This is a genomic window from Jiangella gansuensis DSM 44835 (assembly GCF_000515395.1).
Classification (GTDB): domain Bacteria; phylum Actinomycetota; class Actinomycetes; order Jiangellales; family Jiangellaceae; genus Jiangella; species Jiangella gansuensis.
On the sequence record NZ_KI911782.1, the window covers coordinates 1 to 56,196 of the forward strand.

Below are 56,196 nucleotides of genomic sequence, written 5' to 3' on the forward strand. Positions count from 1 at the left end.
TCGGTGCCACGCACGGCAACGACACGCCGGCGTGTTGGGGGCAACCTGTGGACATCAGTTGAAGCCCTGGCCGCATGTTGTTAGCGTCACGTGCTCCGGCATGCTGTCCGGACCATGCGGCACCGTGTGACCAGTATCGCGTTCACGCAGGTCACAATGGAGCGGATAGAGACAAAGCACCACGTGTCCACACCCTCCACATCCTGTGGACGACGGTGTGGAAAAGAAAACCGGGGGTGGCCAGCCGGGTGCCGCCAGTTTGGAGTGCACTAGTGGCAGACGAGGCGGGCAACGACTTCGCGACCGCATGGGCGAAAGCACTGACCGATCTCGACTCCATCGAGATCGGCCCACAGCAGCGTGCGTTTCTCTCCCAGGCGCGGCCGGTGACCCTGGTCGAGGGCACGGCCGTCATCGCCGTTCCCAGCGACTTCGCACGCGCTCAGATCGAACAGCGGCTGCGGTCCCACATCGTCGACGCCCTCTCCGCCGTGGTGGGCCACCCGGTGGGCCTCGCCGTCAGCGTCAGCCCCCCGCCGGATTCGCCGCCGGTCGACAACCTGGCGGGCGGCGCGGCAGCTGTCGCCGCGCCCGGCGGCTACGCGGAGCCCACCTCACCCTCGGTGGACACCGAGGAGATCCCGCGCGTCACGGTCGCGGCCGAGCCGGCGTTCCCGCCGCAGCGGCCGGCCGGCGCCAACGCTGCTCGCCGTCCCGACACCGAACCTCACCTCAATCCGCGCTACACGTTCGACACGTTCGTCATCGGCTCCAGCAACCGCTTCGCGCACGCCGCCACCGTCGCCGTCGCCGAGGCACCGGGCAAGGCCTACAACCCGCTGCACGTCTACGGCGAGTCGGGCCTGGGCAAGACGCATCTGTTGCACGCCATCGGGCACTACACCCGCACCATGTATCCCGGCACCCGGGTGCGTTACGTGAGCTCCGAGGAGTTCACCAACGACTTCATCAACTCCATCCGCGACGACAAGGCCTCGGCCTTCCAGCGCCGCTATCGCGACGTCGACGTCCTGCTCATCGACGACATCCAGTTCCTCGAGGGCAAGATCCAGACGCAGGAGGAGTTCTTCCACACGTTCAACACGCTCCACAACGCCAACAAGCAGATCGTCATCACCTCCGACCGGCCGCCAAAGCAGTTGTCGGCGCTGGAAGACCGCCTGCGCAACCGGTTCGAGTGGGGCCTGACCTGCGATGTGCAGCCGCCGGACCTGGAGACGCGCATCGCGATCCTGTCCAAGAAGGCCACCCAGGACCACCTGAACGTGTCGCCCGACGTGCTGGAGTACATCGCCAGCCGGATCGCCACGAACATCCGCGAGCTCGAAGGCGCACTCATCCGCGTCACGGCGTTCGCCAGCCTCAACCGCCAGCCGGTCGACCTCTCACTGGCCGAGATCGTCCTGCGCGACCTGGTGCCGACGGATTCCGGTCCGGAGATCACCGCGGCGACGATCATGGCCCAGACGTCCGCGTATTTCGGCCTCACCATCGAGGACCTGCAGGGCACCAGCCGCAGCCGGGTGCTCGTCACGGCACGGCAGATCGCCATGTACCTGTGCCGCGAGCTCACCGAGCTATCGCTACCGAAGATCGGCCAGCACTTCGGCGGCCGCGACCACACCACGGTCATGCATGCCGAGCGCAAGATCCGCACTCTGATGGCCGAGCGCCGCAGCGTCTTCAATCAGGTCACCGAGCTGACCAACCGCATCAAGCAGCAGGCCCGGCAGTCATGAACCACACAACAATGTCCGTGATCCACTTCTCACAGGGTGTGGACAAGTCTGTGGACATGTGGGCCTGCGCCGTGGACCGAACGGGCACAAGTGCCACAGTCCGGTGGACAACCACCGCCGGTCCACGGTGGCCACAGCAACCACCCACAAGCTCCGTGGACGACAATAGTGGCTCCGAGCTGCGGCGTTCATGGTTTTCCACACTTTCCACCAACGCTATTCACCCGACCAATCCAGACATGGGTCCCGACGCGCCGCACAAGCGAGGTGGCGGGCTTCCTGTGGATGGCGGGCAACAGGACGTCCTTGTGACGCCTCTGGGCCCGCCTGTCGGCGCCGCGTGGAAGGATGACGTCGAACCACAACGGCCCGGGCGGACGCCCGAGGGGAGGACGGTGGACCGGTGAAGTTCCGGCTCGATCGCGATGTATTGGCTGAAGCCGTCGCATGGACGGCTCGCACCCTGCCCAACCGGCCCACCGTGCCGGTACTGGCAGGTCTGCGTATCGACGCGTCCGACTCCCAGGTGACGTTCTCGTCGTTCGACTACGAGGTCTCCGGGCGGGTGTCGGTCGATGCCGACGTCGCCGACGGCGGGACGGTCCTGGTGTCCGGGCGGCTGCTGGCCGACATCGCGCGGTCGCTGCCGGCCAAGCCGGTCGATCTCAACGCCGACGGCGCCAAGGTCACCATCACGTGTGGCAGCGCCCGCTTCACGCTGCAGACGCTGCCCGTCGAGGAGTATCCCGACCTGCCGTCCATGCCGGAGGCCTCCGGCACCGTCGACGGCGCCGTCCTGGCCGAGGCGGTCGGCCAGGTCGCCGTGGCCGCCGGCCGCGACGACATGCTGCCCACCCTGACCGGCATCCGCATCGAGATCGAGGGCGAGACGGTCACCCTCGGCGCCACCGACCGCTATCGGCTGGCGGTGCGGGAGTTCACCTGGAACCCGGGCCGGCCCGACACGTCGGTGGTCGCGTTGGTGCCGGCACGCACGCTGGTCGACGCGGCCAAGACGCTGGCACCGGCCGGTGAGGTCACGCTGGCCCTCGGCACCGGCACACAGGACAGCCTGCTGGGTCTGGCCGCCGGTGGCCGCAACACCACCAGCCGGCTCATCGACGGCGAGTGGGTGCCCAACTACCGACGCCTGTTCCCGGCCGAGACCGCCACCGTCGCCCGGGTCGAGATCTCGTCGTTGATCGAGTCGGTCAAGCGCGTCGCCCTGGTGGCCGAGCGCAACACCCCGGTCCGGCTGGCCTTCGACGAGGGTCAGGTCGTGCTCGAGGCCGGCAGCGGCGAGGACGCGCAGGCCTCCGAGGCACTGCCCGCCGACGTGCACGGCCCGGCCATCGCCACCGGCTTCAATCCGACGTACCTGCTCGACGGGCTGCAGACGATGGGTACGCAGTTCGTGCACCTGTCCTTCACCGACACGCCGCTGAAGCCGGTGGTCATCCAGGGGGTGCCGAGTCTCGAGGCCGAGCCCGACGGCAGCTACCGCTACCTGGCCATGCCCATTCGGCTCTCGGGCTGACGCAAGGCGTCTGGGCGCCGGCCGGGTCGCCGACAGGGCGCCCGGCCGGAACCGTGACGGGCGAGCACGCAAGGATGGACACGTCAGCGCCTGGCGAGCATGTCGCCCACCGACACGGGAGGAACTCTGGTGGCCACAGAAGGGAACGTCATGGAACTGGGCCTGGTGGGCCTCGGCCGCATGGGCGGCAACATGCGCGAGCGCATCCGCCGTGCCGGCCACACCGTCGTCGGTTACGACCGAAACCCCGAGGTCAGCGATGTCGGCAGCCTGAAGGAGCTGGTCGAGCGGTTGTCCGCGCCGCGGGCCCTGTGGGTCATGGTCCCCGCCGGTGAGGCCACCCGCGGTGTCGTCGACGAACTGGCCGAGCTGCTCGACGAGGGTGACCTCGTCGTCGACGGCGGCAACTCCCGCTACACCGACGACCTCCGCAACGCCGAGGTCCTCGACGCCCACGGCGTCGGCTACGTCGATTGCGGTGTCTCCGGCGGCATCTGGGGTCTCGATGTCGGCTACGGACTCATGGCCGGCGGCGAGACCGCCCACGTCGAGCGCCTGCTACCGATCTTCGACGCCCTGCGCCCGGAAGGCCCACGCGACGAGGGCTACGTACACGCCGGCGGTGTCGGCGCAGGTCACTACGCCAAGATGGTTCACAACGGCATTGAGTACGGCTTGATGCAGGCCTACGGCGAGGGCTACGAGCTGCTGGCCAAGTCCGGCATCGTCGAGGACGTCCACGGCACCATGAAGGCTTGGTCGCGGGGCACCGTCGTGCGGTCGTGGCTGCTCGACCTCCTGGTCCGCGCGTTGGAGAACGACCCCACCCTCGCCGAGATCGAGGGCTTCGTCGAAGATTCCGGCGAGGGCCGGTGGACTGTCGAGGAAGCCATCAAGCACTCAGTGCCCATGCCGGCCATCTCCGCGGCGCTATTCGCCCGGTTCGAGTCGCGGCAGGACGACTCCCCCGCAATGAAGGCCGTCGCGGCACTGCGCAAGCAGTTCGGCGGGCATGCGGTGAAGTCGGCCGGCCCGACGTCGGGTCCCGGCGACGTCCGCACCTGACCGGGCCGGAAACGTCGGAGCATGCACGTCGCGCACCTGTCGCTGGTCGATTTCCGGTCGTACCCGGAGGTCGAGCTCCCGCTCGATCCCGGCGTCACGGCGTTCATCGGACCGAACGGGCAGGGCAAGACCAACCTGGTCGAGGCGGTGAACTACCTGGCCACGCTGGGTAGCCACCGAGTCGCTCAGGACGCTCCCCTGGTCCGCGTCGGCGCCGAACGGGCGGTGGTGCGTGCCAGCGTCATCGACTCGTCGGTCTCCGACGGGCGCAGCACGTTGCTCGAGGTGGAGATCACCCCGGGGAAGGCCAATCGGGCCCGGCTGAATCGTTCGCCGGTGCCCCGGGCGCGGGAGATCCTCGGTGTTCTGAACACCGTGCTGTTCGCGCCGGAGGATCTGGCCCTGGTCAAGGGTGATCCGTCGGAACGCCGGCGGTTCCTCGACGAGCTGTTGGTGGCACGGGCGCCGCGGTTCGCCGGCGTCAGGTCCGACTACGAACGGGTGCTGAAACAGCGCAACGCGCTGTTGAAGTCCGCGGGAGCGGCGATGCGTGCCGGTCGCGGCCGATCCGGAGGCCCCGACCTGAGCACCCTCGATGTGTGGGACACCCACCTGGCGCAGCGCGGCGCGGAACTCCTGGCGGCGCGGCTCGAGCTGGTCGACGCGATGCGCCCGTTGGTGGCCAAGGCCTACGACGCGGTGGCCGGCGGCGACGGCGGGGCCGGTGGACGGGACGCACAGCTGGTCTACAAGTGCTCCCTGGGTCCGGACGTCGAGGTCGTGCCCGAGCGTGAACGTCTTGCCGCGGCCCTGCTCGACGCCGTCGGCGAACGCCGTCGCGACGAGCTGGACCGAGGCGTCTCGCTGGTCGGTCCGCACCGCGACGACCTGGTACTCAACCTCGGCCCGATGCCGGCGAAGGGCTATGCCAGCCACGGCGAGTCCTGGTCGTTCGCGCTGGCGTTGCGGCTGGCGTCCTATGAGCTGTTGCGTTCCACGGGCAGTGACCCTGTACTGGTGTTGGACGACGTGTTCGCCGAGCTCGACACCGGACGCCGTGATCGGCTCGCCGAGCTGACCTCCGGGGCGGAGCAGGTGCTGGTCACGGCAGCGGTGCCGGGCGACGTACCGGCCGGGCTGAGCGGGGCTCGGGTCGACGTTCTGGGTGGAGAGGTACGACGAGCCAGGTGACAGGCCGGGGAGGTGACCGCGACCGATGAGCACGGACGACGGTGGCCCGCCCGATCTGCCACGTGCGGCCGAGCCGGCCGAGCCAGGCGGTGCAGGCGGGTCCGGTGCCGCCGATCAGCCGGCCTCGGAGGACGGTTTCACGTGGAACCCCGACGGCGACGACCTCGCCAGGGCGCTGCTCGCCCGGGCGAAGGTGGCGGGCCGTCCGGGCGGCGCGGCCCGGAACCCCAAGACGTCGCGGAAGCGAGGCGGTGGGGGCCGGTGGTCGCGCCGGGCACCGGGCTCCGGGTGGAGCGGACCGGGATCCGACGAGCGTGATCCACAGTCCGTCGCTGTCACGCTGGACCGGCTGGTCGGCGAGCACGGCTGGTCCGAAGACCTCGCGGTGCACGGTGCGGTCGCCCGGTGGGACCAGCTGGTCGGCCCCGAGGTCGCGGCTCACGTCCGTCCGGAGCACTACGACGACGGCGTCCTGACGGTCCGTGCCGACTCCACCGCCTGGGCCACTCAGGTGCGCCTGTTCGCCCCGGAGCTGGTCCGCCGGTTCAACGAGGACATCGGCGACGGCACGGTGACCAGGGTCGATGTGCTCGGTCCGCAGGCACCGAGCTGGCGGAAGGGCCCACGCAGCGTGCCCGGCCGAGGCCCGCGCGACACCTACGGCTGACATCGAGCCGGCCGTACGGAGCCGTCGTCCCCCGCCGATCCGCCCAGCGGCGCCAGACGGCCCTCAGCGTCGTCGAGCCTCCCAGCTCGGGTATGGGGACACACGACTGTCGATCCGTGCGGCTGAAGCGCCATTCCGGGCCGCAGGACGCGCATTCTGGGTGCGCGTCAGGGTAGAATGGGCCCGTCCATCCAGGCCGCTCGGTCTCCTGGGGCTCTCAGCGGCCTACAGGGTGCGGTGCGGCCTGATCCTTGGCAGGAGGTCCCCCGCTCGTGACGGACACCACGTCCTACGACGCCAGCGCCATCACCGTACTCGAAGGTCTCGAGGCCGTCCGTAAACGCCCCGGTATGTACATCGGTTCCACCGGCGAGCGGGGCCTGCACCACTTGGTCTACGAGGTCGTCGACAACTCCGTCGACGAGGCCCTGGCCGGCGTCTGCGACCAGATCGAGATCGTCCTGTTGCCCGGCGACGGCGTCCGTGTCACGGACAACGGTCGTGGCATCCCGGTCGACATGCACCCGGTCGAGAAGAAACCCGCCGTCGAGGTCGTCATGACCGTTCTGCACGCCGGCGGCAAGTTCGGCGGCAGCGGCTACAAGGTCTCCGGTGGACTGCACGGCGTCGGCGTCTCGGTGGTCAACGCGTTGTCCACCAAGATCGACCTCGAGATCCACCGTGACGGCTACCGGTGGACCCAGTCGTACTCGCTCGGCGTTCCCGATGCCCCGCTGCAGCGCCACGAGCCATCCGACCGTACCGGTACGTCCACGACGTTCTGGGCCAGCCGGGACATCTTCGAGACGACCGCGTACGACTTCGAGACGCTGTCCACCCGCTTCCGCGAGATGGCGTTTCTCAACAAGGGCTTGACCATCGTCCTGCGTGACGAGCGGCCGGAGGGCGTCGACGTCGGTGCCGACGAAGACGTCGAGACCGAGCAGAGCTCGGAGCCTCGCGAGGTGCGGTACCGCTACGAGCTCGGACTGGTCGACTACGTCGAGCACCTCAACAGCACCAAGTCCCCCGTTCACCGCACCGTGATCGACTACGAGGCGGAGTCCGAGGACGGCGACGGCCAGGCCATGAGCCTGGAAGTGGCGATGCAGTGGAACGACCAGTTCACCGAGTCGGTGCACACGTTCGCCAACACCATCAACACGCACGAGGGCGGCGCGCACGAGGAGGGGTTCCGGGCGGCGTTGACGACGCTGGTCAACCGGTTCGCCCGCGACTGGGGCGTCTTGAAGGAGAAGGACCCCAACCTGACCGGTGAGGACGTGCGCGAGGGCCTCACGGCGATCATCAGCATCAAGCTGGCCGAACCGCAGTTCGAGGGCCAGACGAAGACCAAGCTCGGCAACACCGAGGCGAAGAGCTTCGTCCAGAAGGTCGTCAACAATGAGCTCGGTGCCTGGTTCGAGCAGAACCCGACCGAAGGCAAGCTGATCGCCCGCAAGGCGCAGAGCGCCGCGATCGCCCGGGTGGCCGCCCGCAAGGCCCGCGATGCCGCTCGCAGCCGCAAGGGACTCATGGGCGGTGCCGGGCTGCCGGGCAAGCTGGCCGACTGCCAGTCGACCGACCCGGAGGAGTGCGAACTCTTCATCGTCGAGGGTGACTCCGCCGGCGGCCCGGCCAAGCAGGGGCGCGACTCGCGGATCCAGGCGATCCTGCCGATCCGAGGCAAGATCCTCAACGTCGAGAAGGCACGTATCGACCGGATCCTGCAGAACCAGGAAGTCCAGGCGATCGTCAACGCGCTCGGCACCGGGGTGCAGGAGGAAGTCGACCTCAACCGGCTGCGCTACCACAAGGTGGTCCTGATGGCCGACGCCGACGTCGACGGTCAGCACATCGTGACGCTCCTGCTCACCCTGCTGTTCCGGTTCATGCGTCCGGTCATCGAGCAGGGCCACGTGTTCCTGGCCCAGCCGCCGCTCTACAAGATCAAATGGGCTGGCAAGGACAGTGTCGCCGAGTACGCGTACTCCGACCGCGAACGTGATGCCCTTCTCCAGGCAGGCGTTGCCGCCGGTAAGCGGGTGCCCAAGGAGAACGGCATCCAGCGGTACAAGGGTCTCGGCGAGATGAACGACGACGAGCTGTGGGAGACCACCATGGACCCCTCGCAGCGGCTGCTCCTGCAGGCCACCCTCGACGACGCCGCGCATGCCGACGAGGTGTTCTCCACCCTCATGGGCGAGGACGTCGAGAGCCGGCGCAAGTTCATCCAGCGCAACGCCCGCGACGTCCGCTTCCTGGACATCTGAGTCCGGGCGCGAACGAAGCACCTGCACGACATGAAAGACAACGGGGCTGAGGACAACCGCGAGGCTGTCCCGCGCGTCATACCTGATGTGCGACCGGCAGGCCGCACCTGGAGGAACCACTCGTGACGAACGACATGACCACCGCGGGCGACGGCGTCGGACCCGGGGGACGCATCGAACCGGTCGACCTGCAGGTCGAGATGCAGCGCAGTTATCTCGACTACGCGATGGCTGTCATCGTCGGCCGCGCGCTGCCGGACGTCCGCGATGGCCTCAAGCCGGTGCACCGGCGCGTGCTCTACGCCATGTTCGACGGCGGCTTCCGGCCCGACCGCGGGTTCTACAAGTGCTCGCGTGTGGTCGGCGAGGTGATGAGCAACTACCACCCGCACGGTGACACCGCCATCTACGACACCCTGGTCCGGCTCGGCCAGTGGTGGTCGATGCGGTACCCGCTGGTCAAGGGTCAGGGCAACTTCGGTTCGCGCGGCGACGACAAGCAAGCAGCCATGAGGTACACCGAGTGCCGCATGGAGCCGCTCGCCATGGAGATGGTGCGCGACATCGAGGAAGAGACCGTCGACTTCTCGCCGAACTACGACGGCCGCAGCGACGAGCCCGATGTGCTGCCGGCACGGTTCCCCAACCTGCTGGTCAATGGTTCCGGTGGCATCGCGGTCGGCATGGCCACCAACATCCCGCCGCACAACCTCCGAGAGGTCGCCGCGGGTGTCGACTGGTACCTGGACAACCCCGACGCCGACAGCGAGCAGCTCCTGGAAGCGCTGCTCGAACGGATCAAGGGTCCGGACTTTCCCACCAGCGGCTTGATCGTCGGCACCTCGGGCATCGAGCAGGCCTACCGCACCGGCCGGGGCTCGGTCACCATGCGTGCCGTCGTCGACGTCGAAGAGGACAGCCGCGGTCGCGCCATCCTGGCGATCACCGAGCTGCCCTACCAAGTCAACCCCGACGCGCTGCTGCGCAAGATCGCCGAGCTCGCCGACACCGGCAAGGTGCCCGGCATCGCCGACCTGAAGGACAACTCGTCGTCCCGCACCGGTATGCGCATCGAGGTCGTGCTCAAGCGCGACGCCGTCGCGACCGTCGTCCGGAACAACCTCTACAAGCACACCCAGCTGCAGGACACCTTCGGCTGCAACATGGTCGCCCTGGTCGATGGCGTTCCGCGCACCCTGTCGCTGGACGGCTTCGTCCGGCACTGGGTGACCCACCAGATCGAGGTCATCCGCCGGCGTACCGAGTTCCGGCTGCGCAAGAAGCGCGAGCGGCTGCACATCGTCCTGGGTCTGCTCAAGGCGATCGACGCCATCGACGAGGTCATCGCGCTGATCCGCCGCTCGTCCGACGCCGACGAGGCGCAGGCCGGCCTGATGCAGTTGCTGGAGATCGACGAGCTGCAGGCCCGGGCCATCCTGGACATGCAGCTGCGCCGGCTGACCGCGCTCTCGCGTGACGAGCTGCAGAACGAGCACGACACCCTCGTCGCCGACATCGCCGACCTCGAGGACATCCTGGCCTCGGAACAGCGCAAGCGGACGATCATCCGCGAGGAGCTGGCGGAGATCGTCGAGAAGTACGGCGACGAGCGCCGCAGCCGCATCATCCCGGGCGAGGGCGACATGACCGCCGAGGACCTCATTCCCGAGGAGCCGGTGGTCGTCACCATCACCCGCGGCGGTTACGCGAAGCGCACCAAGGCCGACCTCTACCGTTCGCAGAAGCGCGGCGGGAAGGGCGTACGGGGCGCGCAGCTGCGCGAGGACGACGTGGTCGACCAGTTCTTCGTCACCACGACGCACCACTGGGTCCTGTTCTTCACCAACCGCGGCCGGGTGTACCGCGCCAAGGCGTACGAGCTGCCGGAGCTGGCCCGCGACGCGAAGGGGCAGCATGTCGCGAACCTGCTGGCGTTCCAGCCGGACGAGCAGATCGCCCGGGTCCTGACGCTCCGCGACTACGAGCAGTCGCCGTATCTGGTGCTGGCCACGAAGCACGGCATGGTCAAGAAGACCCGCCTCACCGAGTACGACTCCAACCGCAGCGGCGGCGTCATCGCCGTGTTGTTCCGCGAGGAGGACGACGAGCTCATCGGTGCGGAGCTGGTGAGCCCCGACGACGACATCCTGCTGGTCTCGCGCAAGGCGCAGGCGATCCGGTTCACCGCCAACGACGAGCAGCTTCGGCCCATGGGCCGGGCCACCGGCGGCGTGGTGGGCATGAAGTTCCGCGACGGAGACGAAATGCTCTCGATGTCCGTTGTGAGGGATGGAACCGACTCGTACGTCTTTACCGTCACAGATGGTGGATTCGCCAAACGAACCGCGGTCGAGGAATATCGTGTTCAGGGACGCGGCGGTTTGGGTATCAAGGCGATGAAGATCAATGAGGATCGTGGCTCCCTGGTCGGTGCGCTCGTCGTCGGTGACGGTGACGAGGTACTGGCCATCCGGGCTTCCGGCGGTGTCACGCGGAGTCCCGTACGGGATGTCCCAGCCAAGGGACGTGACACCATGGGAGTGAAGTACGTTGCGCTCGGCAGCGGCGACATGGTCGTCGCCATCGCGCACAACGCCGAGGAGGACGTGGTGGCGGAAGCCGTAGAGGAAGCCGTCGCCGAGGTCTCCGAGAACGACGCGGAAGGTGATGGCTCGTGACGAGCAGCGGCGGGACCGGGCGTCCGGCGACTGACCAGGACGCCCGCCAGCAGGGCGTGCCCCCGCCCACTCCGGCACAGTCCCAGCAGTCCAACGGCAAGCCGCCGAGCGCCCCGAGTTCCGACGCCGCTCCGGCCGGCGGTGCCGACGCTCCGGACCCAGCGGTCCAGACTCGCCGGCAGAAGGGCGGCGGCGAGAAGCAGCCGCGCGGCGCCGCCGCGGCCAGGGTCGCAACCCGCGCCAGCCGCAACCGCCAGGACAACACGCCGCGTACGTCGAAGGACTCCACGCCCAACCCGTGGGCCCGGCCGGCCGAGCAGGGTCCTTCGGGCAACGGCGCACCGGCGCAGGGTTCGAACGTTCCGCCGGCAGCAGCGCAGAACGGCGCCGCCGGTGGGCAGGGTGCCGGCGCGAACCCTTCGGATCAGTCTCGCCGTGGTGCTCAGAACGCTTCGCCGCCGGGTCCGGTACCGCCGCCGTCGCTGGTGGCCAAGCAGCGCCGTGAGGCCGCTGCGGCGGGTGGCGCCGCTGCCGCGGGCGGCGCTGCTGCCCAGTCCGGTGGCGCTGGTGCCCAGCCGGGCCCGGGCGCCCAGCCGGGCGCGGCCGGTGCGGCCGCTCCGAACGCCGCTGCCCCCACAGTCTTCCCTGCCGCCGCGCCCGGCCCGGTCCCGGCCGCTCCGGCGCCGGCTCCGCAGCCCACTGTCGACACCCAGGCCAGCATGGAGGCGGTGCCGGCGGCGGCCAGCAAGCCCGCGGCGCCCAAGACCCCCACGCGGCCTACGTCCTCGCGCCGGCCCGGCCGGGTGCGCAAGGCCCGGTTGCGGTTGCTGCGGGTCGACCCCTGGTCGGTGATGAAGACGGCGTTCCTGCTGTCCGTCGCGCTGGGTATCACGCTGTTCGTCGCGGTGGCGGTGTTGTGGTCGGTGCTCGATGCCGCTGGCGTCTTCGAGTCGATCGACGGCGTCATCACCGACATGACCGCGTCGGACACCAACTCCGGCATCGACATCAACCAGTACGTCGAATTGTCCCGAGTGCTGGGCTTCACCACCCTGATCGCGGTGGTGGACGTGGTCCTCCTCACCGCGCTCGCCACCCTCGGAGCATTCCTGTACAACCTGTCCGCCAGCCTGCTCGGCGGCCTGGAGCTCACCCTCGCCGAGGACGACTGATTCATCCTGGGGTTCGGCGGCCGGCGAGTTTGGGTTGGCCGCCGACGGTGAGGTAGTCTGCTGCGGCGCACGCAGTGCGATCCCGGGCCTATAGCTCAGACGGTTAGAGCGCTTCCCTGATAAGGAAGAGGTCACAGGTTCAAGTCCTGTTAGGCCCACCCAGTACCGAGGCCCTGCCGTATCGATCGGCGGGGCCTTCTTCATGCCGGTACAGCAGTAGCAGCCAACGTGTGCCGTCGCCGCGGGGTCCACCTGATCGCCGATGTGTCGCCTGATCGGGTCCGTGGCCGATCAGCGATCAGATGGCCTCGAGACGGCGATTCGGTGCGATCGGTCACCTGATCGTGATGACCACACGGCGCCCGGGAACGGCGTCGCGGTGACGACGCGACGAGTGCGCGGTGCTAGCCAGGGATGACGCCGAACCCGATCTCGTTGCCCTCGGGGTCAAGATAGACGGCCTTCCGGACGCCCTCGGGGTACACCTCCCAGTCCGCTGGTGAGATCCCCCGTTCGGCGATCCGCGCGACGTGTGCGTCCAGATCGTCGACCATGACCGCAAGGACGGAATGGCCACCGTGCTCGCCGTTCTGCTTGATGTAGAGCCACCGGTGCTCCGCGAGCTGCCACACGGCTTCCGTGGCGGTTGCGAGGAAGGTCGGCTCGGAGCCGAGAAGGCGCTCGTACCAGGGCAGCACGGACGCGTAGTCGCGAACGTAGATTCCAGCGAACAGATCGAGTGCCACGATGGGCCTCCCCGCGGTGTCGGTGAGTGTCGTCACAGAAGAGACCACCCGGGTGCCTGATTCTCGTCGGTGGCACGGTGCGTCCGCATCCGATGAGTTTCGGGACCGCCCCCGGTCACCATCGACAGCGTCCAGACGATCCGAGGAGACCGACGATGGGCAAGGTCTACACCCACATGACGATGTCGTTGGACGGGTTCATCGCCGAGCCCGACGACCAGATCGGGGAACTGTTCGAGTGGTACGACGCCGGGGACACCACCGTGCAGGGCTCCGGCATGGTCTTCAACGTCGACGCGGCCAGCGCGGTGTTGCTCCAGGAGTTCGTCGACACCACCGGTGCGCTGGTCGCCGGACGGCGTCTGTTCGACATCACCGACGGATGGAACGACAACCACCCCGTGGGCAGCCCGGTGGTCGTCGTGACCCACAATCCTCCGGCGGATGCCGACCGGTGGCCGCGGACCGCGTTCGTCGACGGTGTCGAGGCGGCCGTGGACCGCGCCCGGCAGGTTGCCGGCGAGAAGGACGTGTGCATCGCCAGCGCCGACGTCGCGCAGCAGGCCCTCGAGCTCGGTGTGGTCGACGAGGTGTGCGTCAGCCTCGTGCCCGTGCTCTTCGGCACCGGGAAGCCGTACTTCTCGACCCGTGAGCACCTGCTTCTCGACGATCCGGTCGTCATCCCGGGGCGGCGGGCCACCCACCTTCGCTACCCGGTTCGCCGGTCGTGACGGGCGGCGCAGGGCGGCTGCGGCGACGACGGACACCGGGCTAAGCTCGAACACCGTGAGGATCGGGACGCGGCTGCTCGTCGTGGTCGTGCTCGTGCTCGGCATCGTGATGATGCACCACGTCGCCCAGTCCGGGCGGCACGAGCTACCCGTCGTCGCCGACCAGGCTGCGGGTCACGCCGCGGCGATGTCGCCGACTGGCACCCACGCGGACCCGGCCGGTTCCGGCCCCGGCTCCTCCCTGGACGACACCACGTTGGAGCACGGTCTGCTGCACCTCTGCCTGGCGGTCGTGACCGCCGCGGCGTTGCTCGTCATCGGCCGGCTCCTGCGGGGTTGGCGGTGGCTGCCGGCCGTCGGTTCGACGCTCACGCCCGCTGTTCTCCCGGTGCGGCGGCGTCCAGCACCTCCGAGACCGTACGGCACGGTCCTCCTGACGTCCCTGTGCGTGCTGCGGACGTGATGAGTCAGAGCACCCTGACCGTCACGTTCGCCTGATCACGCGCAGAAAAGAGACACTCCACGATGCACCGCGTTCGCACCACCCTGCCCATCGTCGCCGCGACGACGACGGTCCTCCTGCTCGCCGGCTGTGGCGATACCGACCCGGCCGCGACCGGCCCGGGGGCGACCGGCCCGAGTCCTTCCGCCACCGCGGCGGCCACGCCCGATGTCGAGTTCGCGCAGCTGATGATCCCGCATCACACCCAGGCGGTGCAGATGGCCCGCATGCTGCCCGACGACGGCGTCAGCGCCGAGCTCGTCGCCCTGGCCGACGCCGTCGAAGCCGCGCAGCAGCCCGAGATCGAGCAGCTGACCGCCATGCTCGAGCGGTGGGGTGCGGAGCCGTCTGCCGACCCGCACGCCGGCCACGGCCCGGGCGAGATGGACGGCATGATGACGCTTCAGGACCTGGCCGCGTTGGAGGCGGCCGCCGGAGCGGAGTTCGAACGGATGTGGCTGTCGATGATGATCGAGCATCATGAGGGCGCGATCACCATGGCCGAGGCCCAACTGGCGGCGGGCTCCGATCCGGAGGCGCTCGCCCTGGCGCAGGAGATCATCGACGCCCAGGATGCCGAGATCGCGCAGATGGAGCAGATGCTGACCGCCGTCGGCTCCTGAGCCGTCCCGTGCGCCGTCAGCGGTCGGCGGTGGTGCCCTCCTCCGCCGACACCAGCTCATCGATGGCCGAGAAGAACGCCGCGATGCCGGGTCGGTTGGCGCCCTTCTCCCTCGACGCCGCGAAGTCCGCGGCCGACCTCCAGGTGACGACGTCGAGCCACTGGTCATCGGGCAGCCGGATCAGCTGGGCGTCGATGAAGCCGTCGCGGTCGGCGCGGAAGTCCGCGAGCATGCCCGGCCGCGCTGCCAGGAACCGTTCGACGTCCTCTGGCCGTACCCGGAACCGGGTCAGCTCGACCGTTGCCGTCATCGGTATCTCTCCCTCAGTGGACCGGCACTCGTCGGGCGATACGTTATACGGGGTCTCGACCAGCGGGCCCGGGCCGACGCGATCCTGACGGAGAGGCGCCGGTTCGGACGTCGCCCTGATGCTCGGCGGAGTGCTGCGTTAACCTCACACGAGATGTCGAGACCGTCTGGAGGCGGAGCATCGTGTTCAACAAGAAGATCCTCTTCGGTGTGGTTCTGGCGGTCCTCGGGTACCTCGGTTACCGCCGCTACCAGTCCGGGCAGGCCGAGCAGGACCTGTGGGCCGAGGCCACCGACCCGATCCCGGCCGACCCGCGCTGACCGACCATCACGGCCACGCGAACTCCGTCATCGACGGGCGTCGCGTGGCCGTCGTCATGTCCGGGTCTTTTTCGACTTGAAGTTGACGCGGCGTCAACGCCTACCGTCGTAGGCGGATCGGAGAGACCGGTCCGGTGAACTCCACGGGGGACGTGTCGGGAATGAGCTGGTCGATCAACGAGGTGGCGCGCGAGTCCGGCGTGACGTCGCGCACGCTGCGCCACTATCACGCGATCGGCCTGCTCGAACCCGCCTGGACGGCCGACGGTGGCCGTCGCTACTACGAGCAGGAGCAACTGCTGCGGCTGCAGCGGATCCTCCTGCTGCGCGAACTCGGCCTCGGCCTGGGTGCGATCGGCGAGATCCTGGCCGCGCAGGACGGTGCCGGCGCCGTCGAGGTGCTGCGCCGTCATCGTGCCTGGCTCCTGGCCGAACGCGACCGGTTCGACCGTCTCGTCGCCACCGTGGACAACACCATGACCACCCTGGAGAGGGGAGGAACCATGACGGCGCAGTCAATGTTCGACGGCTTCGACCACAACCCGTACGAGGCCGAGGCGCGCGAGCGCTGGGGCGACAAGGCCATCGACGACTCGATGGCGCGACAGCGAAGCTGGTCCAAGGAGCAGGCCGAGCAGGCCCGCACCGGTTTCGACGCCACACGGGCGAAGTTCGCCGAGTTCGTCGCGGCCGGCACGCCTGTCGACGACCCGCAGGTGCAGGAGGCCGTCCACGGTCACTACGAGTGGATCTGCCTGTTCTGGACGCCCAATCGGGAGTCCTACAAGGGCCTGGCCGACCTGTACGCCGACGACGAGCGCTTCCGGCAGAACATCGGAGATGGCAACGACGCCCTCGTCGAGTACCTGCGCGACGCGATGAAGGTCTACGCCGACGCTCGCCTCGCGTAGCCCTCGCAAATGATCACGTCCGGCATGGGTGCACCCGCGGCACCACCCATGCATGCCTGGTGATGCGGTAACACGCCTGGTGGCCGCGAGCCCGGCGGCACCGGGAGAGCTGCAGATCTCCCGGTCCTTCGGGCTGAGAATTCGCAGTACAGCGGGGTCAGGCGCTATGGTTGACGGCGCGGTCCGGCGTCTCGGCATTTGCCAGTCGCCGCTCCGCACCACCGGGGACGTAGCTCAATTGGCAGAGCACTGCCTTTGCAAGGCAGGGGTTAGGGGTTCGATTCCCCTCGTCTCCACAAAGATCTACTGCGCATGTACCTGTGTTTCCGAACTGGGACCGGTCGGGCCGAGTGCTCAACGGCCACTGCGGACCTGCGACGACCTGGACACCCGCAACTGGGTCCCGCGGATTCCACGGCCACTCACCTGCCGTGATGGGGGCCGTACTGGCCCTGGTCTCAATCGTTGGGATCGATGTCGTGTCGGTTCCACCGGCGCCGACGACCGACCCTGCGGTTCACCGACCAGGGCGCGCGAGCGGCGTCGCCGTACCCGCGGTGCTTGTGCGGCTTGCACGTGCCGCAGCCCTTGCGGCGGCGGTGGGGCGAGTGCGCCATCGTTTGACCTCCCGAGACTGTCCCCGCCCGGGTGGGCGGAGTGGCTCGGGTATGCCGCCGACGCTCATGTGGGCCATTCTGCCCCAGGATGCAACGGTGAACGATGTTCCAGATCACGGTCTGTGACGGACGATCGACGCCATGACCTCCTGCGACGTCCCGCAACGGCGGGCGATGATGGGCCGCCAGCTTTCGCTCGAGGACCAGCTCGCGTCACCCGTGCCGAGGCCGCGGCTACTCGGAGGAGACGGTCGACGCCGCCTGCCGCTCGGGGACTTTCGCGAGACCAAGCCGACGACCGATGGCTGCGAGCTCGCCAACGGTGTGATCCTTCGTGAGGATCTCGATGCGTGCTTCGAGCCAACTACGAGGCGGTCACGACACAGCCACCCACGCGGGCCGCACTAGGCACGACGCGTCAAAGCCGACAGTTGCTCCGCCGGGCCGATGGGCCGCGCACCTGCAGTCGGCCCGGACGTTGCCCTCCGGGCCGACCCCCGATCAGCCCTTCGACTTGCGGGGATCGCGCGAGCGCGGGTAAGTGTTGCGCTCGCCGATCTTGCCATCCTTGTTGTGGATGACGTGTTCCACGCCTCGCTCGATCGCCATCTCGCGGCCCGCGGCTTGCGCCTCCGCCTTCGTCGCCGAAGTGTTCGACGCACGCACGTTGCCTTCAGCGCGGTTCTGCCAGGTGCCGTCATCTCGCTGCGAGGTGTGGATGTCCCCCTTCGCCATTGATCATCACCTCCTTCCAGTTGTGGTGCTTGGCACCATAGCGAGAGGGACTGACAATGTTGATCAGTCGGAGGTTGGAGCATCTCCCGGCGCGGGCCCGATGCGTACAACGTGCGACCCGTCGACGCGGTGCCTGACGAGCGGGAGAGCTCCAGCGGGCGCGAGGACAACGTCCAGAGTGACCTCGCCGCAATACTCGCTCAGCCAGAACTAGACGTATGCGACGTCTGGTGGCCGGCGCGCGCATCGGAGATCTAACGATCATGCCCGGAGCGGTCCTCCCCCGTGATTCCAGCCGGCACCTCCACTCACATCCGTAAGTACAAGTGACCGTTTGTGTTACGGTGGCCGGAGCCGACTGAGGGGACCCTGATGGGTGCTGAACCTGTTCCTGATCTCGATCTGGCGTTGCGTGCGCTGGCCGACGCGAGTCGTCGGTCGATCCTGACGGCGATCCGCACCGCGCAACGCTCGGTGGGCTCCATCGCCGAGGAGGTGGGGCTGTCTCAACAGGCCACGTCGCACCATCTCCGCGTGCTCCGTGATGCCGGGTTGGCGACCGGGACTCGGGAGGGCACGCGGCACCTGTTCGTGGTGCGCACTGACGGGCTCGCGGCGGTGCGCTCGTATCTGGACGGCTTCTGGCCCAGCAAGCTCGCGGCGCTCAAGGCGGCTGTCGAAGCCGGTGCGGAGCGCGATCGTGGCTGAGTATCAGACGTCGATCGAGATCGCCGCATCGCCGGAGACGGTCTTCGACTATCTGACCACCGAGGACGGTATGACGGCGTGGATGGGCCAGCATGCCGAGTTGGACCCGCGCCCGACCGGGCTGTTCGCGGTCGATATCGCTGGCTTCCCGATCCGAGGCCAGTATCTGCACGTCGAACGTCCCACGCGAGTGGTCGTTTCCTGGGGTGTCGCGGGGAGCGAGGACCTGCCCGCGGGCACGTCCACGGTCGATTTCCGGTTGACCGCCACCGAGAACGGCACGCGGGTCGATCTCGTCCACTCCGGACTGCCCGAGACCGAGCTGGCCGGTCACGCCGACGGCTGGGTGCACTTCCTGCCGCGACTGACCGTCGCCGCGGCCGGCGGCGACGCCGGACCCGACCACTGGCGGCCTATCGGCGAGTCAAGGCCGCCCATGACCATCAAGGAAAGGGATGAACCATGACGCAGCCATCCGCGTACCAGATCGTGCAGGACTATCACCATGCGTGGACCAGTGGCGATGTCGAACGTGCGATGACCCTGGTCGCAGACGACATCGTCTGTCGCGCACCGGGCGAGGACCTGACCGGCAAGGACGCCTATCGCGAGTTCATCGGCGGCTTCGCGCCTGCTCTGACCGGCCTCACCGACATCGCGGGCTTCGCCGACGGCGAGCATCGCGTCGCATTGTTCTACTACCCCCAAACCGCGGCGACCGCCACCGCACCGGCCGCCGAGTGCTTCACCGTCCGTGATGGCAAGATCGCCGAGAGTGTCCTCGTCTTCGACCGCCTTTCGTTCGGCCCGCCGCCGACGCATGACCAGGAGGGTCGATGACTCAGCAGGCCGACCTGATCGAACGCCTCCGCGCCCTGCTCGCCGAGGAGCCATCGACTCGCGAGGTGTCCATGTTCGGCGGCCGATCGTTCATGGTGAACGACAAGATGGTCGCCAGCGCCCTCAAGGAGGGCGACCTTCTGGTCCGCGTCGACGCCGAACGACACGGCGAACTCATCCGGCAGCCCGGCGCCACACAGGCCGAGATGGGAGCCGGCCGCGACATGGGTCCGGGCTGGATCGCGGTGTCCGCCGCATCGACCGCCAGCGACGAAGGTCTGTCGTTCTGGCTCGACGCTGCCCTCGACTACAACCACGCCAGAACAAGGCGGCGGACGTAGGCACGTTCGTCTCCACCGGATCGAACACCGCCAGAACCTCGGTTGTGTGCGCATGCGTGCCATCGGCTCACGCCCCGAGCTCAGGCCCCGAGGTCGCACCGCTCGTCAAGGTCCGTAGGAGCCGCTGGGCGAGGTCACCGATGTCGACGGGACTCGCGGTGTCGATCCGGATGGTACGGCCGACGCCAAGCGGCTCAGCCAATGCCGCCCACTCGGTCCAGGATTCCTCCAACCGCCGCGCGTCGTCGTGAACGGGATGGCGGCGGCGAGCTGCGAGGCGGCGGCGCGCGACATCGGCCGGCACGTCACACCAGACTTCGACGACCGCGCCCGCGCCACAGCGATCCAGGCCGGCCCTGACGTAGTCGATGTCGCGTGGCTTGAACCACCACGACTCCATGACGACCGTGCCGCGTATCGAGGCAGCGATGCTCCATGCCGCCTCCATGGCGACCGGGCCCAGGGCCGAGCCCGGGGCCGCCCCGACGACGTCGGCCAGTGCCTCCTTGATGGCATCCTTCGACACCAACGGAGCGCACATGGCGCTGGCCAGAGCTGTGGCGAGCGTGCTCTTACCCGCAGCAGGAAGTCCGTTCACCATCACGAGGTGGTCGACCACCAATCCATGCTGGCAGAACGTTGGACGCCACAGGTTCGGTTGTCCTCGTGTCCAGCGCCGACACCGCGCCGCGATCACCAAACGCCGGCGACCTGCCGGGTGGCCGCGTTGAGCCGGTTGAACAGGTTGGTGGTCGCGATCACCAGCAGCAACGACGCCAGCTGCTCCTCGTCGTAGTGGGCGGCGGCCGCGGACCAGACGTCGTCGGGAACGGGGTCGGGACGGTCGGCCAGCCGGGTGACCGCCTCGGTGAGCGCCAGCGCGGCACGTTCGGCATCGGTGAAGTGCGGGCTTTCGCGCCAGGCGGCTGCTGCGAACAGCCGTTCGGTGCTGACGCCGGCTTTCTGCGCGTGGCGGGAGCCGGAGTCGACGCAGACGCTGCAGCCGTTGATCTGGCTGGCGCGCAGGTGCACCAGGTCGAGGGTCTCGCGGGGCACGGTGCCGCTCTTTGCGGCTCGGTCGAGCTCCTGGATGGCCGTCATCGCGGCGGGCAGGACCATGGCGGGGTTCTGCATCCGTGCTTGCATGGGAGTCTCCTTGTCACATCGGGTGGATTCGAACCGTCATCGCTGTGACGGATCGGATCGGGAGAATGTGACGCGATGAATCACGACGACTGGCTGGCACGGCGGTTCGAGGAGAACAGGTCGCATCTGCGTGCGGTGGCGTACCGGATGCTGGGTTCGGCCAGTGAGGCCGACGACGCGGTCCAGGAGTCGTGGTTCCGGCTCAGCCGCACGGACACCAGTGAGGTGCAGAATCTGCGGGGCTGGCTGACGACGGTGGTGTCGCGGGTATCGCTGGACATGCTGCGCTCGCGCTCGTCGCGTCGGGAGGAGCCACTCGACACCGGCGCGGTCGAGCCGGTGCCGAGCGGTGACGATCCGGAGCGGGAGGCGGTCCTGGCCGACTCCATCGGGCCGGCGCTGCTGGTCGTCCTCGACTCGCTGGCGCCGGCGGAACGGCTGGCGTTCGTGCTGCACGACATGTTCGCGGTGCCGTTCGACGAGATCGCCGCCATCTTGGGCCGGTCGCCGGCCGCGACCCGCCAACTGGCAAGCCGTGCCCGTCGCCGCGTCCAGGGCGCCGAGGCACCGAACGCCGACCTCGGCCGGCAGCGGGAGGTGGTGGACGCATTCCTGGCCGCGTCCCGCAACGGCGAGTTCGAGGCATTGCTCGCCCTGCTCGACCCCGGGGTCGTGCTGCACGCCGATCAGGGGGCGGTGGAGTTCGCCACGCAGGCTCAGGCGAAGGGCGCGCCGGCCCTGGCACCGGTGCTCGAGGGCGCGTCGACGGTCGCCGCGACGTTCTCCGGGCGGGCCCAGGCGGCACGGCCGGCCGTCGTCGACGGCATGGCGGGCGCGGCCTGGGCGCCGAACGGCCAGCCGCGGGCGGTGTTCCGGTTCGCTTTCACCGCCGCCGGCACCATCTCCGGCATCGAGATCGTCACCGATCCGGAGACGGTCGCCGGCCTGGAGGTCACCCTGCTCGACACCTGACCGTCCGGCCACCCGGCCGGCGCGCTAGGATCACGAATGCCCGGGCTGCGGCTCGGGTGCTACGAGTGTCTGCGAAGTCCGGTTTCATTCCGGCGCTGTCCCGCAACTGTGAAGCCGCCCGCCACCGCGGACGGACGAGCCAGGTCGCCAGCCTCGTGGCCCGGATACGTCCTCGGTAGAAGGGCGGTTCGCAGGCGATCCCCGTCGCCCGCGCCCTTTCACCGTCATGAAGGAGGCGCAGTGTGATGAAGACCCTGTCGCGGCTGGCCGTGGCCGCCGCGCTCCCGCTTGCCCTGGTGGCCTGTGGCGACGACTCCGACGACGGCGGCACCGCCGCCCCGTCCGAGACCGCTGGTGCCGAGGCGGGCGCGGACGGCGACACCGACGACGACACGGCGTTCCCCGTCACCGTCGGTACCGGCGACGCCGCGGTCGAGCTGGCCGCCGAGCCGGAGAGCATCGTGTCGCTGTCGCCCACGGCGACAGAGATGTTGTTCGCCATCGGAGCCGGCGACAAGGTGGTGGCCGCCGACTCCTACTCGAACTACCCGGCCGACGCGCCCACCACGGAGTTGTCCGGCTTCGAGCCGAACGTCGAGGCGATCACCGGATACGACCCCGACCTGGTGGTCGCCTCCAGCGACCCGGGCGAGCTGGTGGACAGCCTGGACCTCGTGGGTGTGCCGACGCTGATCCTGCCGTCGGCCGTCACCCTGGACGACACCTACACCCAGCTCGAGCAGCTCGGTGCCGCGACCGGCCAGGTCGGCGAGGCCGCCGAGGTGGTCGCCCAGATGCAGGCGGACATCGAGGAGCTGGTGTCCGAGGTGCCGGCCGACGCCGAGCCGGTCACCTACTTCCACGAGCTCGACCCGAACCTGTACACGGTGACCAGCAACACGTTCATCGGCGAGATCTACGGGCTGGCCGGCATGACGAGCATCGCCGACGCGGCGGGCGCGGCCGGCGGTGACTACCCGCAGCTGGCGCCCGAGCACATCCTCACCGCCGACCCCGACGTCATCTTCTTCGCCGACGGCGGCGTGGGCGGCGTGGTGGCCGACGACATCGCGGCCCGGCCGGGCTGGGACCAACTCACCGCTGTGCAGGAAGGCCGCATCGTCGAGGTCGACCCGGACATCGCCAGCCGGTGGGGTCCGCGCATCGTCGACCACCTTCGGGTCGTGGTCGAGCAGCGGTCGGCGCTCGCGCCGGCGGAGTGAGGCAGAGTGACACCGTGAGTAGGCCGGCCGGCCGGCGAAACGTAGCGGGTGACGCGACGGATGTCGCGCCAGCCCCGTTGCGGCCGGTCCGGCTGCCCCGGCGGTGGCTGGCGGTCGCGCTGGCCGGGTTGATCGTCGCGGTGCTGCTCGGCATGACGGTCGGTCCGGCTGGGCTACCGCTGCGTGGGGTCCTGGTCGAGGTCGCCAACCGCGTTCCGGGTGTGCAGCTCGACGGTGGTCTGGACGAGCGCGAGGCCGCGGTGCTGTGGCAGTTGCGTGCGCCGCGCGTGGTGCTCGGGCTGCTGGTCGGGGCGATGCTGGCGATTGCCGGGGCCGGCTACCAGGGCGTGTTCCGCAATCCGCTGGCCGATCCGTACCTGCTGGGGGTGGCCGCCGGCGCCGGGTTGGGCGCGACCTTCGCGATCGTCTCCGGCAGCAGCCGCGGGCTGGTGCCGCTGGCGGCGTTCGTCGGCGGCGTGGCGGGTGTGGCGGCCACGTACGCGCTCGGCCGCAGCGTCGGCGGGCGCAGCACGAACTCGCTGATCCTCGCCGGGGTGGCGGTGGCGGCGTTCCTCGCCGCCGTGCAGACGTACGTCAACCAGCGCAACAGCGACTCCCTGCGCGAGGTGTACGGCTGGATTCTCGGCCGGCTGCTGACCGCCGGCTGGAACGAGGTGCTGACGGTGCTGCCGTACATCGTGGTGGCCGGTGCGGTCATCTTCGCGCATCGCCGGCTGCTGGACGTGCTGAGCGTGGGGCCCGACGAGGCCGGCACCCTCGGCGTCCCGGCCGCCCGGGTACGGCTGGTGGTGGTCCTGGCGGCGACGCTCGGCACCGCCGCCGCGGTCTCCGTGAGCGGCTTGATCGGGTTCGTCGGCATTGTCGTCCCGCACATCGTGCGGATGCTGGCCGGCTCGTCGTATCGGGTCGTGCTGCCGCTGGCGGCGCTGGTGGGTGGGATGTTCCTGGTGCTGTCCGACCTCGCCGCCAGGACCCTGGTGTCCCCCGGTGAGCTGCCGGTGGGTGTGGTCACGGCATTCGTCGGGGCGCCGTTCTTCACGCTGGTGCTGCGCAGTTCCCGGAGGCCCTGGTGAGCGCGCTGCGGGTCGACGACGTCAGTGTGACGCTCCTGGAGCGCACCGTCATCCGCGACGTCAGCCTGACTGTCCCGGCGGGCAGCTGGGTCACGCTGGTGGGTCCCAACGGCGCGGGCAAGTCGACGTTGTTGCGGGCCATCGCCGGGACCGTCGAGCACGAGGGCCGGATCGAGATCGACGGGGTCGCCCCGGCCGGTCTGCGGTCCCGCGAGCGGGCCCGGCTGGTGGCCGTCGTCCCTCAGGAGCCGGCCCGGCCCGACGGCATGACCGTCCTCGACTACGTGCTCCTCGGCCGCACGCCGTACATCCCGTACCTGGGCACGGAGTCGGCCGAGGACCTCGGCGTGGTCGGTGAGCTGCTGGATACCCTCGAGCTGCGCGAGATCGCGGACCGGGCGGTGACGTCGCTGTCCGGGGGCGAGTTCCAGCGTGCGGTGCTGGCCCGGGCGTTGGCCCAGCAGGCGCCGGTGCTGCTGCTGGACGAGCCGACGAGTTCGCTCGACCTCGGCCACGCCCAGCAGGTGCTCGAGCTGGTCGACCGGCTGCGTGCCGACCGCGGCATCACCGTCGTCAGTGCCCTGCACGACCTGACCACGGCCGGCCAGTTCGCCGACCATCTGGTCCTGCTGGTGGACGGCGAGACGGTCGCTCAGGGCCCGGCGCCGGCGGTGCTCACCGAGGCGTTGATCTCCACACACTACGGAGCCCGGGTCCGGGTGCTGACCGACCCCGACGGGGGCGTCGTCGTCGTCCCGCTGCGCTCCGGCGGTGTCGTGCCCACCGCGCCGGTGCTGGACGCGAAGCATGGATAGACGGCTGGTCGCGGCCCGGGCGGGTGCGCTGGCGCTGGCGCTCGCCCTCGACCACGCGCTGCGGGAGCCGCCGCTCCCGGTGCATCCGGTGCGGCTCGCCGGCCGGTACCTCGCCGCGGCCGGACGCCGGGTGCCCGCTCGGCCCCGCGACCGGGCGGTCGTCGCCGGTGCGCTCGCTTGGACGGCCGGCGCGGCGACGGCGTTCCTGACCGGCCGGCTGGTTGAGCGGACGGTGCGGGACGCGCCGCCGTGGCGGCGGGCCGCCGTGCTGGGCGCCGCCCTGTGGCCGCTCTTCGCGCACCGGTTGCTCCTGGACGAGGTGGCCGCGGTCGAGCGAGCGCTGACCGACGACGGCGTCGAGGCCGGGCGTGCCGCGGTGGCGCGCATCGTCAGCCGCGACGTCTCGGAGCTGGCGCCGGAGCAGGTGCGGGCGGCGGCCATCGAGTCGCTGGGCGAGAACCTGTCCGATTCGGTGGTGGCGCCGCTGCTGTGGTTCGCCGTCGGCGGGTTGCCGGCGGCCGCGCTGTACCGGTTCGCCAACACCGCCGACGCCGTCTGGGGCTACCGGACCGAGCGCTGGCGCCACGCCGGCACTGTCGCCGCGCGAGCCGACGACCTGCTGAACCTCCTGCCGGCCCGGGTCACCGGGTTGGCGCTCGCCGGCCGCACGGTCCGGCTCACCGACCTGCGCCGTGAAGCCGCGCGGGCGCCGTCGCCGAACGCCGGGTGGCCGATGGCGGCGCTCGCGCTGCGGCTGGGGATCCGGCTGGAGAAGCCGGGTGTGTACGTCCTCGCGGCCGGCGGCCGTGCGCCGACGGCGGGCGACACCGCCGCGGCGCTGCGCCGGGCCGGCGGAATGCCGCGCAACGGCACGCGACGGAGGCGATACCGATGACCGCCGTGATGATCCAGGGCTGCACCAGCTGGGCCGGGAAGAGCCTGCTCACGACGGCGCTCTGCCGCTGGTACGCCCGCCAGGGCCTGCGCGTGGCGCCGTTCAAGGCCCAGAACATGTCGAACAACGCGCGGGTCGTGGCCGGTGGTGAAGGGGCTTCGGCGGCTCGCCGCGATGGCGCCAGTGGGGGTGGGGCTTCGGCGGCTCGCCGCGATGGCGCCAGTGGGGGTGGGGCTTCGGCGGCTCGCCGCGATGGCGCCAGTGGAGAAATAGGCGTGGCGCAGTGGCTGCAGGCGCGGGCGGCCGGGCTCGAACCGGACGTGCGCATGAACCCGGTGCTGTTGAAGCCGGAGCGCGGTGGCAGCCAGGTGGTCCGGCTCGGCCAGGTGGACCACGAGCTCTCCCGGCGGCCCTGGCACGACCGTAGCGAGGCGCTGTGGCCCACGGTCGACCAGGCGCTCGGCCAACTGCTGGACGAGTACGACCTGGTGGTCATCGAAGGGGCCGGGAGCCCGGCCGAGATCAACCTGGCCGCGAACGACATCGTCAACATGCGGGTGGCCGAGCGCGCTGACGCGCCGGTGCTGCTGGCCGTTGACATCGACCGCGGAGGGGCGTTCGCCCATCTCTACGGGACGTGGGCACTGCTACCGCAGCGGCACCGAGAGCGCATTCGCGGCTTCGTGCTCAACCGGTTCCGCGGTGACGCGAGCCTGCTGCCGCCCGGCCCGGAACAGCTGGAGCAGCTGACCGGGGTGCCGACCGTCGGGGTGGTGCCGATGGTCCGGCACGACCTCCCGGACGAGGACGGCGCCGCACTGCACGCGCCGCGCCGCGGCGGGCTGCCGCCCGTCGCCGTCGTCCGGCATCCGGCGGCCTCCAACCTCGACGAGTTCGCGCTGCTCGAGCAGGTGGCGGACGTCCGCTGGGCGACCGCGCCGTGGCACCTGGACGGAGCGGCGACGGTGATCCTGCCCGGCTCCAAGCACGTATCGGCCGACCTCGACTGGCTGCGGGCCTCCGGACTGGACGATGCCGTCCGGGCGGCCGCCGCGCGTCCGGCGGTCAGGGTCGTCGGCGTGTGCGGCGGACTGCAGCTCCTGGGCCGGAGGCTGGTCGATCCGCACGGTGTCGACGGCAGCGGTTACGGCCTGGGCCTGCTGCCGTTGACCACCACGTACGCACCGGACAAGCTGGTGCGGCACCGGACGCTGCGGTTGCCGTCGCTGTCCGGGTCCTGGCGCGGGCTGGCCGGCCTTCAGTTCGACGGCTACGAGATCCGGCAGGGTCGCACCGTGGCCGACGGCCCACTCGACGCGGCAGTCGACGACGCGCTGGTGGTGGCCCGCGGGAACGTGCTCGGCTGCTATCTGCACGGCATGTTCGAGCATCCCGCGGTGCTGGAGGCGCTGTTCGGGGCCCGGCCCGACCGAACGCTCGACGACACGTTCGACCTACTCGCGGACATCGTGGAGCACCATGTCGACGGCGCCGTGCTGCGTGAGCTGGCGGGGCTGCCGTGATCGCCGGCGCCCGCGCGGCGCTGGGTTTCCTGACGCGCATCCCGGTCGGCCGGCACGACCCCGACCTCGACCGCGCCGCGCCCTACTTCCCGCTGGTCGGGGTGGTTGTCGGTGGTGTGGGGCTGGCGGCGTGGTGGGCCACCGAGCCGCTGCTGGGATCGCTCGCGGCGGCGGTGGTGGCGGTGCTGACGACGGTGATCGTGACCGGTGCGCTGCATGAGGACGGCCTCGCCGACACCGCCGACGGCCTGTGGGGCGGATCGACCGCGCAGCGACGCCTGGAGATCATGCGTGACAGCCGCCTGGGCAGCTACGGCGCGCTGGCGCTCGGCGGTGACCTGCTGTTGCGGGTGGCGCTGCTCGCCCCGCTCGGTCCGGCCGATGCGGCCCGGGTGCTGCTGGCCGGCCACGTCATCGGACGGGCCGCGCCGCTCGTTCTGGCCGCGTGGACGCCGGGAGCTCGTGCGGACGGCCAGGGTGCCCGGCTGGGCCGGTTGCGCCCGGCTGGCGCTCTGTTCGCCGCCGGGACGGTGCTGGTGGCGGCCGTCCTGGTGGTGCTGCCGGCCTGGTGGTGGGCACCGGTGGTGCTGGGCGCGGCCGCGGTGCCGGTGCTGGCTCTGCGGCGGGCGGCGCGCCGGCGTATCGGCGGCGTCACCGGGGACGTCATGGGCGCCGGCGTGATCCTGACGAACCTCGCGGTGGCGGCCGTCGTCGCGGGGCTGGCGTGAGAGGAGCCCTCATGATCGGCGAACGGCTGGGACGGCTGACTGTCGTGCTCGGCGGGCAGAAGTCGGGCAAGTCGGGGCTGGCCGCGCGCCGGGCCGCCGCCAGTGGTCGTCCGGTGGTCGTGGTCGCACCGGCCGTCGTCCGCGACGACGAGTTCCGCGCCCGGGTCGAGCGGCACCAGGCGGACCGGCCGTCACACTGGCGCACGCTCGAGACCTTCGACCTCGCCGCGGCCGTCAACCAGGCCGGGCCCGGTGCCTTCGTGCTGGTGGACGCCTTGGACACCTGGCTGGCCGAAGCGATGGAGTCGGCCGGCCTGTTCATCGGCGACGACGTGCCGGATCCGGCGGCCCGAGCGGCAGCAGAAAATCGCCTCGTCGCCGAGCTGACCACCTTCGCCGGCACCGTCGCCCGTTCCGACGCGGAGGTGCTGGTGATCGCCGGGCAGCCGGGTCTCGGGGTCCATGCGGGCGGGCCTGGTGCCCGGTTCTACGTCGACCTGCACGGGCGCTGCGTCCAGACGCTCTGTGCGGCCGCCGACGAGGCGCTGCTCGTGGTCGGGGGGCGCGTGGTCCGGCTGGAGGAGGACGCCGCCCGTCCGGTGGGCGGCGCGGCGGCGGCCGGCGGCTTCCCGGAGCTGCGCGAGCACGGCGACACCCAGGTGCCGGCCGGCACCGTCGACCTCGCTGTCAACGTCGAACTCGGCCCGCCGGCCTGGCTGGCCGAGCGGCTTCGCAGCGCGGTCGACGGACTCGCCGCCTATCCCGACGACCGGCCGGCGCGCGCGGCCGCTGCCGCCCGGCACGGACGGCCCGCCGAGGAATGCCTCGTCGTGAACGGCGCGGCGGAGACGTTCTGGCTGATCGCCCAGGTGTTGCGGCCCCGGCTCGCGGCGTGCGTGCACCCGTCCTTCACCGAGCCGGAGGCCGCGCTGCGGGCCGCCGGCGTCCCGGTGGTCCGGGTGCCGCGTGACCCCGCACGAGGTTGGCTGCTGGACCCGTCGTCGGTACCGGCCGACGCCGACCTCGTCGTGCTCGGACGGCCGGACAACCCCACCGGCGCCCTGGACCCGGTCGCGACCGTCGCGGCCCTGACCCGGCCCGGCCGCACGGTCGTCGTCGACGAAGCGTTCGCGGAGTTCCTGGACGACGCCGACGGCGTGGCCGGGCGCCGCGACCTGGCCGGTGTCGTGTCGGTCCGCAGTCTGACGAAGCTCTGGGGCCTGGCCGGGCTGCGGGTCGGCTACCTCGTCGGGCCGGAGCCGCTGGTCGCCCGGCTGACCTCCGGCCGGCAGCCGTGGAGCTGCAACAGCCTCGCGCTGACCGCCCTGGAGGCGCTGGCCGGAGCCGAGGACGAACGCCGTGAGCGGGCCGAGGACGTCGCCCGACGCCGTGCCGGTCTGGTCGGCGAGCTACGCCACGTACCGGGCCTGCGGGTCTGGGACACGCACGCCAACTTCGTCCTGGTCCAGGGAGCGATGCCGGGGCTGCGCGAGCGGCTGCTCGTCCACGGGCTGGCCGCCCGCCGGGCGGACACGTTCCCCGGCCTGGACGACCGCGCGGTGCGGGTCGCGGTCCGGGACCAGGCGACCAACAGCCGGCTGGTCGCCGCGCTGCACGCGATCATGGGAGAGGTGCGGGCATGACGTCCACCGTGAAGGAGCTGGTGGCGGCGGTCACGGCCGTCGACACCGAGGCTGCCCGGCTGGCCCGGGAACGGCACGCCGCGCTGGCCAAGCCTCCAGGCAGCCTCGGCCGGCTCGAGGACCTCGGGGTGCGGCTGGCGGCCATGGCCGGGACCTGCCCGCCGCCCGTCCCGTCGGCGCCGGCCGTGATCGTGGCGGCCGCCGACCACGGCGTGCACGCGCAGGGAGTCTCGGACTGGCCGCAAGCCGTCACCGCGGCCATGGTGTCCACCGCCGCGGCCGGTGGCGCGGCCGTCAACGCGATCGCGGCGACCGTCGGCGCGCGTGTCGTCCCCGTCGACGTCGGAACACTGACCACCGGTGCCGTGCCCGACGGCGTCCGGGACGAGCGGATCCGAGCCGGAACAGCGGATCTGACGGCCGGGCCGGCGATGACCGCCGACGAGTGCGGCGCGGCGGTCCTCGCGGGGGCGCGGGTGGCCACCGAACTGATTCGGACCGGCACGGACCTCCTGGTGACCGGCGAGGTCGGCATCGCCAACACGACGGCATCGGCGTGCCTGCTGGCTGCCTTCACCGGCGCCGACCCCGCCGACGTGACGGGCAAGGGCGCCAATCTCGACCACGGGAAGACCGCGCACAAGGTCGCGGTGGTCCGGGCCGCACTCGATCGCCACGGTTCCGGCCGCGACCCGCTCGCCACGCTGGCCTCGCTGGGCGGACTCGAGCACGCCGCGCTGGCCGGGGTGATGCTGGCGGGTGCGGCCGCACGGGTCCCCGTCGTGGTGGACGGGGTCGTGACCGGCGCCGCGGCCCTCGCGGCCGTCGCTCTGTGTCCGGACGCCGCGGGCTACCTCGTCCCCGGACATGAATCCGCCGAGCCGGGCGGGCGATCACTGCCCGATCGGCTCGGCGAACCTGCCCTGCTGGATCTGCGGCTACGACTCGGCGAGGGCACCGGGGCGCTGCTGGCAGTGCCACTGGTGCGGGCCGCCGCACGGGTGCTCGGCGACATGGCGACGCTGGCGGACGTGACCGGGTAGGGGTACCCGGCAGGCGCCCCTACCCGTCAGTTCTGCCCGCCGTCGAGCGTGGCCTGACTGGTGGTGCTGGCGGCGGCCTTCTTCGCCGGAGCCTTCTTCGCCGTGGTCTTCTTGGCCGGAGCCTTCTTCTCGGCCGACATCGCGCCAGGCTCGTCGTCGCCGTCGTTGCCGTCGTTGCCGTCGTTGCCGGCCTTGCCGTCCGACTTCTCGGCATCGCTCTTCACGGACTCGCCGTCGACGGCGCCTTCGGCGTCCTTCTCGTCCTTCTCGGCTTTCTCCGGTGTGGGCGCCGGTGCCCACGGGCCGGTGGACGGGTCGTACGTGGTCCACTGCTCGGACTGGCTGCGCCGGCGCACGACCGCCGCCACCGCGGCACCGGCAGCGGCGAACCCGCCGAGCACCCCCATGAACCTGCGGCGCCGCTTCTTCTTGCGGGCTTTCTCGGCCTGCTCGGCGAACGCGGACGTGCGCTCGGACAGGTCGTGCGCGCGCTCGGAGAACTTGTCGGCGGCAATGGCCAGCGAATCCGCCACGCGCGGCACCACGTCGTGCATGAGCGTCTCGCGCGCCTGCGAGGCAGCCGGACCGACTTTCTCCTTTGCGGCCTGGACCCTCGGACTCACTCTGTCGACGGCGGTCTCGACCACCGGGGTGATGCGTTCGCGGGCGGAGTCAACCACCGGCGCCGCGGCATCGCGCGCTCGCCGACTGGCGTCCCGAGCGGCCTTGCGGGCCTGCTCGGCAGCCTCCTGCGTGCGCACCTTGGCGTCGCCGGTACGGCTCTTCCGCCGGTTGAATAGCCTGCTCACGTTTGGGCCTCCCTTATCGGATCGCTGCAGGGCCCCTTACCCCGTTCTGTCCACACCGATCTTGCCTTGTACCGACCGTATGCCCGCTCACGCCACGGCGTGGGAGGATGGAGCAAAATCGAGAAACATCAACGTGAAGGGCTTACCCGTGGCCGACGAGCTTCATGCCACCTTGCACACCAACCGCGGTGACATCACTATGGTGCTGTTCCCCCATCATGCTCCCAAGACGGTCCGCAACTTCGTCGAGCTGGCCAAGGGCGAGCGCGAGTGGGTCAACCCCGCGACCGGCGAGAAGACGAACGACAAGCTGTACGACGGCACCGTCTTCCACCGCGTCATCTCCGGCTTCATGATCCAGGGCGGCGACCCCCTGGGCAACGGCACCGGCGGCCCGGGCTACGACTTCGCCGACGAGTTCCACCCCGAGCTGGCGTTCAACAAGCCGTACCTGCTGGCCATGGCCAACGCCGGGCCCAACACCAACGGCTCGCAGTTCTTCATCACCGTCGGGCTCACGCCGCACCTGAACCGCCGGCACACCATCTTCGGAGAGGTCGCCGACGAGAACAGCCGCCAGGTCGTCGACGCGATCGCCACCACGCCCACCGACCGCGCCGACCGGCCCAATGAGCCCGTCGTCATCGAGTCGGTCACCGTCACCGGAAGCTGAACGCAGGTTCCCACATGACCGGATCCGCCGGCGACACCGGCGGGCCGCCACCCGGCGGACCCGCCGTACCGACCTGCTATCGGCACCCCGACCGCGAGACGTACGTGCGGTGCTCCCGGTGCGAGCGGCACATCTGCCCGGACTGCATGCTGTCCGCGCCGGTCGGATTCCAGTGTCCGCAGTGCGTGGCAGAAGGCCGCAAGGGAGTCCGCAGCGCGCGCACCGTGCTGGGTGGCACGATCCGGGAGAAGAACGCCACCTCCATCACCATCTCGTTGCTGGTCATCAACGTGGCGGTGTGGCTGTTCGGCCTGGTGCGGGGCACTTCGGCCGACACCTTGTACGGCATGTTCGCTCGGCAGTGGAACACCAACGAGCTCGGCGTTCAGCTCGGTCTCGTGCTGGGTCATCGCGACGACGGCATCGACCTCGGTGTCGCCGACGGCCAGTGGTACCGCCTGGTCACCGCTGCGTTCATGCACGAGAACGCGCTGCACATCGGCATGAACATGCTGGCGTTGTGGGTGCTCGGCAGCTCGCTCGAGCCGGTGCTCGGCCGGTGGCGGTTCATCGTGCTGTACCTGCTGTCCGCACTGGGCGGCACCGCGGCGTCGCTGCTGGCCGCGTCGGAGTACACGCTGTCCTACGGTGCGTCGGGCGCGGTCTTCGGGCTCATGGGGGCGCTGTTCGTCATCATGCGCCGGCTGGGGCGGCAGACCGGTGCCGTCGTCGGCATCCTGGCGTTCAACCTCGTGCTCGGCTTCACCATCGACGGCATCGACTGGCGGGCCCACCTGGGTGGCCTCGTCATCGGCACCGGGCTGGCCGCGGTATTCGCTTACGCGCCGCGGGAGCAGCGCATGGCGTGGTCGGTGACGGGCTGCGCGCTCGCCGCGGTGATCATCTCGACCGTCATCCTGGTCGCCATCAGCTGAGCGGCACTTCTCGCCCGGCCCGATCCCCTCGTGGGTTCGGGCCGGGCTTTTTCGCGCCTTCTCAGCCTGGCCGTCCACCGGGCGGCGTCCAGTTATCCACAGGAGTTATCCCCACTGGGGAAAATTACACGCGTGTAATCACAGGTGTGCAATAAGCTGTGGACAACCTGTTTCGGCAGGTCAGGAGCCTACTTCCACCGGGTTGCGGTCATGAAGCCTCCGGTGATCAGGCCCATGCCGATCAAGAGGTTCCATCCACCGAGGTCCTGGATCAGCGGGATGTCCTCACCCACGAGGTAGTAGATGACGATCCACACGAGCCCGACGACAAGAAGTGCGATCATTGTGGGGACGACCCACGGACCGGAGGCTGTCGGGTCCTTGACCTCGCGCCGCTCCGGCGGGGTGTAGTCGTCGTCCTTGCGACGGCGGCGAGATATGGGCACGAGTCGGTCCTCTCCGTCTTGGCTGGTTGCGGTGGTGCTCGGCTAGCGTAGTCGTCAGCAGGCTCGCCGCCCACATCGCGCGGAGCCGGCCGTGACCGAACACCCGGAGGTGAACCATCAGCCAGCCAGCAGGCAACAGCCGCACGTGGAAGGTGCTCGCGCCTGTCGTGCTGGCGTTCTGCGGTCTCCTCCTGGTCACCAGTGCCAAGGCATCCGACGGCGACGACCTGCGCGGAAGCGACATCCTGGAGCTCTCGGACCTGGTGCGGGCAGAGGAGCGACGGGTCCAGGAACTGGAGGCGCGGGTCGCCGAGCTGGACGCCGAGCTCGAGGAATTCGCGGCCAGCAAGGGCGACAGCCAGACGGAGGAGATCAACCGCCAGATCGAGGAACTGATGCCGGATGCCGGGCTGACCCCGGTCGATGGTCCTGCCCTCTCGGTCACCATGGACGACGCGCCGCTGCCGGCCAACGCCGAGGAGCAGCCCGACGAGTTCAACATCGAGGACTACTTGGTTCACCAGCAGGACCTGCAGGGCGTCGTGAACGCTCTGTGGGCCGGCGGCGCCGAGGCCGTCACCGTCATGGACCAGCGCATCGTGTCCACCAGCACCATCCGGTGTGTCGGCTCGGTGCTGCTGCTGCACGGGCGCACGTTCTATCCGCCGTACACCATCACCGCGATCGGCGACACCGACGCGATGCGCGACGCGCTCGAAACCTCGCCCGCGGTGCGCGAGTACCGTCACTGGGCCGACACCGTCGGGCTGCGCTATGACGTCGCCGACGAGGGCAGCGTCACGATGCCGGGCTACACCGGCTCTATCGGAGGAGGAACGACGTCGTGAGCCCACGCATCCTCGTGGTCGACAACTACGACAGCTTCGTGTTCAACCTGGTCCAGTACCTGGCCCAGCTCGGGGCCGAGTGCGAGGTGCGCCGCAACGACGAGATCGGCCACACCACCGGGTTCGACGGCGTGCTGCTCTCTCCCGGGCCGGGCACGCCGGAGAAGGCCGGCGGCTGCATCGAGCTCATCCACACCCTCGCCGGCACGGTACCGATCTTCGGGGTCTGTCTCGGGCTACAAGCCATCGGCGTCGCGTACGGGGCCACGGTCGACCGGGCGCCGGAGCTGCTGCACGGCAAGACCAGCCAGGTGCACCACGACGGCGCCGGCGTGCTGGCCGGGCTCAGCGACCCCTTCACCGCCACCCGCTACCACTCACTGGCCGTCGAACCGGCCACCGTGCCGGACGAGCTGGAGGTCACGGCCCGCACCGAGGGCGGCGTGATCATGGCGCTGCGTCACCGCACCCTGCGGGTCGAGGGGGTCCAGTTCCACCCGGAATCGGTGCTCACCGAGGGCGGCCACCGCATGCTGGCCAACTGGCTCACCGTCTGCGGCGACGACGGCGCCGTGCAGCGCTCCGCCGGACTGGCCCCGGTGGTTACCCATGGCCCCTCGTTCGAACTGGTCTGAGCGGTACCCGGCCGCCAGCCCGCGGTTGCAAGCAGGCTGGCCGCCGAATCTACTGGTTCAGCAGGCCGCCATCGTTGCCGTTCTCGGTGCCCTGCTCGCCGCTCTCGTTGCCGTTCTCGTTGCCGTTCTCGCCACTTTCGTTGCCGGCCTCACCGCCGGTCTCGGTGCCGCCCTCGGTACCGGTCTCGTCGCCCGTGGGCTCGTCGGTAGGCGTCTCCGTCTCGGTCTCGGTCGGCTCGTCGGTGGGCTCCGGGTCCGGCGGCGCCTCGGCGACGTAGATGATGACGGTGTCGCCCTCCTCCAGCTCGGTACCCTCGCCGGGTTCCTGCCGGAACACGTTGCCTTCCGGCTGGTCGGCCGGCTCGCGCTGCACGTCGGGCGTCAGGCTGAGGCGTTCGAGCGCGTTGATCGCGGCTTCCTCGCTCATGCCGACGAGGTTGGGCACCTCGATGGCCACCTCACCGCTGGAGATCACCAGGTTGACCGTGGTGCCGGGCGCGACGGACGCGCCGCTCTCCGGGTCGGTCGAGAGTACCTGCCCGGCCTCGGCCTCGTTGTCCACGCGCTCGACGTTGCCGGGCGTCAGGCCGGCGTCGCGGATCAGCTGCTCCGCTTCGGCCTGCGGCCGGCCGATGACGGCCGGGACGGAGACCATCTCCGGCGGTGCACCGACGACGATGGTGACCTCGGTGCCTTCGTCGAGCTGGGTGGACGGCCGCGGGTCCTGCCGGATCACGGTGCCGACCTGGGCTTCGTCGGAGACCGGCTCGGACTCGGCGACGGGCTCGAGGCCCTCCTCGGTGAGCCGGGTCTCGGCCTCCTCCTGCGTCATGCCGACCAGGTTGGGCACGGTGGCCTGCGCCGGTCCGCCGGAGTTGAAGATCAGGTAGCCGATGAGGCCGGCGATGGCCAGGACGGCGAGCGCGCCGAGTACCACGGCCCACCAGCTGAAGCCCTTGCGCTCGTCCTCGTCCTCGAGCGGCTCGTCCGGGTAGGGCGTGTCGTCGTCGAGCGGCATCGCCTCGGTACCGCCGGCCACCATGCCGGCGCCGGGCGCGATGAGCTGGGTGGCCGCCGAGGTGTCCGCAGCAGCGGCGACCGGCAGCCCGGCCGCGGCCCGCTCGAGATCCGCCCGCATGTCGTAGGCGCTCTGGTACCGGTCCAGCCGGTCCTTGGCCAGCGACTTCATGACGATGGCGTCGAGCTCCGGCGGAATGGACGGGTCGAGCGCAGACGGCGGTGTCGCGGTCTCACGAACGTGTGAGACCGCCACCGACACCAGCGACTCGCCGATGAACGGGGGCCGCCCGGTCAACAGCTCGTACAGCACACAACCACTGGCGTAGAGGTCGCTGCGTGCGTCGGCCTGCTCACCACGGGCCTGCTCCGGCGAGATGTACTGTGCGGTCCCGACGACGGCGGCGGTCTGGGTCAGCGCCATCCCGGTGTCGGCGAGCGACCGGGCGATGCCGAAGTCGGTGACCTTCACCTCACCGCCGGTGGTGATCATGATGTTGCCGGGCTTGATGTCGCGGTGGACGATGCCGGCCCGGTGGCTGTACTCGAGCGCATCGAGGGTGGAGCTGAGGATCTCGATGGAGCGCTCGGGGGTGATGCGGACGCGGTCCTGCAGCATCTCGCGCAGCGTCTGGCCCTCGACGTACTCCATGACGATGTACGGGAGGCGGTGGCCGTCGACCATGTCTTCGCCGGTGTCGTACACGGCGACGATGTTGCGGTGGTTGAGCGACGCGGCCGACTGGGCCTCGCGGCGGAACCGGGCCTGGAAGGTGGCGTCGCCGGCGTGGTCGACCCGCAGCATCTTCAACGCGACGATGCGGCCCAGCCGGGAGTCGCGGCCGCGCCGGACCTCGGCCATGCCACCACGGCCGATGACCTCGCCCAGCTCGTAGCGATCTCCGAGGAGTCGCAACTCGTTCATTGTGCGGCCCTTTCTCGTCTCAACCTCGCGCAGGCTACCGTCATCGGCATCCTCGGCGCTGCTCCTGACCGAACAGTGAGGATGGTCACGACCCCAGCACCGCCTCCATGACGTCGCGCGCGATCGGAGCGGCCAGCCGGCCGCCGCCGATGTCGTCGCGCGCCGTGTCCGGTGCCTCTTCGATGACGACGGCGACCGCGACGCGTGGCTCGTCGGCCGGCGCGAACGACGTGAACCACGCGTACGGCGGGTCCTCCTCGCGGCCAGTCTGCGCGGTACCCGTCTTGCCCGCCACCTGGATGCCGTCGATCTGGGCGTTCTCGCCGGTGCCGTTCTCGACGACGTCGACCATCATCTCGGTCAGCTGCTCTGCCGTCTCGGGCGAGACGGCGCGGGTGCGTTCCTCCGGCTCGGTCTGCGCGATCGGGCTGACGAGGTCCGGGCCACGTACCGAATGCACCAGGTACGGCTCCATGAGGACACCGCCGTTGGCGATGGCCGCGGACACCATCGCCATCTGCAACGGCGTGGCGGACACGTCGTACTGCCCGATGGACGCGTACGACGTGAGGGCCTCGTCGAGTTCGCTCGGGAACACGCTGGTGGCGGCGTTCATGTCGTCATTGGTCAGCGGCTGGGTGCCGAAGCCGAACCGTTCGGCTTGCTCGCGCAACGCGTCCTCGCCGACCTCGTTGCCCAGGTACGCGAACGCGGTGTTGCACGAGACCCGCAGCGCCTCGGTCAGCGTGGGGGTGCCGTCGGCGCAGGCTTGCTGGTTCTGGTTGCGCAGCACGTTGGTGGACAACGGCACGTCGTACTCGGCCGGGCCGGGGACCTCGGTGTCGGCGGCGAAGTCGCCGCTCTCGAGTGCGGCCGCCGCCGTGACCAGCTTGAACACCGAACCCGGTGGCAGGCGCTGGGCGAAGGCACGGTTGAGGTCCGGTTTGTCCGGGTCGGCTTCGAGTGCTTCGCGGGTCGCCTGCTGCTCCTCGATGGAGTGGCTGGCCATGGCGTTGGGGCCGTACGACGGGGTGCTGACCGCCGCCAGGATGGCGCCGGTCTCGACGTCGATGGCCACGACGGCACCCTTGTAGCCTTCGAGTCCCTCGTATGCGGCCTGCTGAGCGGCCGGGTCGATGGTCAGCCGGACGGCGCCACCTCGGGGCTCCTCGCCGGTCACGAGGTCGATGAGGCGCCGGACGAAGAGGCGGTCGTCGTCGCCGGAGAGGATGTCGTTCTGCGCCCGCTCCAGCGCCGTGCGGCCGTAGAAATAGGAGTAGTAGCCGGTCAGCGGGGCGTACATCGGGCCCTGCGGGTATTGGCGCAGGAACTGGTACTCGTCGTCGCTCGGCACCGACTGGGCGATGGGGGTGTCGTCGGCCAGCAGGATGGGGCCGCGTTCGCGGGAGTACTCGTCGAGCAGCACCCGGCGGTTCTCGGACCGCGCGTTGAGCTCGTCGGCCCAGAACGCCTGCACGTACGTGACGTTGATGAGCAGCGCCACGCACAGCAACAAGCAGCCCGCGGAGATGCGGCGGATGGGCGAGTTCACCGGATTCTCACCACCTGGGTGACCGCGGTCTCGGCGGTCGGCGAGGAGTCCGACGACGGCGGGACCGGCCGGCGGGCCGCGTCGGAGAGTCGGATGAGCAACGCCACGAGGACCCAGTTCATCACGAGTGACGACCCACCGAGCGACAGGAACGGTGTGGTCAGGCCGGTCAGCGGGATGAGCTTGGTCACGCCGCCCAGCACGATGAACACCTGCAGAAGGAACCCGGCGGCCAGGCCCGCGGCTAGCAGCTTGCCGAACGGGTCGCGCAGCAGCAGGCCGGCGCGCAGTCCGCGGGAGGCCAGCAGCGCGTACAGCAGGATGATCGCGATGAGCCCGGTCAGGCCGAGCTCCTCACCGAGCGCGGAACCGATGAAGTCGCTCTCGGAGATCGGGGTGAGTTCGGGGCGGCCCTGGCCGAGGCCGGTGCCGAGCAGTCCGCCGTAGGCCAGGCCGTACAGCGACTGTGCGATTTGCCCGGTCGGGTCGATGAACGGGTCGAGCCAGAAGTCGACCCGGTCCTGGACGTGGCTGACGACGGCGTTGGCGGCCAGTCCGCCGGCCACGATGAGCAGCAGGCCCAGGATGATCCAGGAGATGCGCTCGGTGGCCACGTAGATCATCAGCACGAAGATCCCGAACAGCAGGACCGAGGGGCCGAGGTCGTTCTGGACGACCAGGATGCCCAGGGCACCCAGCCAGACGACGAGGATGGGGCCGAGGTCGCGGGCGCGGGGCAGGTCGACGCCGAGGATGCGGCGCCCGGCCAGTGCCAGGGCGTCGCGGGTCTGCACCAGGTAGGCGGCGAACGCGATGATCAGGATGATCTTCGCGGCTTCACCCGGCTGGAACGTCATGCCGCCGATGTTGATCCAGATGCGGGCGCCGCGCACGGAGTGGCCGATGAGCGGCAGCAGTGGCAGCACCAGCAGGAGCAGTCCGGCCAGTCCGGCCAGGTACGGCAGCCGGGACAGCACCCGGTGGTCGCGGACGAAGATGAGCACCAGGACGAACAGCCCGACGCCCACGGCCATCCACGTCAGTTGGACCGTGGCGTGGGTGGTGTCCTTGGCGAGGTCGATCCGGTGGATCATGGCCAGGCCCAGCCCGCACAGCGTCACCACGATGGGCAGGATCACCGGGTCGGCGTACGGCGCCCGGATCCGGATGACGACGTGCGCGATGCCGGTGGCCACCGCCAGACCACCCAGGTAGGCCAGGGCGTTCGGTGGGACCCGGCCGAGCGCGCCGAGGTCGACGTTGATGTAGGCGAACGTCGCGATGCCGATGGCGAAGACGAGCAGGATCAGCTCGGTACCCCGGCCACGACGGGGAACGATGGATTCGGCCGCCGGCGGTTCGAGGCGGGCGCGGGCACGGTCGAGAGTCATGAGGATGCACCTGCACAGAGCAGCCCCGGGTAGCCGACCTCGTTGCCGAGCCAGCCGTCCTGCTCGTCGTTCGGCTGATCTGGGTTCTCGTCCTCAGCGCCCGGCGCGGGCGTGGTCGTCGTGGCCGCGGCGGGGGTGGTCTGGCTCGGCGTCGGCGTCGGCGTCGGCGTCGGAGTGGGAGCGGGCGTGCCCAGCCGCTGGTGGGCACGGCAGGCATTGAGGCGGAGCCCGGCCACGACGCGCTGGGCGTCGTCGAGGTCGTCCGCGGTGATGGTGCCCTGGACCTGCTCGCGGTAGATCTCAGGCAGCGCCTCCACCGGCAGGCCGCCGGGGATGTCGTACAGCTCCGACAGCCGGATCGGGCCGATCTCCTGGCTGACGCCCTGGTAGATGGCGACCTGGCCGGAGCTGTCGGCGACGTAGTACTGGTCGCGGATCCAGCCGTTGGCGAGGTTGAGCCCGGCCCAGCCGAGCAGGCCGACCACCACGACCACGACCAGGGCGCGACCCCAGCGGAAACCCCGCGGCGGCTGCGGCGCGTACCGCATGGCTTCGAGGTCCTCGGGAGTCGGCTTCTCCTCGGCACCGAGGAATCCGCGCAGAGCCGCGCCGGGCCGGCGCCGGTGCGGCCGCTCCGGCGGCGCCGGGGCGTCACTGGCGGCGGCTCCCACCAGGTACGCCTCGGCGGTGTCGTCGGGCTGCCGCGGCGTATCGGTCTCGAGCACGTCGGCGAGCACGAGCGTGACGTTGTCGGGAGCGCCGCCGGCCAGGGCAAGCCGGATGAGCTCGTCGGCGGCCTCGTCCAGCTGCGCATGCGAGCCGAGGGTCTCCTCCAGGGTGGCGTCGGACACCACGCCGGTGAGGCCGTCGCTGCAGACCAGCAGACGGTCGCCGGGCTGCACGTCGAGCATCTCCAGATCGGGCTCGACCTCGCCCTGGCCCTGCAGCGCCTTGAGGATCAGCGAGCGCGCCGGGTGGACACCGGCCTCCTCGAGTGTGATGCGGCCCTCGTCGACGAGTGACTGGACGAACGTGTGGTCGTGGGTGAGCTGGCGGATGGAGCCGTCGCGGAGCAGATAGGCGCGGGAGTCACCGATGTGGCCCAGACCCAGCGCCTTGCCGGTCCACATGATGGCGGTGACCGTGGTGCCCATGCCTTCGCGGCTGGAGTCGTCGACGATGAGCTGCCGGATACGGGCGTTGGCGGCCTCGATGGCGACGGTCAGGGCCTCGAGCGGGTCGGTGTCGCTGGGGTCGTGCTCGGCCAGGACGAGTTCGTCGATGGCGGCCTGGCTGGCGACTTCGCCGGCCGCGTGCCCGCCCATGCCGTCGGCGACGGCCAGGAGGTAAGGGCCGGCATAGCCGGAGTCCTCGTTGCCCTCCCGGACCAGACCGACGTCTGAGCGCGCGACGTAGCGCAGCGTCAACGGCATCGGGTCCTACTTCCGCAGCTCGACGACGGTCTTGCCGAGGCGGAACCTGCTCCTGGCGGTGACCGGCGTGCTGCGGGTGAGTCGCTGGTTGCCGACGTAGGTGCCGTTGGTCGAGCCGAGATCCTCGACGTACCACTGGTTCTCGTGGAACCGCAGGCGGGCGTGCTGCGTGGAGACGTACTCGTCCGCCAGCGGTACCGTGCAGTCGGCGCCGCGCCCGAAGGTGACCGGCTGGCCGTCGAGCGCGGCGCCACGACCGGTGTCGGGGCCTTCGACGATGACCGCTTTGGTGGGTGTGCCCTTGCCGGCTCGCGGCTGGCGGGTCTGCCGGGCGGCTTCGCGGGCTTCCTTGCCCGGCTTGGGTTGCTTCGGTGGCCGCACGCCGAACAGGTCGGCCCGCATGGCCGACGTGACGGACAGGATCAGCAGCCACAGGACGGCGAGGAAGCCGAGCTTGATGACCGTGAGCGTCAGCTCCGACACCCGTTCACCTCCCGGGAGTGCGCCGACGGACGTCGACGACGGTGGAGCCGAGAACGATGCGCGAGCCGTCGTTGAGGGGCGCCTGCCCGATCCGGGCGCCGTCGACGGTCGTGCCGTTGGTGGAGCCGAGGTCGACGGCGACGACCTGGGGCTGTGTGCCCTGCTGGTACACCCGGACCTCGAGGTGCCGCCGGGAGACGCCGGGGTCGTCGATGCGCAGGTCGCATTCGCTGCCGCGGCCGAGCACCACACCCGGTGCGACGACCGGGTGCTGGGTGCCGTTGATGATGAGGAACGCCGCGGCCTGCCGCTCCGTCGTGGGGGAAGGCGCGAACGACGAGCCGCGGTCGACCCCCGCGCGAACCGCGCTGCGGATGCGGAAGGCGCCGGTGCCGAGGTCTTCGTGCCGCTCGAACCCCACACCGACCGGGCCGGTGAAGGCGTAGTGCTGCAGATCCGCGTGCTCGCGAGCCAACTCGACCAGCTCGGTGGCGAGGGTGCCGAGGTACGCGGACAGGCGATCGTGGTCGCTGGGGCCCAGCTCGACGACGAAGTCGTTCGGGACGAGCGAGCGGTCGCGGCTGACGATCTGCGCGTTGTTGTCGAGTTCGCGCTGGATGGCAGCCGCGATCTCGACGGGCTGGACCTCGGACCGGAAAGCCCGGGTGAACGCGCCCTGAACGAGGTTCTCGAGCCGGCGCTCGAAGCGTTGCAGAACCCCCACGGATACCTCCCTCCACGTGTCAGCCTGGTGCCGCCCTGGCAGTGTCCCTGATCGTAACTGTGAGCAGCACGACGGTGCGGTTCCGCCCAGGAACGCTGGCCGTATTGATACAGCGGAACAACCGATGTGACGACTGTTGGCGGCTCCCGGGTTCCGGCGCCTCGGCGTGTGCTCGCGCCCATGGTGTCATTTCAACCCTACGTCTGTGGAATCGCGCACCCTCGAGGGCGTGTTAACCTTGGTGCCGCAGCACCGGCCCGCAGGGTTTCGGTGTCCGCGCGCGGGTGGCGGAATAGGCAGACGCGCACGGTTCAGGTCCGTGTGTCCGAAAGGACGTGGGGGTTCAACTCCCCCCTCGCGCACCACATGAAACTCCCGGTCAGGTTCGCCTGACCGGGAGTTCTCCGTGGTACGGCCCAGGAGTCCCGGCACGGGGTGGGTCGCGGCGAGACTCCATGGCTCAGCTGCTGCACCGGGTTTGGCCGCCCGCACGGGCGTGTGCCGACATCGGCGTCGCCGTGATCGGCAGCCAGCGGATGCCGCATTCGGTTTGATGATGCGGTCCTGTGTGCGTGGACAGGTGATCGGGACACAGGGTCGGTTCGGAGCCGCCGCTGCAGGTCTGAGCGCACTGCCGCCAGCAAACCTGCACCCCGCTGCACACCGTCCCGGTGCCCCGCCAGCGGCACAGCCGGGGAGCCACGAGTTTCTACAGAGTTTCTAGGCGAACTGTGCACTCATCCATGCTAGAAACTAGTTGTGAAACTCGACTCCCTGACGGAGCTACTACAGCGCGTTCTGGATGGCGCTCCAGCTGGATCGCTGGAGTCAGAGACCTTGGATTTCAAGAGGGACCCACACACGGTCACTGGGCATGCCGCACCAAAGAACCCGCGAGCTCGGCTCGTCGAAGAACTGGTCGACGCGGTGGTCTGTTTCTCTAACGGGGTCGGCGGGCGAATCGTGCTCGGCGTCGACGACAAGGCGTCGGGTGTCGACGCACTTACCGGCACCGCCGAGGATCCTCAGTTCCTGAGGCAGCGCATCTACGGCAACACGCGCCCCCAGTTGACCCTCGCCATCGACGAAGTTGAGTTCCGTGGGGTTCGTCTGCTGATCATCACCGTCCCTGAGGGTCTGGATCTGGTGACGGACACCAAAGGGAAGGCTTTGCGGAGGGACGGCACCTCGTGCCACCCAATCAGCGAGGATGCTCGCCGAGCTCTTGCTCATGAACGTCGGAACCCGGATCTCACCGCACGGCCATCGGAACGTGCATGGCGAGACGTGCAGCCGAGTGCATTGAACCAGGCACGGTACCTGCTGGCGCAGCTCGTGGACCTGCGCGCACAGATGGCCGAGCTGGACGACCTGAGTATGCTGCGGGCACTGAACGTCGTGGACCGTGACGATCGTCTGCTGGTTGCTGGAGAGATCCTGTTCTGCACGCCCGGCTATGACGTACTGGATCTCCTCGTCCGCGGCGCATCCGGCGGCGAGCCGTCTGTCCGTCGTCTACGAGAACCGCTGGTTGTGTTGTTGCCCCATGCTCTCGATCTCATACGATCGAGCATCGACCCCGAGGTCGCTCATGTTGCGCTTCTCTCTGGGCAGGAGGTGGCGCTACCGGACTTTTCCCCGATCGCCGTTGACGAAGCTGTCACTAATGCACTCGTTCACCGCGACTACTCGCTACAGGAACGTGTGGTCATCGACCAATCTCCCAACGTCCTTCGAATTTGGTCGCCAGGCGGATTGCCCTACGGTGTCGCCCAGGACAGGCTCCTCAGCACCGTCTCCACGCCACGCAATCCCGTGCTGATGGGTGCGCTGCAGCAGCTGGGACTCGCCGAGCGTGCCTCGCGCGGAATTGATCGAATGTTCAGGGAACAGGTCCGCGTTGGCCAGCAGGTACCTGGCATTCGCGTCGACGACTTCTCAGTAGAGGTCTACTTCAGCAGTGGCGCGCCAAACCGCGCGTTCGCAAGTTACGTCGCTTCGCTTCCATCGACGCTCAGGGACAACGTTGACGCATTACTGACCTTGGCCCATCTGTGCCAGCATCCGACCGTCAACGTCGCCATGGCCGCGACGTTGTTGCAGGTCAGTGAAGACGAGGCGCGTCATCGAGTGGAATCACTCGCCGCGGGACCACATGCACTTGTCGAGCGGGACGGAGATTCCCGGAGAGGAATCCGCTGGCGCTTACGGCCCGCTGTCGCGACGGCGCTCGGGACCGCGGTGCAGCACCGTACGCGAGCGGACGCGGCCAGACCGCGTGTGGAGGCGCATCTGGCTGAGTACGGCTGGATCACGAACAAGACCATCCGCAACATGTTCGATCTCGACGTTCAACAGGCCACGCAGATGCTCAACGACTTGCGTGCCGCCAACGTCGTCGTGAAGGATCCCGACGGTCCACAACGGGGGCCATCGATCAGATGGCTCCCCACAACGCAAGAGCAGAGGGATGCTGCTCGCAGAAGAAGGGGCGGCGAGTGAAGAAGGTCGTTGTCATCGGGGCCAGCGGGGTCATCGGATCCGCCGTCGCCGATGCGCTGGCGCAGCGGCACGAGGTGGTCCGGGCCTCTCGCCGGGGGCCGGTCCAGGTCGACGTCAGCCGGCCGGAGTCGGTGGCGGAGCTGTTCGAGACCGTGCGTGATGTCGACGCGGTCGTGTGTTGCGCGGCGAACGCGCCGACGGCCGACCTCGTGACCGCCGGCGACGACGAGTTCACTGCGGGGTTGCCGGGCAAGCTGCTCGGCCAGGTCCGGCTGGTCCGCACCGCCGTGCACCATCTGAACGACGGCGGGTCCGTCACCCTCACCGGCGGGACGTTCGTGGAGCCGCTGCCGGGTGGTGCGTTCGGTGCCCTGGTGAACGCGGGGCTCGCGGCGTTCGTGGAGGCAGCGGCGCCAGAGCTGCCGCGAGATCTACGGCTCAACCTGGTGGCGCCGGGCTGGGTGCGGGAGTCGCTGGAGACGTTCGGCTGGGACCCGGAGAAGGGGCTGCCGGCCCGGGAGGTCGCGCGGGCGTACGTCGCGGCGGTGGAGGGCTCGGCGCGCGGCCAGGTGGTGGCTGTCACGGCCTGAGCCAGGTGGCGCCGGACGTATGGGCGACGACGCGTCAGTGCCGTTCCCAGCCCGGCCCGCCGACGGCGGCGCGACGTCGCGTACCAGGTCACGGGCGGCTTCGATGGTCCGGATCAACTCGTCGGCCGTCACGCCCGGCGCGGCCAGCAGGCGCTGCGCCCGTTCGGCGAAACCGGGCGGCGCGGAGGGCAGCGTGCCGGCTGCTTCGACGGCGCCCTTCTCGTTGATCAGCCAGCGCCGGTCATGACCGTGCAGGGCGTGCGCGCAGACCCCGACAGCGCGGAACAGGCAGCCGGCGACGTACGCGGCGTCGGCCCGCTGTGCGGCCTTCGCGGCGATCTCGACCGAGAACGTCGCCTCCCACAATCCCCGGCACAACGCCTCCCGCAACGGCTCCGGGTACGTCCGGGCGCGACGGCCTGGGCCGCCAGTTCGCCGCTGGGGTCGGCCAGCAGGACGGCCAGCGCGAGCTCGCCCGCATAGGCGAAGTCGGGGACGCCGAGGGGGTGGCCGGCCTGCTGGTGGAAGGCGTACTCGCCGCGTTCGGCGCTCGCGATCGACGCGGCCACCCGGTCGGCATCGCGGTACAGCCAGTCGACGGCCACGCCGTCCACGGTCAACCAGCCGCCGCCGTCGACCCACGGGCCCCACTCGCCCGGTTCGGTGACGCGTGTCCCGGGACCGCCGAAGCGGCGCGCCAGATCGCCCACAGCGCTGGTGTCCAGGCGGCCGCGGTAATAGAGGCCGAGGTCGTAGTCGGAGTCGGGCCGATGGGTGCCGCGGGCCCGGCTCCCGCCGAGTGCGACCCCGACGACACCGTCCACGTCGCACAGGACGCGCGCCATCGCCGCCACCTGCTCTTCCACCGTCACCTTCCTGTGTGGGCGGGGACCCGGGCACGGTGCTCGGTGACGACCCGCCCGGCCGCGAGCAGTCCGGCCAGGGCGACGGCGGTGCTCGCGGCCAGCATGGCGGCGAACGTCACCGGGCCCGGCGACGGCGCGGCGTACGCGACCGCCGTGCCACCGGCCGCGAACGCCGTCGCCGTACTCAACGACCCCGCCAGGTGTCCCGCGCTGACGTTGCGGCCCTGGTTGGTCCGGTCGGATTGGTCGAGGATCAACAGGGACAGTATCGGCGAGGTGAGTCCCATCCCGATGCCCGCCACGGCCCAGCCGGCCAACCCGGCAACGGGCGGTACCGCCGGCCAGGCCAGCAGTGTCGTGACGGCGATGCCCGTGGTCATGGCCGCCAGCCCGGCTCGCAGCACGGTGACCCGCGAGTACCGGTGGTCGCGGCCCTGGAGCCAGGAGCCGAACGCCCACGCCACACCGGTGATGGAGAGGCTGGTGCCGGCGGTGGACGGCCTGAAGTCGTGCAGCAGGGTGAGCAGCAACGGCAGCCAGGAGCCGGCACCGGCGAACGCGGCGGCCGCGAAGCCTCGCTCGGCGACCACGGTCGGCAATCCGCGGCGCAGCCGGAACGTGCCGGCCGGGAGCAGCCGCCGGGCCGCGACGAGCACGCCGGCCGCCCCGACGGCGACGGCGATCCCGCCGGTCAGGGGGTGGTCCTCGAGATGCTCGCCGGCCACGGTGAGCCCGAAGACGGCGACGGCGGCGGTGGCCGCCCACGGCACGAGAGCGCGCGGCGGCGTGGCCCGCGCGGACCCGTCACCAGGGTCGACGGCATCCCCGGGCGCGGCCCGCACCGAACGGATGGCGGGCTGGATCAGCAGCCAGGTGGGAATCAGGATGACCAGAGCGCCGAGGAACACCCAGCGCCAGCCGACCTGTTCGGTGACCAGCCCCGTCAGGAACGGGCCGACCACCGAGGGCAGCACCCAGGCGGCCGCGAACAGTGAGAACATCCGCGGCCGCAGCCCGACCGGCAGGGCTCGCGCCACCAGCACCATGACCCCGACGTCGATGAGCCCTTCGGCCAGCCCGCTGAGCAGCCGTCCCCCGATCACCTGAGGCATGCCGGCCGCACTCCCGACGAGCAGCTGCGCTACGGCGAAGGTGACCACTCCCGCCCGCAGCGGCGCCACCGGCCCGGACCGGTCGGCCCATCCGCCGGCGATCGCGAGGGAGACAACGTAGCTCGCCACGGGTGCGGCGTTGGCCAGGCCGAAGCTGCCGAGCGCGTCGAACTCGGCCACGAGCGTGGGCAGCGCGGTGCCGACGGCGCGGTTCTCGAAGGCACCCAGGGTCACGAGCGCGACCGCGCCGAGGGCGAGCGGCAGGTGGGCCCGGCTGAACAGCGACGGGGGGTCGGCCACCCGCTGGCTCGTGGTCATGCGGGCGATGATTCAACCTCGACCTGAGTTGAGGTCAACCCGGTGCGTTACCCGGGAGGCCGATCAGCCGCCCGAGGGTGGTGGTCGCGTGATCGAACAGGGCGGTGCGGTCGGTGATGACGTTGTTGAACTGGCCGAAGATCTCGAAGCTCAGCAGCCCGAAGAGCCCGGTCCAGGCGGCGATGGCGCGGGCGACCAGGTCGTCGGGCAGACCGGGCATGAGCGTGCGCACCTCGTCGGCGTCGGAGCTGAAGGACGGTGGCGGCGCCGGGAACCCGTCCGGCGGGGAGAGCGCACCGGCCGCGCACGCCGAGGAGAGGATGCGCCCGAAGACGGCGGTGTCGCGTACGGCCGGCCCGACGGTGTCCTGCGGCGCTTGGTATCCGGGCACCGGTGACCCGTAGAGCAGCGCGTATTCGTGCGGGTGTGACAGTGCCCAGGTGCGGACGGCGTGGCATACGGCGCGCCAGCGGCCGGCGTAGTCGGTCTCGGCGCAGCCGGCGTCCGCCTGCTCGACGGCGTCGCCGAGAGCGTTGTAAGCGTCGATGATCAGTGCGGTCAGGAGGTCGTCGCGGCTCGGGAAGTAGCGATAGATGGCCGACGAGACCATGCCCATTTCGCGGGCGATGGCCCGCAGGGACAGTCCGGCGGCTCCTTCGGTGCCGAGCTGGCGGCGGCCGATCTCGGTGATCTCCCTGGTCAGCTCTGCACGGGCACGTTCGCGTGCGGTCCGGCTGGCACTCATGAAGCAGACCATATCAGAGCGCTGCATCAAAAGGAGAGCGCCGCTCTTGACAGCATCGCTCCAAACAGAGAGCATTGCTCTCGAACGGAAGCACCTGTTCCATTTCGCGGCTGCGATACACGCAACCTCGCGAACCAGCGACCCAGAGCGGAGCAATCACATGAGCAAGCACGTCATCGTCGGAGCCGGCCAGATCGGCGCCCTGCTGGCCACACTGTTGTCGGACGACGGGCAGGACGTCGTGGTGGTGAGCCGGTCCGGCTCCGGCCCGGACGGCGTGACTAACGTGTCCGCGGACGCGAGCGACCGGGACCGGCTGACCGAGATCACCCGCGGGGCCGACGTCATCTACAACTGCGTCAACCCCCAGTACCACCGCTGGACGCAGGACTGGCCGCCGATCGCCCGGTCCCTGCTCGGCGCGGCCGAGGCGAACGGCGCTGTGCTGACCATCCTCGGCAACCTCTACGTCTATGGTCCGGTCGACGGCCCCATGACGGAGGATCTGCCGCTGGCGAGCACCGGCGTCAAGGGCCAGGTGCGCACCACCATGTGGAACGACGCGCTGACCGCTCACCGCGCCGGCCGGGTCCGGGTGACGGAGCTGCGCGGCTCGGACTACTTCGGTCCCGGGGTGCTCTCCCAGGGTCACATCGGTGAGCGGTTCGTCCCGGCCCTGCTGGCGGGCAAGCCGGCCACCTACCTGTTCGACCCTGATGTGGTGCGCAGCTGGACCTATGTCGGCGACGTCGCCCGCGCGCTGGCCGTCGCCGGCCGGGACGAGCGGGCGTGGGGCCGGGCCTGGCACGTGCCCACGGACGCGCCGCTGACCGCCCGCCAGCTCGCCGATCGGCTCACCCGGGTGGCGGGCGCGCCGCGGTCCAAGGTCCGGCAGGTCCCGCGGCTGTTCACCGAGGCGATGGCGCTGGGTTCGCCGACGATGCGCGAGATCCGGGAGCTGCGCTACCAGTTCGACCGGCCGTTCGTGCTGGACTCGTCGGACTTCCAGGAGACGTTCGGCGAGCGGCCCACCCCCATCGACGAAGCCCTGGCCGAAACCGTCCGCTGGTGGCGTTCGCGCTGATCACGGCGGCGAGGGCAACTCCCGGTACGGCAGCCCACGCAACAGCAACGCCAGCCTGGCCGTGGACTCCAACTCCTCGGCCAGGTCGGCGGCGAGGTCGATGTCGGACGCCGCGACCACGCTGCCGTGGTTGGCCATCAGCACCGCGTGGTGCTCGGTCATCAGTTCGGCGACGCCGGTGGCGAGGGCTTCGCTGCCGGGGCGGGCGTACGGCGCCACCGGCAGCGCGCCGAGCCGGGTGACCTGGTACGGCGTCAGGACAGGCAGCGGCGGTTCGGTGTCGAGGCAGGCCACCGCCACCGCGTGCACCGAGTGCAGGTGCACGATGGCCCGTGCCTCGGGCCGCGCCCGGTACGCCGCCAGGTGCAGGGGGAACTCCTTGGACGGCCGGTTGGCCGACAGCGCGGTGCCATCCGTGGCCAGCACGGCAAGGTCGTCCTCGGTGACCCTGCCCAGCGCGCTCCCGGTCGGTGTGACGAAGACCTGCTCGCCCACGCGGACACTGGCGTTGCCCGACCCGCCGGGAGACAGACCGAGCGCGGCCAGCCGGCGGCAGGCCAGGACCAGCTGTTCGGCCTGGGTCACGGTGCCACCTCCCAGGCGGTGGTGAACAGATCGGCGGGCCCGAAGTTGCCGGACTTCAGCAGCAGCGCGAGCCGCATCGGACCGGCGCTCACGGTCCACGGCACACCTGGCGCCACCTGGTCGCCGATGACGACCTGGCGTACGCCCAGAGCCCGGGTCACCGCGCCGGAGGTCTCACCGCCGGCGACGATCAGCCGCCGCACCCCGGCCTCGACGACCGCTCGCGCCACGTCGGCGAGGGCGTCCTCGGCCAGCCGCGCGGAGCGGTCGCGCCCGTGCCGTTCCTGCACCCGGCGCAGCTCCTGCGGGTCGAGGCTGGTGGTGACCAGCACCGGACTGCCGTCGGCGGAGCGCAGCGCGGTGAGCGCCGCGGCGATGGCGGCGGACACCGTCCGGGCGGGGTCGGCCGCGAGGTCGTCGACCCCGATCCGTACCACCGGCCCACCGAACGCGGCGATCTGCTCGCGGGTGCGCCGCGAGCAGCTACCGGCGAGCACCACCCGCCCGCCGCCGCTGTCCACGTCCGGTAGCGGCGAGGGACCGGAACCCGGCGCCCGTCCGGCCAGCGTCGCGTACCGGCGAGCCAGCCCGGCTGCCAGTCCGGAGGCGCCACCGAGCAGCTCGTCGCCCTCGAACAGCGTCGTGGCGTGCAGATCGAGGTCGGCGTCGGTGATGGCGTCCAGGAGTACGTGCCCGCCGGCGGCGGCAGCCACCTGACGGCGCACCGAGGCGGGCGCGTCGGCGCGGCCACCGAACGTCGGCCACGGCACCACCGCGACCGGCCGCGGAGTCTGGGCGCCCAGGACCCGCGCCAGGTCGGGGTCGGTCATCGGGGTCAGCGGATGGTCGCGCAGCGGCGACTCCGACAGCAGCCGCCCGTCCACGAAGAGGTGCCCCTGGTAGACGGTGCGCCCGACGGCAGGAGTGGCGGGCGTGCCCACGGACGACCCCGTGCCGGTCAGGTCGGCAAGCGCGTCGGCGACCGGCCCGATGGTGCCGTCCTTCGTGGAGTCGAAGGTCGAGCAGTACTTCTGGTACAGCCGCTGTGCGCCGTGGTCGAGAAGCCATTGCCCGGCGGCGACGGACCAGGCGACGGCGTCGTCGGCCGGTGCGGTCCGCGAGGCCAGCGCGACGACGGCGCACTCGGCGCCGGGTGCCGGTTCGTCACCGGGCTGCGGCGGCCCGAGCAGGACGGTGGCCGGCAGTCCGGCCGCCGTCACGACGCCGGCGAGGTCGCAGGCGCCGGTGACGTCGTCGGCGATCACACCCAACCAGGTCATTGCGGCTCACCCGCCGGCTCCACCGACGTCGCCGCGGCGGGTCCGCGGGTCGGCTTGACCCCGGCCAGGACCACCCGCACGCCCGCCGCCCGGATGGCGGACGCCGTCACCGCCGGGGCGGATTCGTCGGTGACCAGCACGGCGACGGACTCCAGCCCGGCGAACCGGATGGGTGCGTGCGCACGCAGTTTCGACCCGTCGGTGGCGACGATGACGGAGCGGGCGGCACCCGCGATGGCCTGCTTGGTCTCCGCGTCGTACAGATCACTGCAGTACACACCGTCGGGGCCGACGGCGGTGGCCGAGAGCACGGCGACGTCGACGACGATGTCCTGCAGTGCCGTGCGTACGGCCGGGCCGCCGAACGACCGCGTGACGGGGTGGAAGATGCCCCCCAGGCCGATCAGCCGCAGGTCCGTGCGGGCGGCGCAGCTGGCGATGACCGGGACCGAGTGGGTGACGACCGTGAGGTCGGGCGGGAGCACTTCCGCCAGCCGGGCCACGGTCGTGCCGGAGTCGAGGGCCACCGTGGCGCCCGGTTCGAGCAACGCCGCGGTGGCGCCGGCGACGGCCCGCTTCTGTCCGGCGCTGTGGTCGCTGCGCTGCTCGAACGGCACGCCGGCGCCGTCGGGCAGCCGGGCGCCGCCGGTCACCCGGACGGCGTACCCGTCGTCGGCGAGCTGGTGGAGGTCGCGCCGGATGGTCATCTCCGAGACGCCGAGGTCGGCCGCGGCATGGCCCGCCGAGACGTATCCGGACGCGCGCAGCCGTTTCAGCAGCTCATCGCGCCGCCGCGGCGCGTCGGTGTAACGCACCCGCTCAGCAAAGTCGATCGCCGACTTTTCTGTCAAGTATCGAACACTTCTTGACGAGTTTGTTCGACTTCTCACAAACTACGGTCATGACACGTGTCCCCACCCTCGATGCGCTGGCCCGCCCCGGCGGCGGCCTCGCGATGGTCGCGATGGATCAGCGCGAGAGCCTGCGCACCATGTTCGACCAGGCCGGAGCCGGGCGGCCGGAAACCAGTGAGCTGATCGACTTCAAGCTCGAGGTGGCTCGTCGCCTCGGTCCGTTCGCCTCGGGCTTCCTGATCGACCGGGAGCTGGGCTTCGAGGACGTGCGCCGCGACCGGCTGCTTCCGGAAACGTGTGGGCTGATCCTGGCCGTCGACGCGCTGGAGCAGCAGATGGGCGGGCCGGTCGAGGAGACCGCGCTCGACCCGGCGTTCCTGGCCGACGGCAGTGACCTCGACGGCGTCGCGGCGGTGAAGCTCCTGGTGATCTGGCGCCGGGACCAGCGGCGCGAGCAGCGGGTGGAGCTCGCTCGCGACTTCATCGAGGCGGCCCGCGCCCGGGGCGTTCTGTCCGTGCTGGAGCCGGTGGTCCGGCCGACGGCGGCGGAGCAGGACGGCGGCGGCTGGGACCTGAATGCCGCCATCCGCGAGGCGGCCGAGGAACTGTCGATCCTGGGGCCGAGCCTGTACAAGGCGCAGGTTCCCAGCGCTGGTGAGGGCGAGCCGGCCGAACTCGAGGACGCGTGCCGTGAACTCGACGACGCGATCACCGGCCCGTGGGTGGTGCTCTCGCAGGGTGTCCGGCAGGACCGGTTCCCGGCCGCGGTCGAGGCTGCGTGCCGCGCGGGTGCGTCCGGGTTCCTGGCCGGCCGGGCGCTGTGGAGCGATGTGGTCGGCCAGCCGCGCACGGGACTGGCCGAACGGTCGGTGCCCCGGCTGGAACGGCTGGTGTCCATCGTCGACGAGCACGCCAGGCCGTGGTGGGGCGAGCCGGCCCCAGCGGCGCGGCAGGGCGACGGAGCGAACGGATGACCCGCGTCGGCCTCGTGCACACCGTCCCGTCGCTCGGCCCGGTCTTTCACGACCTGGTGTCCGAGGCGGCCGGTGACCGCGACATCGAGCCCATCCACGTCACCGATCCCTGGCTGCTGCGCACGGCGCTGTCGGCCGGTGTCACGCCCGACGTGGTCGACCGGCTGGCCGCGCACGTGGCGTACCTGCGCGAGCGTGGGGCCGCCGGCGTGCTGGTGACGTGCTCGTCGCTGGGAGAGGCCAGCGAGCAGGTGCTCGACCGGCTCGGCGATGACGTCCCGGTGGTGCGCGTCGACCAGGGCATGGCCGACCGCGCCGTCGAACTTGCCGGCGACGGCGGCAGAGTGGCCGTTCTCGCGACGGCCGGCTCGACGGTCGGGCCGACGCGGCGGCTGGTACAGCGCAGCGCGGAGGCGGCCGGCATCGAGGTCACGGTCGAGGTCGAGCTGCTGGAGGAGGCCGCGCACGCTCGGGACGGCGGCGACGGCAGCCGTCACGACGCGCTGGTGGCCGAGGCGGTCGGCCGATGGGCGCGGCCGGAGCGGTCCGACGTCGTGGTGCTGGCTCAGGCATCCATGGCCGCCGCGGCGAGGTCTGCCGCCGGCGCCGCCGCAGTGCCGGTGCTGAGCTCGCCGGAGCTGGCCGCACGCCGTCTCGTCGACGTCACCACACCGCCATGAGAACCCCTGTTTCCATTTCGTTAATCCGAACCCGTTGACGGGACCCAGCCGTGTGGGTACGTTCTCACATGGCAACGATGCCACATTGGTGACGAGCCGATTCCGGCTCGATCGCTGGCGCGGCGCTGGTCGCCCGGCCTTTGGGTACGGGCGGACCGAATTGGACATCGCGACGCTCCCGCCTGGACGTCGCCCGACGTTGCAGGCGTCGCCTTCCTGACGCCTCCCCATAGATGGAGGACAGTCCATGAGACCAGCAGCTGTTCGATGGTCCGTCGTGGCGCTGACGGCCGGCATGGTGCTGGCTGGTTGCGCCCAGGGCACCAGTGACGACGATTCGGACGACGAGTCCGGTGGCGCCGTCTTCGATCCCGAAGCCGAGCTGAGCGGCGAGCTGAACGTCATGGGGTTCGGCGCCACCGACGAGATCGGGCAGACCCGGATCGACCTGGCCGGTGAGGCGATCGCGCCGGCCGAGATCAGCCTCATCGAGGGCGACCTGGACATCCAGCAGTTCCTGTCCGCCATCGCCAGCGGTGAGCCGCCGGAACTGGTCTACGCCAACCGCGACCAGATCGGCACCTTCGCCTCGCGCGGCGCCATCATGCCGCTGGACGAGTGCATCGAGGGCGAGGGCATCGACACGTCGATGTACCTCGAGCCGGCGCTGGAGCAGGTGACCTTCGACGGCCAGACCTACGGCATCCCGGAGTTCAACTCGGTCCAGATCACGCAGGCGAACGCCGACCTGCTGGCCGCCGCCGGGCTGACGATCGAGGACGTCAACGGCTCCGACTGGGATGCCGTCAGCGCCGCCAACCAGGCGATGTACCAAGGCAGCGGCAACAGCCTGTCGGTCATCGGCTACGACAGCAAGCTGCCGGAGTTCCTGCCCCTGTGGGCCAAGGCCAACGGCGCCGACCTGCTCTCCGAGGACGGCCGGACCGCTCAGCTCGACGACCCCGCCGTGCTCGAGGCGCTGGAGTGGGCCGTCAGCATCTACGACGCGCAGGGCGGCTTCGGCGTGGTGAAGGCGTACCGCGACTCCGCCGACTTCTTCGGCGCGGGCAACCAGTTCGCCACCAACGTGCTGGGCGCGATGCCGATGGAGCAGTGGTACGTCAACGTGCTCAACGACGTGTCGCCGGACGCGCCGATGGCGTTCGACACCGTCCGCGACCTGGAGGGTGAGCCGCTCGCCTACGCGTCGGGCTCGGCGTGGGCCATCCCGGACGGCAGCGCCAACCCGGAGGCCGCCTGCCGGTTCATCAAGACCATGACGGAGACGGAGAGCTGGATCGCGGCCGCCCAGGCCCGCGTCGACCTGCGCGAGGCCGAGGGCAAGCCGTTCACCGGCCTGCTCACCGGCAACGCCGAGGCGGACGCGGCCATCCAGGAGCAGTTCGTCCAGCCCATCGGCGACCCGAAGTGGGACGCCGCCGTCGAGGCCACCTACGAGGCCAACGAGCACACGTTCACCCTGCCGGCCAACCCGGCCGACGCGGAGTTCAAGACCGCGTGGCAGGACGCCGTGAACCGGGTTCTCAACGGTCAGCAGGAGCCCGCGGACGCCCTGGCGCAGGCACAGGAGGAAGCTCAGGCGGCTCTCGACGAGGCGTGGGCGACCTGGGACGAGGAAGAGGGCTGACGCCTTGGCCTCCACGCAGGTCCACGCGCCCGGGTCGCTCGGTGATGACCGAGCGGCCCGGGCGCGCCGCATCAGCCGCCGGCGGGAGATGAGGGCGGCACTGCTGTTCATCAGCCCGTGGATCATCGGCTTCCTGGTCTTCACGGCGTGGCCGATCATCTACAGCGGCTACCTGTCGCTGACCGACTACGACGTGATCAACAGCCCGAACTTCGTGGGCCTCGAGAACTACGAAGAGCTGTTCCGCGACCCCAAGGTCAGGCTGTCGCTGTGGAACA

The 56,196-nt window shown here is 70.4% G+C and carries 55 protein-coding genes, 3 tRNA genes, 1 pseudogene and 1 riboswitch (1 of these 60 only partly in view); of the genes and pseudogenes, 40 read left to right on the forward strand and 19 right to left on the reverse strand.

Annotated elements, in window-relative coordinates; genetic code table 11:
- Positions 1-272: 272 nt before the first annotated feature.
- From dnaA to JIAGA_RS0100045, 9 genes are all read left to right on the forward strand, one after another.
- Positions 273-1,760, forward strand: coding sequence for a chromosomal replication initiator protein DnaA (dnaA, locus tag JIAGA_RS0100005; RefSeq protein WP_026874094.1), 1,488 nt, complete (start codon positions 273-275; stop codon positions 1,758-1,760).
- A 403-nt stretch (positions 1,761-2,163) separates the two neighbouring features.
- The gene (gene dnaN / locus JIAGA_RS0100010; RefSeq protein WP_026874095.1) at positions 2,164-3,297 is read left to right on the forward strand and encodes a DNA polymerase III subunit beta; all 1,134 of its coding nucleotides are present in this window, start codon (positions 2,164-2,166) and stop codon (positions 3,295-3,297) included.
- 129 nt (positions 3,298-3,426) lie between these two features.
- A complete protein-coding gene (gene gnd / locus JIAGA_RS0100015) occupies positions 3,427-4,362 on the forward strand; it encodes a phosphogluconate dehydrogenase (NAD(+)-dependent, decarboxylating) (RefSeq protein WP_245597092.1) in 936 nt (311 codons plus the stop codon).
- Positions 4,363-4,383: 21 nt separating this feature from the next.
- On the forward strand, positions 4,384-5,553 hold the full coding sequence (gene recF, locus JIAGA_RS0100020; RefSeq protein ID WP_026874097.1) for a DNA replication/repair protein RecF: 1,170 nt from the start codon (positions 4,384-4,386) through the stop codon (positions 5,551-5,553).
- 25 nt (positions 5,554-5,578) lie between these two features.
- The gene (locus JIAGA_RS0100025; protein ID WP_051425479.1) at positions 5,579-6,220 is read left to right on the forward strand and encodes a DciA family protein; all 642 of its coding nucleotides are present in this window, start codon (positions 5,579-5,581) and stop codon (positions 6,218-6,220) included.
- A 272-nt stretch (positions 6,221-6,492) separates the two neighbouring features.
- The gene (gene gyrB / locus JIAGA_RS0100030) at positions 6,493-8,493 is read left to right on the forward strand and encodes a DNA topoisomerase (ATP-hydrolyzing) subunit B (RefSeq protein WP_026874099.1); all 2,001 of its coding nucleotides are present in this window, start codon (positions 6,493-6,495) and stop codon (positions 8,491-8,493) included.
- Between the two features lie 134 nt (positions 8,494-8,627).
- Positions 8,628-11,171, forward strand: a complete 2,544-nt coding sequence (gene gyrA / locus JIAGA_RS26460; RefSeq protein WP_035813003.1) for a DNA gyrase subunit A — start codon at positions 8,628-8,630, stop codon at positions 11,169-11,171.
- The gene (locus tag JIAGA_RS35125; protein WP_211239444.1) at positions 11,168-12,343 is read left to right on the forward strand and encodes a DUF3566 domain-containing protein; all 1,176 of its coding nucleotides are present in this window, start codon (positions 11,168-11,170) and stop codon (positions 12,341-12,343) included. Before gyrA ends, JIAGA_RS35125 begins: the two co-directional genes overlap by 4 nt.
- 84 nt (positions 12,344-12,427) lie before the next feature.
- Positions 12,428-12,501, forward strand: a tRNA-Ile gene (locus tag JIAGA_RS0100045).
- Positions 12,502-12,747: 246 nt separating this feature from the next.
- Here the strand turns inward: JIAGA_RS0100045 and JIAGA_RS0100050 are convergent.
- Positions 12,748-13,089 (reverse strand): VOC family protein, encoded by a 342-nt coding sequence (locus JIAGA_RS0100050; protein WP_026874101.1) that lies wholly within the window; start codon positions 13,087-13,089, stop codon positions 12,748-12,750.
- Positions 13,090-13,244: 155 nt separating this feature from the next.
- Between JIAGA_RS0100050 and JIAGA_RS0100055 the strand changes: the two genes are divergently transcribed.
- The 3 genes from JIAGA_RS0100055 (at position 13,245) to JIAGA_RS0100065 (ending at position 14,945) form a co-directional block, all read left to right on the forward strand.
- On the forward strand, positions 13,245-13,820 hold the full coding sequence (locus JIAGA_RS0100055) for a dihydrofolate reductase family protein (protein WP_026874102.1): 576 nt from the start codon (positions 13,245-13,247) through the stop codon (positions 13,818-13,820).
- Positions 13,821-13,875: 55 nt separating this feature from the next.
- Positions 13,876-14,283 carry a DUF6153 family protein gene (locus JIAGA_RS32610; protein ID WP_051425481.1) on the forward strand — a complete coding sequence of 136 codons (408 nt, stop codon included), beginning with the start codon at positions 13,876-13,878 and terminating at the stop codon, positions 14,281-14,283.
- A 62-nt stretch (positions 14,284-14,345) separates the two neighbouring features.
- Positions 14,346-14,945 carry a DUF305 domain-containing protein gene (locus JIAGA_RS0100065; protein ID WP_026874103.1) on the forward strand — a complete coding sequence of 200 codons (600 nt, stop codon included), beginning with the start codon at positions 14,346-14,348 and terminating at the stop codon, positions 14,943-14,945.
- Between the two features lie 16 nt (positions 14,946-14,961).
- On the opposite strand, the gene JIAGA_RS0100070 is transcribed toward JIAGA_RS0100065, so the two are convergent.
- Positions 14,962-15,255, reverse strand: a complete 294-nt coding sequence (locus JIAGA_RS0100070; protein ID WP_026874104.1) for a putative quinol monooxygenase — start codon at positions 15,253-15,255, stop codon at positions 14,962-14,964.
- 182 nt (positions 15,256-15,437) lie between these two features.
- Between JIAGA_RS0100070 and JIAGA_RS34840 the strand changes: the two genes are divergently transcribed.
- The 3 genes from JIAGA_RS34840 (at position 15,438) to JIAGA_RS0100085 (ending at position 16,782) form a co-directional block, all read left to right on the forward strand.
- Entirely contained in the window at positions 15,438-15,575 is a 138-nt protein-coding gene (locus JIAGA_RS34840; protein WP_169738783.1) for a DLW-39 family protein, read from the forward strand.
- Positions 15,576-15,736: 161 nt separating this feature from the next.
- Entirely contained in the window at positions 15,737-16,486 is a 750-nt protein-coding gene (locus JIAGA_RS0100080) for a MerR family transcriptional regulator (RefSeq protein ID WP_026874105.1), read from the forward strand.
- Positions 16,487-16,709: 223 nt separating this feature from the next.
- Positions 16,710-16,782: transfer RNA gene (locus JIAGA_RS0100085), tRNA-Ala, on the forward strand.
- A gap of 822 nt (positions 16,783-17,604) precedes the next feature.
- Here JIAGA_RS0100085 and JIAGA_RS0100090 read toward each other — a convergent pair.
- Positions 17,605-17,838 carry a DUF2188 domain-containing protein gene (locus tag JIAGA_RS0100090; protein ID WP_026874106.1) on the reverse strand — a complete coding sequence of 78 codons (234 nt, stop codon included), beginning with the start codon at positions 17,836-17,838 and terminating at the stop codon, positions 17,605-17,607.
- A 372-nt stretch (positions 17,839-18,210) separates the two neighbouring features.
- Here JIAGA_RS0100090 and JIAGA_RS0100095 point away from each other — a divergent pair, with 372 nt between their 5' ends.
- The 4 genes from JIAGA_RS0100095 to JIAGA_RS0100110 are packed head-to-tail and all read left to right on the forward strand — an operon-like array spanning position 18,211 to position 19,727.
- Complete coding sequence (locus tag JIAGA_RS0100095; protein ID WP_026874107.1) at positions 18,211-18,546, forward strand: ArsR/SmtB family transcription factor; 336 nt, start codon at positions 18,211-18,213, stop codon at positions 18,544-18,546.
- Positions 18,539-19,012: an SRPBCC family protein gene (locus tag JIAGA_RS0100100; RefSeq protein WP_026874108.1), complete on the forward strand. Its 474-nt coding sequence runs from the start codon at positions 18,539-18,541 to the stop codon at positions 19,010-19,012. Before JIAGA_RS0100095 ends, JIAGA_RS0100100 begins: the two co-directional genes overlap by 8 nt.
- Positions 19,009-19,386, forward strand: a complete 378-nt coding sequence (locus JIAGA_RS0100105) for a nuclear transport factor 2 family protein (protein ID WP_026874109.1) — start codon at positions 19,009-19,011, stop codon at positions 19,384-19,386. The genes JIAGA_RS0100100 and JIAGA_RS0100105 overlap by 4 nt, the downstream gene beginning before the upstream one ends.
- Positions 19,383-19,727 carry a TfoX/Sxy family protein gene (locus JIAGA_RS0100110; protein WP_026874110.1) on the forward strand — a complete coding sequence of 115 codons (345 nt, stop codon included), beginning with the start codon at positions 19,383-19,385 and terminating at the stop codon, positions 19,725-19,727. The genes JIAGA_RS0100105 and JIAGA_RS0100110 overlap by 4 nt, the downstream gene beginning before the upstream one ends.
- Positions 19,728-19,794: 67 nt before the next feature.
- Here the strand turns inward: JIAGA_RS0100110 and JIAGA_RS0100115 are convergent, their stop codons facing one another.
- Positions 19,795-20,346 carry a P-loop nucleotide/nucleoside kinase family protein gene (locus tag JIAGA_RS0100115; RefSeq protein ID WP_051425482.1) on the reverse strand — a complete coding sequence of 184 codons (552 nt, stop codon included), beginning with the start codon at positions 20,344-20,346 and terminating at the stop codon, positions 19,795-19,797.
- A gap of 74 nt (positions 20,347-20,420) precedes the next feature.
- Positions 20,421-20,873: a carboxymuconolactone decarboxylase family protein gene (locus JIAGA_RS0100120; protein ID WP_026874112.1), complete on the reverse strand. Its 453-nt coding sequence runs from the start codon at positions 20,871-20,873 to the stop codon at positions 20,421-20,423.
- Between the two features lie 75 nt (positions 20,874-20,948).
- Between JIAGA_RS0100120 and JIAGA_RS0100125 the strand changes: the two genes are divergently transcribed.
- The 9 genes from JIAGA_RS0100125 (at position 20,949) to cobT (ending at position 30,809) form a co-directional block, all read left to right on the forward strand.
- The gene (locus tag JIAGA_RS0100125; protein ID WP_026874113.1) at positions 20,949-21,845 is read left to right on the forward strand and encodes a sigma-70 family RNA polymerase sigma factor; all 897 of its coding nucleotides are present in this window, start codon (positions 20,949-20,951) and stop codon (positions 21,843-21,845) included.
- Between the two features lie 31 nt (positions 21,846-21,876).
- Positions 21,877-22,017: riboswitch (cobalamin riboswitch) on the forward strand.
- Between the two features lie 73 nt (positions 22,018-22,090).
- The gene (locus JIAGA_RS0100130) at positions 22,091-23,068 is read left to right on the forward strand and encodes an ABC transporter substrate-binding protein (RefSeq protein WP_035811900.1); all 978 of its coding nucleotides are present in this window, start codon (positions 22,091-22,093) and stop codon (positions 23,066-23,068) included.
- Positions 23,065-24,162 (forward strand): FecCD family ABC transporter permease, encoded by a 1,098-nt coding sequence (locus JIAGA_RS0100135; protein ID WP_084469356.1) that lies wholly within the window; start codon positions 23,065-23,067, stop codon positions 24,160-24,162. The genes JIAGA_RS0100130 and JIAGA_RS0100135 overlap by 4 nt, the downstream gene beginning before the upstream one ends.
- Positions 24,159-24,977, forward strand: a complete 819-nt coding sequence (locus tag JIAGA_RS26470; RefSeq protein ID WP_051425484.1) for an ABC transporter ATP-binding protein — start codon at positions 24,159-24,161, stop codon at positions 24,975-24,977. The genes JIAGA_RS0100135 and JIAGA_RS26470 overlap by 4 nt, the downstream gene beginning before the upstream one ends.
- Positions 24,970-25,872: an adenosylcobinamide-phosphate synthase CbiB gene (cbiB, locus tag JIAGA_RS26475; RefSeq protein WP_035811902.1), complete on the forward strand. Its 903-nt coding sequence runs from the start codon at positions 24,970-24,972 to the stop codon at positions 25,870-25,872. The genes JIAGA_RS26470 and cbiB overlap by 8 nt, the downstream gene beginning before the upstream one ends.
- Positions 25,869-27,395: a cobyric acid synthase gene (locus JIAGA_RS0100150; RefSeq protein ID WP_026874116.1), complete on the forward strand. Its 1,527-nt coding sequence runs from the start codon at positions 25,869-25,871 to the stop codon at positions 27,393-27,395. Before cbiB ends, JIAGA_RS0100150 begins: the two co-directional genes overlap by 4 nt.
- On the forward strand, positions 27,392-28,123 hold the full coding sequence (gene cobS, locus JIAGA_RS26480; protein ID WP_035811904.1) for an adenosylcobinamide-GDP ribazoletransferase: 732 nt from the start codon (positions 27,392-27,394) through the stop codon (positions 28,121-28,123). The genes JIAGA_RS0100150 and cobS overlap by 4 nt, the downstream gene beginning before the upstream one ends.
- An 11-nt stretch (positions 28,124-28,134) precedes the next feature.
- On the forward strand, positions 28,135-29,766 hold the full coding sequence (gene cobC, locus JIAGA_RS33545; RefSeq protein WP_084469357.1) for an Rv2231c family histidinol phosphate aminotransferase CobC: 1,632 nt from the start codon (positions 28,135-28,137) through the stop codon (positions 29,764-29,766).
- Entirely contained in the window at positions 29,763-30,809 is a 1,047-nt protein-coding gene (gene cobT, locus JIAGA_RS0100165; protein WP_026874117.1) for a nicotinate-nucleotide--dimethylbenzimidazole phosphoribosyltransferase, read from the forward strand. The genes cobC and cobT overlap by 4 nt, the downstream gene beginning before the upstream one ends.
- 26 nt (positions 30,810-30,835) lie before the next feature.
- On the opposite strand, the gene JIAGA_RS0100170 is transcribed toward cobT, so the two are convergent.
- Positions 30,836-31,618: a hypothetical protein gene (locus JIAGA_RS0100170; protein ID WP_026874118.1), complete on the reverse strand. Its 783-nt coding sequence runs from the start codon at positions 31,616-31,618 to the stop codon at positions 30,836-30,838.
- A 148-nt stretch (positions 31,619-31,766) separates the two neighbouring features.
- Between JIAGA_RS0100170 and JIAGA_RS0100175 the strand changes: the two genes are divergently transcribed.
- Both JIAGA_RS0100175 and JIAGA_RS0100180 read left to right on the forward strand, forming a co-directional pair.
- Entirely contained in the window at positions 31,767-32,291 is a 525-nt protein-coding gene (locus JIAGA_RS0100175) for a peptidylprolyl isomerase (RefSeq protein ID WP_026874119.1), read from the forward strand.
- 14 nt (positions 32,292-32,305) lie between these two features.
- On the forward strand, positions 32,306-33,226 hold the full coding sequence (locus tag JIAGA_RS0100180; RefSeq protein ID WP_035811905.1) for a rhomboid family intramembrane serine protease: 921 nt from the start codon (positions 32,306-32,308) through the stop codon (positions 33,224-33,226).
- 188 nt (positions 33,227-33,414) lie between these two features.
- Here JIAGA_RS0100180 and JIAGA_RS33550 read toward each other — a convergent pair whose 3' ends face one another.
- Positions 33,415-33,672 carry a cell division protein CrgA gene (locus tag JIAGA_RS33550; RefSeq protein WP_026874121.1) on the reverse strand — a complete coding sequence of 86 codons (258 nt, stop codon included), beginning with the start codon at positions 33,670-33,672 and terminating at the stop codon, positions 33,415-33,417.
- Positions 33,673-33,824: 152 nt separating this feature from the next.
- Here JIAGA_RS33550 and JIAGA_RS0100190 point away from each other — a divergent pair, with 152 nt between their 5' ends.
- The gene (locus JIAGA_RS0100190) at positions 33,825-34,520 is read left to right on the forward strand and encodes a DUF881 domain-containing protein (protein WP_035811906.1); all 696 of its coding nucleotides are present in this window, start codon (positions 33,825-33,827) and stop codon (positions 34,518-34,520) included.
- Entirely contained in the window at positions 34,517-35,155 is a 639-nt protein-coding gene (locus JIAGA_RS0100195; RefSeq protein WP_026874123.1) for an aminodeoxychorismate/anthranilate synthase component II, read from the forward strand. The genes JIAGA_RS0100190 and JIAGA_RS0100195 overlap by 4 nt, the downstream gene beginning before the upstream one ends.
- Before the next feature lie 49 nt (positions 35,156-35,204).
- Here the strand turns inward: JIAGA_RS0100195 and pknB are convergent, their stop codons facing one another.
- The 6 genes from pknB to JIAGA_RS0100225 form a co-directional block, all read right to left on the reverse strand.
- Positions 35,205-37,097, reverse strand: coding sequence for a Stk1 family PASTA domain-containing Ser/Thr kinase (pknB, locus tag JIAGA_RS26490; protein WP_051425486.1), 1,893 nt, complete (start codon positions 37,095-37,097; stop codon positions 35,205-35,207).
- A gap of 85 nt (positions 37,098-37,182) precedes the next feature.
- Positions 37,183-38,649: a peptidoglycan D,D-transpeptidase FtsI family protein gene (locus JIAGA_RS0100205; protein WP_026874124.1), complete on the reverse strand. Its 1,467-nt coding sequence runs from the start codon at positions 38,647-38,649 to the stop codon at positions 37,183-37,185.
- Positions 38,646-40,040: an FtsW/RodA/SpoVE family cell cycle protein gene (locus JIAGA_RS0100210; protein ID WP_051425487.1), complete on the reverse strand. Its 1,395-nt coding sequence runs from the start codon at positions 40,038-40,040 to the stop codon at positions 38,646-38,648. The genes JIAGA_RS0100205 and JIAGA_RS0100210 overlap by 4 nt, the downstream gene beginning before the upstream one ends.
- Positions 40,037-41,473 carry a PP2C family protein-serine/threonine phosphatase gene (locus tag JIAGA_RS26495; protein ID WP_051425488.1) on the reverse strand — a complete coding sequence of 479 codons (1,437 nt, stop codon included), beginning with the start codon at positions 41,471-41,473 and terminating at the stop codon, positions 40,037-40,039. The genes JIAGA_RS0100210 and JIAGA_RS26495 overlap by 4 nt, the downstream gene beginning before the upstream one ends.
- Positions 41,474-41,479: 6 nt before the next feature.
- Positions 41,480-41,956 (reverse strand): FHA domain-containing protein FhaB/FipA, encoded by a 477-nt coding sequence (locus JIAGA_RS0100220; protein WP_026874126.1) that lies wholly within the window; start codon positions 41,954-41,956, stop codon positions 41,480-41,482.
- Positions 41,957-41,960: 4 nt separating this feature from the next.
- On the reverse strand, positions 41,961-42,680 hold the full coding sequence (locus JIAGA_RS0100225) for an FHA domain-containing protein (protein ID WP_026874127.1): 720 nt from the start codon (positions 42,678-42,680) through the stop codon (positions 41,961-41,963).
- A gap of 278 nt (positions 42,681-42,958) precedes the next feature.
- Between JIAGA_RS0100225 and JIAGA_RS0100230 the strand changes: the two genes are divergently transcribed.
- The 3 genes from JIAGA_RS0100230 (at position 42,959) to JIAGA_RS0100240 (ending at position 45,772) form a co-directional block, all read left to right on the forward strand.
- Positions 42,959-43,045 (forward strand) — tRNA-Leu (locus JIAGA_RS0100230).
- A 394-nt stretch (positions 43,046-43,439) separates the two neighbouring features.
- Positions 43,440-45,182 (forward strand): RNA-binding domain-containing protein, encoded by a 1,743-nt coding sequence (locus JIAGA_RS0100235; protein ID WP_084469358.1) that lies wholly within the window; start codon positions 43,440-43,442, stop codon positions 45,180-45,182.
- Positions 45,179-45,772 carry a short chain dehydrogenase gene (locus tag JIAGA_RS0100240; RefSeq protein WP_026874129.1) on the forward strand — a complete coding sequence of 198 codons (594 nt, stop codon included), beginning with the start codon at positions 45,179-45,181 and terminating at the stop codon, positions 45,770-45,772. The genes JIAGA_RS0100235 and JIAGA_RS0100240 overlap by 4 nt, the downstream gene beginning before the upstream one ends.
- A 75-nt stretch (positions 45,773-45,847) precedes the next feature.
- On the opposite strand, the pseudogene JIAGA_RS26500 reads toward JIAGA_RS0100240, so the two are convergent.
- The 3 genes and pseudogenes from JIAGA_RS26500 to JIAGA_RS0100255 all read right to left on the reverse strand — a co-directional run.
- A pseudogene (locus JIAGA_RS26500) lies at positions 45,848-46,617 on the reverse strand (nucleotidyltransferase domain-containing protein); the annotation flags it as partial.
- A 23-nt stretch (positions 46,618-46,640) separates the two neighbouring features.
- Positions 46,641-48,068 (reverse strand): MFS transporter, encoded by a 1,428-nt coding sequence (locus JIAGA_RS26505; protein WP_051425489.1) that lies wholly within the window; start codon positions 48,066-48,068, stop codon positions 46,641-46,643.
- A 34-nt stretch (positions 48,069-48,102) separates the two neighbouring features.
- Positions 48,103-48,813, reverse strand: a complete 711-nt coding sequence (locus JIAGA_RS0100255; RefSeq protein ID WP_026874130.1) for a TetR/AcrR family transcriptional regulator — start codon at positions 48,811-48,813, stop codon at positions 48,103-48,105.
- 160 nt (positions 48,814-48,973) lie between these two features.
- Here JIAGA_RS0100255 and JIAGA_RS0100260 point away from each other — a divergent pair, with 160 nt between their 5' ends.
- The gene (locus JIAGA_RS0100260; protein WP_026874131.1) at positions 48,974-49,897 is read left to right on the forward strand and encodes an NAD-dependent epimerase/dehydratase family protein; all 924 of its coding nucleotides are present in this window, start codon (positions 48,974-48,976) and stop codon (positions 49,895-49,897) included.
- Here the strand turns inward: JIAGA_RS0100260 and JIAGA_RS0100265 are convergent, their stop codons facing one another.
- The 3 genes from JIAGA_RS0100265 to JIAGA_RS26510 are packed head-to-tail and all read right to left on the reverse strand — an operon-like array spanning position 49,898 to position 52,577.
- Positions 49,898-50,482 carry a class II aldolase/adducin family protein gene (locus JIAGA_RS0100265; RefSeq protein ID WP_026874132.1) on the reverse strand — a complete coding sequence of 195 codons (585 nt, stop codon included), beginning with the start codon at positions 50,480-50,482 and terminating at the stop codon, positions 49,898-49,900.
- Positions 50,479-51,762, reverse strand: coding sequence for a 3-oxo-tetronate kinase (gene otnK, locus JIAGA_RS0100270; RefSeq protein WP_026874133.1), 1,284 nt, complete (start codon positions 51,760-51,762; stop codon positions 50,479-50,481). The genes JIAGA_RS0100265 and otnK overlap by 4 nt, the downstream gene beginning before the upstream one ends.
- Positions 51,759-52,577: a DeoR/GlpR family DNA-binding transcription regulator gene (locus tag JIAGA_RS26510; protein WP_051425490.1), complete on the reverse strand. Its 819-nt coding sequence runs from the start codon at positions 52,575-52,577 to the stop codon at positions 51,759-51,761. The genes otnK and JIAGA_RS26510 overlap by 4 nt, the downstream gene beginning before the upstream one ends.
- An 86-nt stretch (positions 52,578-52,663) precedes the next feature.
- On the opposite strand from JIAGA_RS26510, the gene JIAGA_RS26515 reads away from it, so the two are divergent.
- From JIAGA_RS26515 to JIAGA_RS0100295, 4 genes are all read left to right on the forward strand, one after another.
- Positions 52,664-53,590, forward strand: coding sequence for a hypothetical protein (locus JIAGA_RS26515; RefSeq protein ID WP_051425491.1), 927 nt, complete (start codon positions 52,664-52,666; stop codon positions 53,588-53,590).
- Complete coding sequence (locus tag JIAGA_RS0100285) at positions 53,587-54,270, forward strand: aspartate/glutamate racemase family protein (protein WP_026874134.1); 684 nt, start codon at positions 53,587-53,589, stop codon at positions 54,268-54,270. The genes JIAGA_RS26515 and JIAGA_RS0100285 overlap by 4 nt, the downstream gene beginning before the upstream one ends.
- A 247-nt stretch (positions 54,271-54,517) precedes the next feature.
- On the forward strand, positions 54,518-55,918 hold the full coding sequence (locus tag JIAGA_RS0100290) for an extracellular solute-binding protein (protein ID WP_026874135.1): 1,401 nt from the start codon (positions 54,518-54,520) through the stop codon (positions 55,916-55,918).
- Between the two features lie 88 nt (positions 55,919-56,006).
- Positions 56,007-56,196 carry the start of an ABC transporter permease subunit gene (locus JIAGA_RS0100295; protein WP_157552452.1) on the forward strand. 689 nt of this gene lie beyond the right edge of the window, so only the first 190 of its 879 coding nucleotides appear in the window; its start codon is at positions 56,007-56,009; the stop codon falls past the right edge of the window.

Bases quoted from the DNA above. Each gene is read 5' to 3' on its own strand.
- JIAGA_RS0100055 (WP_026874102.1), top strand. From the start codon at position 13,245: ATGGGCAAGGTCTACACCCACATGACGATGTCGTTGGACGGGTTCATC.
- JIAGA_RS0100130 (WP_035811900.1), top strand. From the start codon at position 22,091: ATGAAGACCCTGTCGCGGCTGGCCGTGGCCGCCGCGCTCCCGCTTGCC.
- JIAGA_RS26505 (WP_051425489.1), bottom strand. From the start codon at position 48,068: ATGACCACGAGCCAGCGGGTGGCCGACCCCCCGTCGCTGTTCAGCCGG.
- otnK (WP_026874133.1), bottom strand. From the start codon at position 51,762: ATGACCTGGTTGGGTGTGATCGCCGACGACGTCACCGGCGCCTGCGAC.
- JIAGA_RS0100210 (WP_051425487.1), bottom strand. From the start codon at position 40,040: ATGACTCTCGACCGTGCCCGCGCCCGCCTCGAACCGCCGGCGGCCGAA.
- JIAGA_RS0100120 (WP_026874112.1), bottom strand. From the start codon at position 20,873: ATGCAAGCACGGATGCAGAACCCCGCCATGGTCCTGCCCGCCGCGATG.
- JIAGA_RS0100070 (WP_026874104.1), bottom strand. From the start codon at position 15,255: ATGACGGCAACGGTCGAGCTGACCCGGTTCCGGGTACGGCCAGAGGAC.
- JIAGA_RS0100025 (WP_051425479.1), top strand. From the start codon at position 5,579: ATGAGCACGGACGACGGTGGCCCGCCCGATCTGCCACGTGCGGCCGAG.
- JIAGA_RS0100090 (WP_026874106.1), bottom strand. From the start codon at position 17,838: ATGGCGAAGGGGGACATCCACACCTCGCAGCGAGATGACGGCACCTGG.
- JIAGA_RS0100065 (WP_026874103.1), top strand. From the start codon at position 14,346: ATGCACCGCGTTCGCACCACCCTGCCCATCGTCGCCGCGACGACGACG.
- JIAGA_RS0100290 (WP_026874135.1), top strand. From the start codon at position 54,518: ATGAGACCAGCAGCTGTTCGATGGTCCGTCGTGGCGCTGACGGCCGGC.
- JIAGA_RS0100125 (WP_026874113.1), top strand. From the start codon at position 20,949: ATGAATCACGACGACTGGCTGGCACGGCGGTTCGAGGAGAACAGGTCG.
- JIAGA_RS26515 (WP_051425491.1), top strand. From the start codon at position 52,664: ATGACACGTGTCCCCACCCTCGATGCGCTGGCCCGCCCCGGCGGCGGC.
- cobC (WP_084469357.1), top strand. From the start codon at position 28,135: ATGATCGGCGAACGGCTGGGACGGCTGACTGTCGTGCTCGGCGGGCAG.
- cobT (WP_026874117.1), top strand. From the start codon at position 29,763: ATGACGTCCACCGTGAAGGAGCTGGTGGCGGCGGTCACGGCCGTCGAC.
- JIAGA_RS0100255 (WP_026874130.1), bottom strand. From the start codon at position 48,813: ATGAGTGCCAGCCGGACCGCACGCGAACGTGCCCGTGCAGAGCTGACC.
- JIAGA_RS0100260 (WP_026874131.1), top strand. From the start codon at position 48,974: ATGAGCAAGCACGTCATCGTCGGAGCCGGCCAGATCGGCGCCCTGCTG.
- JIAGA_RS0100180 (WP_035811905.1), top strand. From the start codon at position 32,306: ATGACCGGATCCGCCGGCGACACCGGCGGGCCGCCACCCGGCGGACCC.
- JIAGA_RS0100150 (WP_026874116.1), top strand. From the start codon at position 25,869: ATGACCGCCGTGATGATCCAGGGCTGCACCAGCTGGGCCGGGAAGAGC.
- JIAGA_RS0100105 (WP_026874109.1), top strand. From the start codon at position 19,009: ATGACGCAGCCATCCGCGTACCAGATCGTGCAGGACTATCACCATGCG.
- JIAGA_RS0100110 (WP_026874110.1), top strand. From the start codon at position 19,383: ATGACTCAGCAGGCCGACCTGATCGAACGCCTCCGCGCCCTGCTCGCC.
- JIAGA_RS26495 (WP_051425488.1), bottom strand. From the start codon at position 41,473: ATGCCGTTGACGCTGCGCTACGTCGCGCGCTCAGACGTCGGTCTGGTC.
- JIAGA_RS0100285 (WP_026874134.1), top strand. From the start codon at position 53,587: ATGACCCGCGTCGGCCTCGTGCACACCGTCCCGTCGCTCGGCCCGGTC.
- recF (WP_026874097.1), top strand. From the start codon at position 4,384: ATGCACGTCGCGCACCTGTCGCTGGTCGATTTCCGGTCGTACCCGGAG.
- cbiB (WP_035811902.1), top strand. From the start codon at position 24,970: ATGGATAGACGGCTGGTCGCGGCCCGGGCGGGTGCGCTGGCGCTGGCG.
- JIAGA_RS0100095 (WP_026874107.1), top strand. From the start codon at position 18,211: ATGGGTGCTGAACCTGTTCCTGATCTCGATCTGGCGTTGCGTGCGCTG.
- gyrA (WP_035813003.1), top strand. From the start codon at position 8,628: ATGACCACCGCGGGCGACGGCGTCGGACCCGGGGGACGCATCGAACCG.
- JIAGA_RS0100080 (WP_026874105.1), top strand. From the start codon at position 15,737: ATGAGCTGGTCGATCAACGAGGTGGCGCGCGAGTCCGGCGTGACGTCG.
- pknB (WP_051425486.1), bottom strand. From the start codon at position 37,097: ATGAACGAGTTGCGACTCCTCGGAGATCGCTACGAGCTGGGCGAGGTC.